This window comes from Bacillus sp. Root131 (genome assembly GCF_001429475.1).
Classification (GTDB): domain Bacteria; phylum Bacillota; class Bacilli; order Bacillales; family Bacillaceae_G; genus Bacillus_A; species Bacillus_A thuringiensis_S.
This window is the reverse complement of the sequence record NZ_LMJQ01000043.1, coordinates 57,672-115,342: the sequence shown is the minus strand read 5'-3', so window position 1 is coordinate 115,342 and position 57,671 is coordinate 57,672. Positions and strand designations below refer to the sequence as shown.

The following is a 57,671-nucleotide window of genomic DNA, read 5'->3' as shown; positions in this document are numbered from 1 at the left end:
GAAAGGTGTATCAGCTTTTGTAATTGGTGTAGTTTTCATAACAGCATTATGAAGACCAGGGAACTGAATGTTAAATACTAAGTTTGCTAACGCACCATCTGGAGCAAATAAAGCTTTAATTGGTTTTAAATTAAAGATTGTTACAAATGCAGTTAAGAATACGAATGGAGACCAAGCATATAAAATTTGATTGAATGTATGTGATACTTTAGTTTCTTGTTTTTCTTCTTTAGTAGAAGATTTTGGTTGCCAAACACGTAAGAATAATGCAAGAGCAATCATACTTACAACGGCTGCGAAAATATTAGTAAGTTCTGCACCTAAGAAGTAAGTTACAGCGAATTGAGTAATAGCGAAAGAAACACCACTTACAAGAATACCTTGCCAAGTTTCTTTAATACCTTTAACTCCATCGACCATTGAAACAAGTAAGAAAGGTAAGATAATACTAATGAAAGGTAAAATAAGAACAGTTTGACGACCAATAGTTAATGCGTCAAGTTCAGTTAATTGTGCCGGTACTGTAACTGGAATACCCATAGCACCCATAGCACCACCAGCAATATTAGCTACTAAACAAATACCTGCTGCTTTTAATGGATTAAAGCCCATACCCACAAGTAGTGCAGCTGTAATAGCAACTGGAACCCCTAGACCAGCTGCGCCTTCTAAGAAAGCACCGAAAGAATAAGCAATTAATAATACTTGTAAACGTTGATCATTTGTAATGCTTGAAATACTATCGCGAATAATATTGAACTGCTCTGTTTTAACAGTTAATTTGTAAAGGAAAATTGCGGCGATAACGATAGTACAAATTGGATAAAATCCAGATAAAACACCGAATCCAGCAGATGCTACAGCTACTGTTGCTGGCATTTTATAAACAAATATTGCAAGAATAATAGCGACAATCACACTGTAAAGACCAGCGATATAACTTTTCATTTTCAGTCCCATTAAACAAATGATGAAGCAGAAAATTGGAAGTGCTGCGATTAGTGCAGATAACCAAATATTGTTTAATGGATCATAAATTTGTGTCCAAGTACTCATAATAATGACAACTCCTATCTATTATATGTGAAGAAATTCACATTATTTGTGAAACTATTCACAATCAACTTACATGCTTAGTATATTCTCCTTCAACACTATTGTCAACGTAAAAAAGTATAATTATTCCATAATAGTGTTAAAAGAAAAGCTTTGTTCATAAAGTAGACAAAAAACACACTCAAATGAATTTAAGTGTGCTGTATAAATTATTTGCATATTATTTTGCTTATTCAGATGGCATGTTCCCTATAGGTGTATATTAGATGCCGTCTCTTATCCCGCATTAACGGGCAGTAAGACCCACACCTCAAAATTCAGCGGAAGCAAAGAAGTTAGGTGGGGATCGGGCTGCCAGTAAACGCCCGGTTGGTGAGGGCTGATAATCAGTGGGGATGAACAAAAACCCTACTGATTAAAGTTTGATATATGCACTTATCTGTCCTGTTTGATTTAGTGAGAGAGGAACGGTGAGTGGATTTAATAGGAAGTTTTTCACAACAATTCAACCGCTTGCAATACGAATAAAAAATAAGAAACAAATTTTTAATACCATATCATCTCTTTTTACTGAAAATTCCTTTTAGCGTAACAAAGAGGTTAAGTATAGTTCAACTACATTACGATAGGTTATCAATTATAGACGATATTTTACAATACCGTTACTGTGCATTTCAATGAGGTGAAAATATAACAAAAAGCCTGATAAAACAACGTTTGTAAGCAAAGTATTCGTAGGCCATTATTTTGCTTTTTCGTTATATCATATAGTATAATATTCAAAATCAGCAAGGATTTTTTCCTGAATTTTTGCTGATGAAGATGGAAAAAATTTTCGGCTTTATAGGTTGATAAAGTTATGTCGTAACAGGAAATATAAGAACAGATATATAAATAAATAAAAAGAACATAAAAACGCAAATAAAAACGAAAATGAGGGGAACTTTATGAACCAAAATCAATTCGAATGTCGTATTTCAGAAGAAGATGTACAAATGTTAAGAGCGTTAGCTCACCCACTTCGTCTACGTCTAGTAATGGAACTTATGCAAAGAGGAACATGTAATGTAACACAACTACAGGAAGTGTTAGAAATTCCGCAATCAACGGTTTCACAACATTTAACGAAGTTAAAGCAAAATAAAGTAGTGCGCTTTGAAAGACGAGGATTAGAAGTGTATTATCAAATCCATAATGATAAAGTAAGTGCGGTAGTAAAAACATTATTTTCTTAAAATTTGAATATTATGGAAAAAGACGTGTAGAATATACGTCTTTTTTTATTTGTCAGAAAGGTAGCGAGAGAGTAAATATTAGCATGTGAGGTAGAAATGACTATTAATCAATATGCTGCCTTACCGAATATATTCTAAAAGGAAAAGAAAAAATAGAAAGGAGTGTAGTAAGCAAAAGGAGGGATAGTAGTATGGATGTGAAACGTGTGAAACAAATCTTATCTTCTTCAAGTAGAATTGACGTTACATATGAGGGCGTACCAGTATGGATTGAGAGCTGTGATGAGCAGAAGGGGAGTGCTCAAGTGTATGATGTATCTAATCCTGGTGAGAGCGTTCATGTGGACGTGACAGCTTTAGAGGAGAAATAATAAAAAAGACGCTTCTAATTTTAGAAGCGTCTTTTTGTTATTCCATCATATGTGCAATTTTCTTAGAGAACATAAGAAGTACTAATCCCAGTACAATTACGATAATACCGATGCTTGCGAATACTTCTAAATATCCTAAAGATTGAGTGAAAGCGGCTAATTGTCCTGCTAATAAGTTTGCGAAGCCAGTACCAGCTAACCATACACCCATTAATAATGATGCTAGTTTAACAGGAGCGATTGCACTTACCATAGATAATCCGATTGGTGATAAGAATAACTCACCGATTGTGTGGAACATGTAAGTGAATACAATGAATAGTAAGTTTGCTTTCATTGTAATGTTACCTTCATCGCTACCAGTTTTTAAAACAGCTAAAGTTAGAACTAAATATCCAATCCCTAGTAAAATCATACCTAATGCCATTTTTGTTGGGATTTTCAAATCACCATTTTTTGTTTTTGAAAGCTTAATCCATAACGCAGAAACAGGTAATGCTAGTAAGATAATGAATAGTGGGTTTACAGATTGGAACCAAGGTGTTGGAATTGTAAATCCACCAATTGTACGATCTACGAACTTATCTGTGTAAAGTGTTAAAGAGCTACCAGCTTGTTCAAATCCTGCCCAGAAGAATACAACGAAACAAGTTAAAATTAAAATTGCAACAGTACGTTTTTTCTCTTGTGGTGTTAAAGGTTTTTTCTCAACAGCTTTTGCATTTTGTTCTTTAGATTTTTTACCCACAACTGTTGTTCCAGCTGATCCTAAGTAACGAGGTGCTAATAAGTTAAATGCAATTTGTCCAATAATCATACCGATACAAGCTGTTAAGAAACCGTATCTATAATCTGCGAAGTAACCGCAAATGAATGGAGCGATAAGAGCTCCTAAGTTAATCCCCATGTAGAAGATAGTGAAGGCACTATCACGACGAGAATCGTTGTCACTATATAATTGACCTAATAAAGTCGAAATATTCGGTTTGAAGAATCCGTTACCGATAACTAATAATCCTAATCCTAAAAATAGTCCAGTTTTCGTATTCATTGAAAATAGTACGAAGTTACCAATTGCCATGATGATACCACCAATAGTAATGGCATGTCGCTTCGTAATGAAATGGTCAGTTAACCAACCACCAATAATAGGTGTGAAATATACAAGCATTGTGAAAATACCGTAAATTTGAACTGCAACTGCTTTATCAAATCCTAAACCGCCGCTTACTAAGCTCGTTGTTAAATAAAGAACTAATAAGCCACGCATTCCGTAATAACTAAATCTTTCCCATGCCTCTGTAAAGAACAACAAGTATAACCCTGGTGGATGTTTTTTTGGTGATTGTTGCTCTCCAGCTTTGTCTAATTTTAAAGCTGCATCCATGTTTGTTTCCCCCTAATCCTGTATAACGGATATTTATGTAATCATTTTAATTTACAAAATATTTAGAAGTCAATAGAATTATATGGAAATAGAAAGAAAATTTCTGAAAAAGTTCTATTTTTCTTCGACCGTTACTGTATTTTGCCCTGAAAACAAGATGATAAGCGTTTTCAAATGTAATAATTGAATTCTAAAAGAAAATAAAATAGTGATTAATCAGAAAATTTAGATTAAAATATTTATTCTGATATAAAGAAAATATATTCTATTTACTTTCTCAATATAACATATTGGGAATAAAAATACAAAACGAAATAATGTGACATTTAAGTGAATTGAAAAATAACCAGCTCCATAGAAGGGAGCTGGTTAAGGAAATATTATTTAACAAAGCGTTTTTCGATGTCATCTAATAGTAGGTTAGCGGCCATTACGCCACCAGCTGTATTCCAAATAACGTCATCAACTTTGTATGCTTTACCATTTTTTACTGCATTTAAATTTTTAAATAGCGGATCATTAATATATTCTTTTTCTAATTCAGATCCTTTTTTCTCATTTCCTTTATCGAATGTGAAGTAGAATAATACGTCACCATCCATTGCAGAAATACGCTCTTTAGATACGTTACGCTCTGCAAAATCATCTTTGTTTTGATCTCCAGGACGTTTAAATCCAAGTTCTTTTAAAATAACACCAGAGAATGTATCACCATGATAAATACGAACATCACCAGGCATGAAACGAACCATAGAGATTTCTTGATTTACTTTATCGCCAAGTTTGCCTTTTAAATCTTTCATACGTGATTCGTAATCAGCTACAACTTTTTGACCTTCTTTTTCTTTATTTAATGCTTTTGCATAAAATTTGAAGTTATCTTTCCATTCACCACGTAATGTTTCTGAGAACACAGTAGGTGCAATTGCTTTTAGTTGTTCGTACACTTTTTCGTGACGCATTTTGTTACCGATAATTAAGTCTGGTTTTAAAGAAGCAATTGTTTCAACGTTAACTTGTCCTTCATCACCAACAACTTTTACATCTTTCATTTTATCCTTAATATGTGGATACCATGGGTCACCAGTCCAAGACTTTACAGCACCAACTGGTTTCACACCTAATTCAAGTAAAGCTTCAGTTCCTTCATTTGTTAAGATAACTACACGTTTTGGATTAGCAGGAACTTCTGTTTTACCCATTGCATGTTCTACAGTAACCACTTCTTTTTTATTATCTTCTTTTGTAGATTCTTCTTTGTTACTTGATTTTCCACAAGCGTTTAAAAGCATTGAAAATGCTAGTAAAAATACAAATACTGTAAACGATTTCTTCCGCATGAAATTCATTATGTACCCCCTACATGTTGAGAATATTTTTCAATAGCAAGCATGATATTAAGCCTTTATCTTTTAATTGTCAATATATATGGGTGAAAATAATTCTCATTTCCGTTGACAATAAGAATTAAGTTGAAATACACTAACAACGTATCATTATACATTGAAGGGGAAACGCTGCATGTTATTAAAAACAAATCGAGCAAAAGGGATTGGATTATTTGTTGGAATCATTGCAGTCGTTATTTGTATTTGGGGAAGTATTATTTTCGGATATACAAATACGAGTTGGAAACTAGCATTGGATGCTTTTTTCCATTTTAACGGTTCCAATGAACATATTATTATTCAAAATGTACGTCTGCCTAGGGCGTTAATTGCAGCTAGTGTTGGTGCTAGTTTAGCCATTGCTGGTTGTCTTATGCAAACTTTAACTAAGAATCCACTTGCTTCTCCAGATTTTATTGGATTAAATTCAGGTGCTGCGTTCTTCATAGTTGTAGCAATTGTAATCTTTTCAGTAACATCATTATCAGCTTTCACATGGATCGCCTTTTTAGGAGCGGCGGTTGCAGCTGTACTTGTATTTGCTTCTAGTTCTTTAGGAAAAGAAGGGACTACTCCTCTTAAGTTAACGTTAGCAGGGGTCGCAATTAGTGCGTTATTTTCATCATTAACACAAGGATTACTTGTGTTAAATGAAAAAGCACTTGAAGAGGTATTATTTTGGCTTGCTGGATCTGTGCAAGGGCGAAAGTTAGAAATTTTACAATCTGTATTCCCATATTTATTAATAGGATGGATTGCATCTCTTATTATGGCAGGAAAAGTAAATACATTGATGATGGGAGAAGACGTCGCGAAAGGACTTGGACAACGAACAATTTTAATGAAATCATTCGTGTTACTTATTATTGTACTGTTGTCTGGTGGTTCAGTTGCGGTTGCTGGCCCAATTGGATTTATTGGGATTATTACTCCGCATTTTGCTAGATTTCTTGTTGGAGTTGACCACAGATGGAGAGTGCCTTATAGCGGATTGTTAGGTGCAATACTACTAATATTGGCTGATATAGCAGCAAGATATGTCATTATGCCACAAGAAGTACCAGTAGGAGTTATGACAGCATTTATTGGAGCACCGTTCTTTATTTATATTGCACGTAAGAGAGGGCTTAGCAAATGAAGAAATATATTCCGTTTCGTATAGGAAAAGGCGAGCTCTCGTTTTTAATGTATAAACGAGCTTGTCTCGTCTTGTTAAGTTTACTACTTGTTTTAATAGGATTATTCTTTGCGAGCGCAGGTATGGGAGACATGAAAATTGCTCCTTATGACGTATGGCAAGCAATTACCGGAAATGGCGATGCGATGTCAAACATGGTTGTAAATAAGTTTCGTATGCCGCGTATTTTAATTGCTATCCTCGTAGGAATTGCGCTCGCGGTAGCGGGCTGTATTTTACAAGGGCTTGTTCGAAATCCACTTGCTTCTCCTGATATCATCGGGATTACGGGCGGGGCAAGTGTTGCAGTTGTATTATTTTTAGCGCTATTTAGTGATAAAAATAATGCACTAACGGTAAGTATTCATTATATGCCGCTCGCAGCTTTTGCAGGAGCAACGATTGTAGCGGTTTTTGTATACTTATTTGCATGGCAAAATGATGGATTATCACCAATTAGCCTCGTTTTAATTGGTGTTGGATTCTGGGCATTAACGAAGGCTGCGACAACATTATTTATGTTGCTAGCACCAATTTATCAAGCGAGCCAAGCAAATGTATGGATTACGGGTACCGTTTATGGCTCTTCTTGGCAAAATGTTATGGTACTTGCGCCTTGGGTTCTCATTTTAACAGTAATATCATTTATCGCAGCTAGGCATTTAAATGCACAAGAGCTAGGGGATGATATAGCGGTAGGACTTGGGGTTCCTTTAACGAAGTCGCGTGTATTTATGCTATTACTTAGTACAGCTTTAATTGGTGGTGCGGTAGCTTTTGCCGGAGGGATTGGATTTGTCGGTTTAATGGCACCTCATATTTCACGAAGATTGGTTGGTTCTTTATACGGTGCATTACTCCCAGTTGCAGCTATTGTCGGTGCAATTCTAGTACTTGCTGCAGATTTAATAGGGCGTACAATTTTCACGCCACTTGAAATTCCAGCAGGGGTATTTACATCAGCAATTGGTGCACCTTATTTTATTTATTTACTTTATAAAAGTCGGAATTCATAAAGGGAGATGAATATGCAAAAAGCATTGGAGACGAAACGCTTGACGTTGTCTTATGGTGAAACAAGTATTATTGATGAGTTGAATTTAGAAATTCCAAAAGGCGAAATTACAATCTTTATCGGCTCTAACGGTTGCGGGAAATCAACTTTATTACGTTCACTAGCTAGATTATTAAAACCAACAACTGGTGATATTTTGTTAGATAATCAAGCCATTCAAAGTATGCAAACGAAGCAAATCGCTCGTCAAATGGCGATTTTACCGCAAGGACCACAAGCACCAGAAGGACTTACAGTATTACAACTTGTAAAGCAAGGGCGTTATCCATACCAAACATGGCTGAAGCAATGGTCAGAAAAAGACGAGGAAATGGTACAGAAAGCACTTGCAGCGACAGGTATGACAGAATTTGCTGAGCGTGATGTGCATGCTCTTTCAGGTGGGCAACGTCAACGTGCTTGGATCGCAATGACACTTGCACAAGATACAGATATCATTTTACTGGATGAGCCCACTACATACTTAGATATGACTCACCAAATTGAAGTGCTGGATTTATTATTCGAATTAAATGAAACAGAACAAAGAACAATTGTTATGGTATTACATGATCTAAATTTAGCATGCCGCTATGCAGATAACATTGTAGCAATTCAAGATAAACAAATATATGCACAAGGTAAACCTGAAGAAGTGGTAGATGAGAAACTAGTACGTGATGTATTCCGAATGGAGTGTCAAATTAGTACGGATCCGTTGTTTGGAACACCGCTTTGTATCCCGCATGGAAGAGGAAGACGTGTAGTTAAAGAAGTTGCTCAGGCGATAAGATAAAAAAACGATGAGTGATTCATCGTTTTTTTTTTTATTTGGTACAAGAAAATAAGAGGAAGAGAGGAATTCGTAAGCGACGTTTATACTCTTCTTCATTTTGAAAATAGATTGGATTTGGTGTAGCTTCTTTTAATGATGTAATGGTAAATCCAGCTTGCTGTAATAATGTGAAATACTCTTCCGTTGTACGATGATATTTAATAACTTCTTGGTCAATCCATGGTTCAACCCGTTTGCCTAGTTTAAAATAATCATCGACGAGCCAACTCGTTCTTTTACCACTTGTTTGTAAGCTTTCAAATGAAGAAGTAATAACGGGATGTTGAACGCTAAAGGTAAAGGTGCCATTTGTTTTTAAAGTTTGAAACACATTTTGAAAAATGGTATCAAGATGTTCAATATAATGTAAGGCGAGTCTAGATGTTACTAAATCAAAAGTGGAAGAGGGATAGGTATAATCTTTGAGGTTTAAAAAATGAACAGATCCATTTTTATTTTCTAGTTGATTTTTAGCTTTTTCATACATAAGTTCGGAGCCTTCAATGCCAGTGTAAGAGTAGCATCCCTTTTCTAATAATTCCGCACCAAACTTAGCGTCACCACAGCCTAAATCGAGAATTTGTTTTCCTTGCACATGACCAATGAGCTGAAAGAATACTGGTTTTTCAATGGATTCATTTGGGCTATTTTCTCGGTATCTTCGTTTCATATATTGTTCGAAAAATGCTGTGTTATTGTATACATCAGATTCTGTAAATGCCATGTTTGAAACCTCCCAAAATACTTTTTTAATTCTATCAAATATGAAAAGTAAATGATAGATTTATTATAATGAATCATATATAATCTAAAATTGTAAGCGGTTACTTTAAACTATTTTTCTATAATAAATTCTGAAAACGTGTTAAGCTAGTAGAGGGATTATTAGAACTATTAAGACAATAATCCGCTTACATGAACGATGGGAGGCTTCACGATGTCTAGTAAAACACTTGCAAAATTTTTAGAAGAAAATTTAGAGGATTTAAAATCAAAGGGGCTTTATAACGTAATTGATCCGCTTGAGAGTTCAAATGGACCAATCATTACAATTGGCGGAAAAGAATATATTAACTTATCTTCAAACAACTATCTTGGATTAGCAACAGATAGCCGTTTGCAAGAAGCAGCAATTGGTGCAATTCATAAGTACGGTGTTGGGGCAGGAGCTGTTCGTACAATTAACGGTACTTTAGATTTGCATATTAAATTAGAAGAGACAATTGCAAAGTTTAAACATACAGAAGCGGCAATTGCTTACCAATCAGGATTTAACTGTAATATGGCAGCGATTTCAGCTGTTATGGATAAAAATGATGCAATTCTTTCAGACGAATTAAACCATGCTTCTATTATTGATGGTAGTCGTCTATCAAAGGCAAAAATTATTGTTTATAAACATTCTGATATGGAAGATTTACGCCAAAAAGCAATCGCGGCGAAAGAATCGGGTCTTTACAATAAATTAATGGTAATTACAGACGGTGTCTTCTCAATGGATGGAGATGTTGCAAAACTAACAGAAATTGTTGAGATTGCAGAAGAATTAGATTTAATGACATATGTAGACGATGCACACGGTTCAGGTGTACTTGGAAAAGGTGCAGGAACTGTAAAGCACTTCGGTCTATCTGATAAAGTTGATTTCCAAATTGGTACATTATCAAAAGCAATTGGGGTAATTGGTGGATATGTAGCAGGGAAACAAAACTTAATTGACTGGTTAAAAGTTCGTTCACGTCCATTCTTATTCTCTACAGCATTAACACCAGCTGATGCAGCAGCTTGCATGAGATCAATTGAAATCTTAATGGAAAGCACAGAGTTACATGATCGTTTATGGGAAAATGGCCGCTACTTAAAACAAGGATTAAAAGAACTTGGCTTTAACATTGGGGAAAGTGAAACGCCAATTACACCTTGTATTATTGGGGACGAAGTGTTAACACAAGAATTTAGTAAGCGTCTAAATGAAGAAGGTGTATACGCAAAATCTATTGTGTTCCCAACTGTAGCAAAAGGAAAAGGTCGTGTTCGTAATATGCCTACAGCAGCTCATACGAAAGAAATGTTAGATGAAGCAATTCGTAAGTATGAAAAAGTAGGAAAAGAAATGGGCATCATTTAAGTAAGGGCATCTTTTGAATAGCTTGCAAATGAGGAGTGGGGAAAATGAAAAAAATTCTAGTAACCGGTTCTTTAGGGCAAATTGGTTCTGAACTAGTAATGAAACTTCGTGATGTATACGGCGCATCAAATGTTATTGCAACAGATATTCGTGAAACAGATAGTGAAGTAGTAAAGTCTGGTCCGTTTGAAACGTTAGATGTAACAGATGGACAAAAATTACATGATATTGCAAAGCATAATGAAGTAGATACAATTATTCATTTAGCAGCTTTACTTTCAGCAACAGCAGAAAAAAATCCGTTATTCGCATGGAACTTAAATATGGGCGGACTTGTAAATGCATTAGAAGCAGCTCGTGAATTAAACTGTAAGTTCTTCACGCCAAGTTCGATCGGTGCATTCGGTCCATCGACGCCAAAAGATAATACACCGCAAGATACAATTCAGCGTCCTACTACGATGTATGGGGTAAACAAAGTAGCAGGAGAATTACTATGTGATTATTATCATCAAAAGTTTGGCGTAGATACGCGCGGTGTCCGTTTCCCAGGTTTAATTTCTTACGTAGCTCCTCCAGGAGGCGGAACGACTGATTATGCAGTTGAAATTTATTATGAGGCGATTAAAAAAGGTGCATACACCTCATACATTGCTGAAGGAACGTACATGGACATGATGTATATGCCTGATGCTTTACAAGCGATCATTTCATTAATGGAAGCTGATCCAAGTAAGCTAGTGCATAGAAATGCATTTAACATTACGGCAATGAGTTTTGAGCCAGAGCAAATTGCAGCATCAATTCGTAAACACATTCCGACGTTTACAATGGATTATGCAGTAGATTCAGCTCGTCAAACAATCGCTGATAGTTGGCCAAACTCTATTGACGCAACTGCAGCAATGAAAGAGTGGGGCTTTAAAGCAGAATACGATTTAGACAAAATGACAACGGACATGTTGGCTAAGTTAAAAAAAAAGCTCACAGCTGAGTTAGTGATGAATTAATAGGAAGAGTCGATTCTTAGGAATCGGCTCTTCATTATTTTTGGGAGGAGAGAAGTCTTATGCAAAGAGTAGATGTCGTATACGCACTAATACATGACGAGGAAACAGATAAAATATTAATGGTACATAATGCAGAACAAAACGTTTGGTCATTGCCAGGTGGGGCTGTGGAAAAAGGTGAAATATTAGAGGAAGCACTAATAAGAGAAGTGAAAGAAGAGACAGGTTTAATTGCTACGTTAGGTGGACTTGTTGCGATCAATGAAAAATTCTTTGAGGAATCAGGGAATCATGCACTATTTTTTACATTCCGAGCGAATGTAGTAAAAGGTGAACTTATTGCGGAAGATGAAGGTGAAATTTCTGCAATAGAGTGGGTGGATCGAACAATTGCGAATGAGCGCTTCCCATACTATGACGGAGGATTTGAATCCTTATTAGAAGTAGCCATTCCATATAAGTTTCAACCAGAAACAAAGTAATTGAATGAAAAAACAGGAGCCACAAGGCTCCTATCTTCTATTCAATCGTCTTCAGTAATAATTTTTTCAGTAATGGTTTAATCTTCAATCGTAAATCTTCAGCATGATTTGCAACTAAGAAGTGATGGTTATAAATGTTCTTCATCAATTGATAAGTTGCTTCTTTTGCCTCGCCTTCTTCGATGAAGATACCGATTACTTCCATGCCACTTTTACGCGCGAGTTTAACAGCTTCATGCGTATCTAAAATTCCATCTTGTTGATAGTCTAGCGCAGAAGGCTCACCATCTGTGAAGACTAGTAAGAATTTATGTTTCTCAGGTCTTTTTGCAAGTTTTTCAGAAACGATACGAATAATATATCCGTCGCGGTTATCTTCTTCTTCACGAAGTTGCATAATTTCCGGACCAACGTTTGGTAACGTTGAGTTTTTATAATTTACAACTTCATGGATAACGTTCGGCTTATCTTCAGGTTTAGCGCTAGAGGCATCTTCCCAAAATCCGCTAATAGCGTGCGGGATTTTTAAAGATTTTAAAGCTTCATGGAATAGTACAACACTCTTCTTCGTCTCTTCCATTTTGTTATACATAGAACCAGAACAGTCAACTAACAGTTGGAATGCAACATCGAGTTCTTGTGACTCTTGTCCTTTTTTATAAAACATACGCGGTTGTTTTTCGGTATAAATACGAAGGAATTTTTTGCGAAGCCTTCCGTAATATTTATCATTATTCGCATTCGTTTTATTTTCAATCGTTTTTTCGATAATTTTCTTTAATTCTTTTACATCTTTATTGACGACTGATTTGATAGCTTGGTAATCTTTTTTCTCATCGATATTTGCTTTGCGAGCTTCTTTAAATGTATGAGAAGCACCTACATTATACTTACCGTATGCACCGTCGTGCTGGCTAGAAGCGTGTGAAGCTCTTGCTTCTTCTGTATCAGCGCCATCAAAGTTGGATTGTGTACTTTTTTGAGAAGTACCTTGTACAGAACCAAGTGCTTGGTCGCCATCTTCTGATTCACGAGCAGTATCGCCCATCATGTTTGTTTTTGTTCCGCTTTCTAATTCAAAGCGTAAAAAGTTCTCGTTTTCGTTATTTTTATTTTCACGATGCCATGTGGAGAAACTTTCATCCATTTTGTTTTTATTTTCATCGTCATCTATAAGCTGTGTATCATCATTTGCTAAATCTTCGACGCGACAGTTCTTTTCGTCTGCAAGAACAGATAAGTAAAGTGGAGCATGTCCGAAATAGTTGTTAAGCATATCACTTTCAAGAAGCGCCTCTAAGCGATAGCGAATTTTCTCAACGACATACATAATATCTTCTGTATTACGTGCTTGGAATGTTTCATGTAAAATCGCTTCAATTTGCTCAAAATATTCATTATTAAACATTTCATATTTATCGCTCGTTAATGAAAGATAGCATAGGCAAAACAAACGATCACCGTGATAATTACGAACGCGGTTTATTTCATTTTGAGAGCCGAAATAATTGCGGTACATTTCTTTTCGGCGTTTAAAAATATGCTTCGTGCCAGGACGTAAGTTCTTTACGATTTCCTCAACGCGTAAATCTTCTAATAGAACAAATAATTGTGTTAAAAACTTTTTTAGGGGCGATTCTTGCAATTCAATCGCATAAGAACGAATTAAAGTCATGTCCGAGTAATGTTTATTACCAAGTGCTTTTAAGAACACTTCGCTTTTTAATCCGATTACTGTATCTTCTTCTTTTCGATCATCCCAAAAGTGACTAATGACAACTTTCTTTTCAATTTCGTCGTAGTATGCTTTATAGCCATATTCAAGATAGGCATCGTCTTCTTTTAGAAGGGCATACATTAAGTTTTCCATTTGTAGAAACAGCGACGCATCAATTTTTTTGTCACTAAAAATTTGTCTCATAAATTATCCCTCAAAGAAATAACTTTCTGCTAATTCACGGACAGTCATTTGTTCTGTTTCATCATTAAGTTTTGCAATTATGCTTCGTTCAATAGCGCGCATAACAGGAATATATACACCTAAATCACATGCGTCGATAATACCACGAATACTTGCTGCTTCTTCACTTACACGTCCATCGCGAGCTAAAGGCATAAGGTCGCTTGCAAATGCAACAAACTTTTCAATTGTTGCAACATCATTTAATTTTGATTCTGCTAATAATAGTTCTTTTAATGTGTCACCTTGAATGTAAGGAACTTCAATAATAACGAAACGGTTTTTTAATGCTTCATTTAGTTCACTTGTTCCAACGTAACCTTCGTTAATCGCAGCAATTACACGGTATTCTTCATCACCGTATACAACCTCTTGTGTAAATGGGTTTGTGATCATTTTACGGTAATCTAATGCGCCGTGAAGTAGCGGTAAAGTTTCAGGTTTTGCCATATTGATTTCGTCAATATATAGGAAGTGACCGTTCTTCATTGCTTTCATAAGAGGACCGTTAACGAATGAAACTTCAGATGCACCATCTTTCGTTTGTAGTGTGTTGTATCCTAAAATACCTTCTACATCTAAGTCGACAGAGCAGTTAATGCTATGCATTGGTTTTTGAAATAAAGAAGAAAGAGTTTCCGCTAGTACTGTTTTACCACTACCAGTCGGTCCTTTTAATAGAATGTTCTTGCCAAGAAGAAGTGCTGTAATCGCATCTTCGATAATGCTGTTATCAGATGCTTTATATATTTTAGTACCGATTAAATGAGCATTTTCACCAGCTTCTTGTTTATTCTTTTCATGAATCGTAGAAAGCTGCTGTTTTAAATCAGAATGTATATGAAATTGTTCTAACATGTATTTCCCACCTAACATTATTTTCATAAAGTAATACATCTTATGATAACTTGTTTTAATATGGTATGCAAAGAAAAGGAAGGAGGATAAAGGGAAAAGAAAAAGCAATCAAGATGAAGTTGATTGCTTACAGTAAAGGAGAAATGAGCCTCATGAAAGACTCCAATATGCGTTTTTTTATACTTCTTTTTTGGAAAGAGTTCCATTTAATTTCAGTTGAATGTTTAAAATCTTTTTCAAAATCACGTTTAATATCGTGAACTGTTTTTGATTCATAAAGTACGCTAATAATTTCGTAATTCAATTCAAAGCTACGTACATCCATGTTCGCTGTTCCGATAGTTGCAATTGTATCATCAACGAGTACAATTTTTGCATGCATAAAACCATCTTTATAACTGTAAATAGAAGCACCAGCTTTTAAAAGTGGAGTGAAATAGGATTGAGATGCTTGATCACTAATGATGCTATCACTTTTACCTGGATATAAAATCCGTACATCTATTCCGGCAATTGCACTTAAGCGTAATAATGTTAAAGTTTCTTGATCTGGAATAAAGTAGGGTGTAGCGATCCAAATGGATTTTTTTGCAGAGCCCATAACAGCTAATAATGTATTACGAATACTTTTATCATCGGAGCTTGGTCCGCTTGCTACGATTTGAACAGCACCTTCTGCATGTGAAATCTCTTTACCTGGGAAGTATTGTCTATTCATGAATTGATCCCAGGAATAAGTATTTAAACCACTAGAGGCATAGAGCCAGTCTTCTAGAAAGATTGCTTGTAATTTATATAATGCTTTTCCTTCTATTTTTAGATGACTATCACGCCAAACAGGAAATTTCTTTGAACGGCCAAGATATTCATCACCGACATTGAGTCCTCCGGTAAAACCAATTTCTCCATCTACAATAACAATTTTTCGATGGTTACGATAATTGACAGTTTCAAGTAACCAAGCTGAAAAAATAGGGTCAAATTCTACAATTTCAATCCCAGCTTCTTTCATAGGTTGCAAAAATCGTCTTCTTAACGTGTTACTTCCAAGACCATCATAAAGGAAGCGTACAATAACACCATCTTTTGCTTTTTGTATTAAAGCATCTCGAACTTTTGTACCAATTTCATCAGATTTATAAATGTAGTATTGAATATGTATATGATGTTTTGCCTGCTCTATAGCTCGCAAAATTTCTGAAAATGTTTGATCTCCGTTTGTTAAAAGTTTTGTAGTTGTTTTATCTGCGGCAGGACCGCCTCCAAATTTTTGTATGACTTCTGTTAAATGTATGGAACGTTCATTTAGTGGGACTGTGAGTAATAACTCTAGTCTTCTTCCTTCTAATATTTCACGGAATAATTTTCTTTGTTCTTCTGAACGATGGAGATGTTTTTTTCTTCTCCAGCGGCTGCGCCCGAAAATAGCGTATAAAAGCACACCTATAATAGGAAGAAGTGCTAATACTAAAAACCATGCCAATGTGCTTTGTGGAGATCTATTTTCTATAAAGATAACGAATGAAATTCCTACGATTGTGATGGACCATAGAGCACCGACAAATGTATATAACGAAATATACGATGTATTTAATAGGAACAGAACGATAGATACAATTGTAAATATTAATAGTAACTGAACGATAGGCTTCTTCATTTCTATATAATTCCCCTAATCTTTTTTCAATATAGATTTCTTAAATAGAAGATGTAATATGACATCTTTATTATAAGGTGTTTTGCTTTTTTTACAAAATATAGACATTTCACCTATACTTTCCGCATTTGTCCTACATACAGTGTACTATCACATTTTTATCCCACTCTTAATGCATATGAAAATGAAAAAATCGAAAAGGAGCGGAGAAACATGAATTATATAGAAAATAATGGATTGTATTATCGGAATCATCATCATGGAGGACACAATCATGGTGGGCACAATCATAACGGCGGACATCATCACCATGGAGGACACAATCACCATGATCACCATCATCATCACGGAGGCGGATGGGGCTGGGGGGGTAGTTCATGGGGAGGCGGATTTTTCCCTGGAAGCTTTGCAGGAGGAGTGTTAGGTGGACTGACAGCTGGCGCATTAACGGGTGCAGCAAGTGGAGGGTATTATCCAGCGCCATATCCAGTAACTTATCCATCACCATACCCTGTAACGTATCCAATGCCATACCCAGGTTATCAGCAAATACCATATTCGTATTAAACTAAAAAAGAGGCTACCCTCTTTTTTAGTTTAATACGGTATTTATTTATAAAATACTTCCAAAATTAAGGTGAAAATATGTTAATATTTTGTTATTGTAATTCAAAAACATATACATTAATGTAGATTTTCATATTATTATTCGTGAATAGTTATGTAGTATGGTCTAATTTCTATTTTGTTATTAAAGAGTAAAGAGATCAGATGTGAATGGTATTAGTTAGAAACAGGGCTTGGATAGAGCCACTTAAAAGGATTGCAGTATAATAAGGTGCGAAATAATTAGGGAGATGAGAAGCTACTAGTTATAATTGAAACGGTATAATATTGCTTTTTATTACAAATAATATTATGTTATTTTAATCGGTCTATTTAAAAAGATAATTTATGTAATGGGCTAGTATTAGAAAATGAAATATCTCTATTTCTATGAAGAGAAACAGGTTGTGTTTTAGTCAGATAGGAAGCAAGGAGAGATGCGCATGCTAGAACAGAGAGGTCATGCATTATATGACTCTTCATTGCGAGATTTAAAGTTAGCATTAGATGAGTCTTCAATTGTTGCAATTACAGATCGAAAAGGTCTTATTACATATGTAAATGATAAATTTTGTGAAATCTCTAAATACAAAAGAGAAGAATTAATTGGAAAAGATCACCGTATTTTAAATTCAGGACATCATCCGAAAACCTTTTTTCAAAACTTATGGAAACGTATTTTGAATGGGAAAGTATGGACAGGTGAGATTCGGAATCGAGCAAAAGATGGTACATATTATTGGGTCAAAACAACAATTGTTCCATTTTTAAATGAAAAAGGAGAGCCATACCAGTTTATCGCAATTCGAAATGATATTAGTAGTAGAAAAGAAGCAGAACATAGATTGCGGCTAAGTGAAAGTCGTTATAGGGAACTTGCCTATCATGATGCTTTAACCAGTTTGCCGAACCGTTTGCAATTAATAACAACCGTTAATAAATTGATTGCAGATAAAAAAGAATTTGGTATGATTTACTTTGATTTGGACCGTTTTAAATTAGTAAATGATACGTTAGGTCATATGATAGGGGACTTACTTTTAAGCGAAGTCGCTTCACGGTTGCATTATGTACTAGGAGAGAAAGATGTTCTGGCTAGGCTAGGTGGCGACGAATTTGTGCTGTTAACAAAAAATCATAGGCAAGATGATATGAGTCAGTTAGCGACATCTGTGTTGTCATGTTTTCAGGCACCATTTATGTTGGAAGGCCATGAAGTATACATTTCAGCTAGTCTAGGACTTTGTTCTTATCCACAAGACGGACTAGACGTGGAAACGTTATTGAAAAACTCTGACTTAGCTATGTATAGTGCAAAAGAACAAGGTAGAAACGCTGCATGTTTCTTTACAGATGAGCTACGGGCGAAAATAAATCGTAGAATGAAAGTTGAGTTTGCTTTGCAAAAGGCAATTCGTGATGAAGAGTTAGATGTAGCATTGCAGCCTATTATTGATTTGAAAACGAAGAGATATTCTGGTATAGAAGCTTTAGTACGCTGTATGACAGAAGACGGCCCCATTGCACCAAGCGAATTTATCCCGGTAGCTGAAGAGTCTGGACTTATTATAAAGCTAGGAGACTGGGTATTAGAAAAATCGTGCCGATTGTTTAAAACATTGCCAAATTATCAAGAAGGACTAAAGTTATCTGTGAATTTATCTATACAACAATTAATGCAGAAACGTTTTATTTTGTCTGTACGTAGCATTTTAAAGAGAACTGGTTTTCCTCCGAACCGTTTAATATTAGAAATAACGGAAAGCATTGCAGTCCGCCATTTTGATTATATTATTGCTACATTACAAGAATTAAGAAATATGGGTGTTTTAATTGCTTTGGATGATTTCGGAACTGGCTATTCTTCCTTATATTATTTAAAACAACTACCACTGGATATTGTGAAAATTGATCGTAATTTTATTCGTGAATTTCATTATGATCACGCGCAACCAGAACGAACAATTGTAAAATCTGTTATTGAAATTGCTCATAGTTTAAATTTAGCAGTAGTTGCTGAAGGGGTAGAAACAGTAGAGCAAGAGAGTTTGTTACAATCAATGAGCTGTGATTATGTACAGGGATTTTATTATGCGAAACCTTTATCTGTAGGAGAGTTAAAAGAAAAGTTAATTACAGATTTTTAATAAAAAAGAGAAGCCAGCAGCTTCTCTTTATTTAATCCGTTTTTTGTGAGTCTTTCATTAGTACTGGATAAAGAATAAGACCTAATACGAACAATCCAATTCCTAAGAAGAACGTTTTTAAATCAGCAGTTCCCGTTTTGATAACCCAAATTGAGTATACAAATGCTAATGTAGTGATGATCCCGTCCTTTATTCGAGAACCAGGCATTATATCATACGTTTCTCCTGTAATAACCAGTTTGAATTGGTACAGAGTAGAAACTAGGTATGGAATTAAATAGGCTAATGTTGCTACGACAATAGCGAAACTATACGCTTCTGAAACAGTACCAGAAATCGTTGAAAATAAGAAAATTTGCGTCATTACATTTGTAATCAATAATGATTTTGAAGGACTACCTTTTTTATTTGTTTTCCCGAAAAACTTAGGGAAAAGTCCATTCTTTGCTGCCTGGTAAGGTACTTCTGAACTAACAACAATCCAACCAACTGTAGATCCAAATAAAGATATAAGAGCGAGTAAAGCCATGATATATGCGCCTTTATTTCCAATTGCTAAATTTAATGCGTCTACTAATGGTTTTTGAGACTCTTTTAAAGCATCTTGCGGAAGAGCTCCCATTGTAAGTAAAGTAATTGACATGTAAATAAGAAGAGCGATAATTAATCCGAAAATCGTAGCTTTTTTTACATCGCGCTGTGATTTTGCACGATTAGAAAGCATAACTGCTGATTCAATACCGATAAATGCCCAGAGTGTTGCAATAGCAGCTGAATTGATTTGTCCACCTAACGAGATGGATTGTCCTGCTTCATTCATAAAGGTTTGACCGTCTCCGAAATTAGAGGCATTGAAAATGAATAATGTAATTACAATAAACATTGTAAATCCGATAATTTTTGCAATGGTAGCAAGTAGATTCATATTTCCAGCTCGATCAATATTTTGAGAAAGAATATATTGAATTCCCCACAGCATAAGGCTACATACGAGGAAAGTTAATCCTTTTCCGAGTTCTAGTGAAAATCCGTTTATTGAAAAAAGAATTTGCTTACTTTGTAAAACTGGAAAGAATGTTGATAAATATCCAGCAAAGGAAATAATAACAGATGCTGTTGCAGCCCAGTTAGCAGCCCAATATCCCCATGCCATACTATATCCCGCAACTTTACCAGCTTTTTTTGAAGGAAACATCGCTTGAGCGTAGCTTTGTGGTCCAGCTTTTAATTCTGGTTTCCGAATCGCTAAATTTCCAAATACAAGTGCAATCATAAATACGCCAAGGCCTGTAATACTCCATGCGAGTGTAGAACCCATTGGCCCTGATACTTGTGCTAAATTTGCTGGAAGCATAAATACGCCACCGCCAACCATATTCCCGATAACAAATGCTGTTAAAACCCATAATCCCCATTTTTTCGTTTCCATTTTTGTTAACTCCTTTGTAGTAAGTTTTGCTTAAACATCATTTTTTACTAGCTTTTTGACAATAAAAAAAGAGCCATGTAGATAAAAAAATACCTACATGGCTCTTTCGCCAAAGCGTAGGTACAACGGGAATAACCCTTGTACCTACGCGTAATTTTTCCGCTAGGTTTCAAGGGTTACGTATGATGATGATGTTTTTGTGCAAATGAAACTACAGTTGTTGTATAAGTAAGCATAGTTCTTTGCTCCCTTTCTCCTCTGATTTTGAAGTTAGTATACTACATGTTTTTTTGAATGAAAAGAAAAATATAAAAATTTTTATAAAAATACGTTTTAAAGATTAAATATTTACCTATATTTTTCTTGTACTGGAAAATAAGTGAGAGATTGGCAGAAGAGTGAAGCATGTTATAATACATATAGAATTAGAAGGTGACAAGGGGCTATTGTAGATGATGAGTAAGTATGAACAAATTTATACAGAAATCAGTAAATCTATTGATAATAAACAATTAAAAGAGGGATGCAAAATCCCATCAGAAACAGAATTAATGAAGCAGTATGAGGCAAGCCGAGGCACGGTAAGAAAAGCTGTAGATTTACTGCAAGAGCGTGGATATGTGCAAAAAATTCATGGAAAAGGTGTTTTTGTTTTAAAGCGAAAAAATATTGAATTTAATTTTGGCGGTATTGTAAGTTTCCAAGAAGAAAATGAACGTTTAGGACGTCATTGTATTACGGAAGTTGTGGAAATGGACAAAGAAAAAGCCACAAAAGAAATTGCGAAATTATTAAATGTAAAAGAAAAAACAGAGATTGATCATATTAAACGTGTACGAAATATTGATGGAGAAAAAGTAATTTTAGATATAAATCATTTTGTATCTGAGTTTATTCCAGGATTAACGAAAGAAATTGCAACTGCATCGATTTATAAATACATTGAGAAAGAGCTTGGGCTACATATTAGTTATTCGCAGAGGGTAATTGAAGTACAGCCGTGTACAGAGGATGACAGAAAGTATTTAGATTTAAATGGAACAGACTATGTTGTCGTTGTGAAAAACTTTACACATTTGTATGATGGAAGTCAGTTTGAATACACAGAATCACGCCACCGTTTAGATATTTTTCACTTTTCGGATGTGGCACGCAGGAAGTAAAGAGGTGGAACAAAATATTGTTTCATCTCTTTTTTTATAAAAAAAAAACACAAACTCGTATATACGAGTGTTGACTAACTTATATATACGAGTTAATATGTAATTGTAAACGGTATCAAAAAAAGAAAAGAGGGACGGGAATATGGGGAAAGACTATCGTAAAACAGCAGAGGAAGTGTTGCAGTATATTGGTGGGAAAGACAATATTGAACAAGCTGCACATTGTGTGACGAGGCTCCGTATCGCTTTAAAAGATGAAAGTAAAATAGATAATGATAAATTACAGTCTGTTTCATTAGTGAAAGGAGCGTTTCATAACGCTGGTATATTTCAAGTTGTAATTGGTCCAGGGGATGTAGATCGTGTTTACGCTGAATTGATAACGCTTGCAGGTATGGAAGAATCGACTGTAGCTGACGTAAAAGATTCTGGAAATCAGAAGTTAAATCCAGCTCAAAAGTTTGTGAAAATATTTTCGGATGTATTTATGCCGATATTACCAGCGATCGTAACAGCTGGTTTACTAATGGGTATTAACAATCTATTAGGGGCAAAGGACTTATTTTTTGATGGGAAAAATTTATTAGATGTTTATCCGAACTTAGGCGGGCTTTGGGATTTAATTAATATGATGGCCAATACAGCATTCGTATTCTTACCAGCACTTGTCGGGTGGTCAGCAACGAAGCGTTTTGGTGGTAGTCCAATACTAGGGATTGTTATGGGATTAATGCTTGTGCACCCGGCCTTATTAAACGCTTGGGACTATGGAAAAGCAGCGACTGGTTTAGAGGGTCAAAAGATTGAGTACTTCAATATTTTAGGACTGTTCCAAATTGAGAAGGTAGGATATCAAGGACAAATTTTACCTGTTTTAGTAGCAGCTTTTGTATTAAGTAAAGTGGAAATTTTCTTAAAGAAACATGTACCAAATGCAATTCAATTATTAGTTGTACCAATTACAACAATCGTTGTGACAGGTGTGTTAGCATTAGGAATTATCGGTCCGGTTACACGTCATATTGGAGATTTATTAACAGTAGGATTAGTAGGTGTATATGAAACAGTACCAGTAGTTGGAGCAGTATTGTTTGGAGCATTATATGCACCGCTTGTAATTACAGGTATGCATCATATGTTTATTGCAATTGATTTACAATTGATTGCACAGCACGGTGGCACATTCATTTGGCCAATGATTGCTCTTTCTAACATTGCGCAAGGTAGTGCGGCACTTGCAATGTTCTGGATTTCTAAAAATCAAAATGATAAAAGTATGGCATCAACATCAGCCATTTCAGCATACTTCGGTATTACAGAACCAGCGATGTTTGGTGTGAATTTACGAAATAAGTTCCCGTTCTATGCAGCGATTATAGGGTCTGCTGTGGCAGCGATATTCATTACATTAAATGGTGTATTAGCACCTGCTATCGGAATTGGCGGATTGCCAGCATTTATTTCTATCATTCCGAAATCGATTCCAATGTTTATTGTAGGAATGATTATTGCAGTTGTAATCCCATTTACTTTAACATGGTTATTTGCAAAAAGAGTCAAACAGAAGTAGGAGGAAGTTAAACATGAAGGATTGGCATAAAAGTGTAGTCTATCAAATTTATCCGAAGAGCTTTAATAGCTATTACAATAAAGAAACCGGTGATATAAAAGGGGTTACAGAGAAACTAGATTATTTAAAAGAACTCGGAGTGGATTATATTTGGTTAACACCGATATACCAATCACCACAAAATGATAATGGATATGATGTAAGTGATTACTACAGCATTGATCCATCTTACGGAACGATGGAAGAGTTTGAGGAACTTTTAGCAGAAGCGAAAGTACGTAACATTGAAATTATGCTTGATATTGTTGTAAATCATAGTTCGACTGAACATAAGTGGTTTAAAGAAGCGAAGGAAGATAAAAATAGTCCATATCGTAATTACTATATTTGGCGTGATGAAAAAAATAATTGGCAGTCTAAGTTTGGTGGATCTGCTTGGAAATATGATGAGAAGACGGAGCAATATTATTTACATTTATTTGATGAAACACAAGCTGATTTAAATTGGGAAAATGAACAACTTCGCGAAGAAGTATATGATATGATGCGTTTTTGGCTGGATAAAGGGGTAACAGGATTCCGATTAGATGTCATTAACTTAATTTCAAAAGACCAATGTTTCTTAAACGATGAAGGTAATACTGCGACAAGTGATGGACGCAAGTATTATACAGATGGTCCGCGTGTTCATGAATATTTACAAGAGATGAACCGAAAAGTTTTTGCAGGAAAAGATGTAATTACAGTTGGAGAAATGTCATCTACGACAATTGATAATTGTATTAAATATTCTAATCCTGAGCGTAATGAACTGAGCATGACGTTTAGTTTCCATCATTTAAAAGTAGATTATCCGAATGGTGATAAGTGGACGAAAGCAGAGTTTGATTTTATTAAATTAAAAGAGATTATGTCTAACTGGCAAATTGAAATGCAAAAGGGCGGAGGATGGAATGCGTTATTTTGGTGTAATCATGACCAACCTCGCATAGTGTCACGCTTCGGTGATGATAGAAAGTACCGAAATGAATCTGCGAAAATGTTAGCGACAGCTATGCATATGTTGCAAGGAACACCTTACATTTATCAAGGCGAAGAAATCGGTATGACGAATCCTAAATTCGAGTCCATCGAGCAATATCGCGATGTGGAATCGTTAAATATATACGATATCAAGCGAGAAGAAGGATTATCAAAAGAAGAGATTATCGGGATTTTAAAACAAAAATCTCGTGACAACTCTCGTACTCCGATGCAGTGGAATGAAGAGATGAACAGTGGTTTTACAACAAGTACACCTTGGATTTCAGTGGCTGAAAACTTTACAGAAATAAACGTAGAGAAGGCATTAGAAGATAAAGAGTCTGTATTTTATCATTATAAAAAGTTAATAGAACTTAGAAAAACGTATGATGTAATTACAGAAGGAGAATATGCTATTTTGGATAAAAATGATCCTAAAATTTGGGCATATACTCGTACTACAGAAAGTGAAGTACTACTTGTTATAAATAACTTCTATGGAGAAGAAATAACGTACTCTGTACCAGCGCACGTTCAATTAGATGGAATGAAACAAGAAGTACTACTGTCGAATTATAAAGATGCCAGCAAGGATATTGCAAAACTTAACTTAAGACCATATGAATCAATTGTGTATCGATATACGAAATAAAAAGGTTGTATGCCGCATGGGCATACAACCTTTTATTTTAAGACACCACTATACAAAATGCTTACTTCTACTTCAGGTTTAAACTTTACTTTTGCATAATCTTTATCCCAATTTTTTTTCCTCCATAACTCAGGGTGATAAGCGATAAGGTGTCTGCCGATACCGAAAGCATCACAGTTTGCTTTTTGGAGTTTGTTTATTATTTTTTTCGCCTCTTTCGTGAGCGGTTTAGACAGTTCTTTATTTAGTTTTTCTCTGTCGTCCATTGTATACAGATTATCTCTTGGAGATTCAATTGCTATAACTTTTAGTTGGAGCTTAATGTGAGCATAAACATTTCCTTTTTTATCTGTTGTTATTTTTAAGTTTCGTTTTAATTTCTGATTGCTCACGTCAATGGTAATGTAGTCAGACGTATTAGATGAATCGCTATTTGTAAGCTTTTGGGTTATGCGAGCGCTCGTTCCCATTTTATCAGTTAGTAATACGAAGAGTACCGATTGTCGTGAAGGTAAAAGCCCAGTTAATTTATCCTTATTAAATAGAGCTATCCCATTGGTTACAACTTCTTTTCCTTTTAGCTTTATAGATGGGAGGGTGAAATCTTTGCCGGGATCTAACATTTTTGTAGCGGCTGTTTCCAAAGTTTCATTTGGAAATATGCTCATGTCCTCTAAGCTTTTAATTTTTTTCTTTAGAAAATCTCCAATTAGTAAATTTCCTACTTTCTTTTTTTCTAGTATTGCAGCTGTTTCACCATCTACTGAAATAAGTTTTACCAGAGCAGTGGGGTTTGTAGGGTCCCGAAAACTAATATCTAAATAAGGTAATATCCCCTTTTTTTGAATTTTTGTTCCCAATAGTTGCACACCGTATTTGAAATAGCGAATATTTCCAGTCACATTTTCTTTCAAAGTATCGCTAGTATCGCGTATGTTACGGCCGGTTGCTGAATGTATTTCATTTTCAAATGAAGATTGTTGGCTTCCTGAACTTCTTACAAGTTCAACCGTTTGCTGAAGTTAATTTTCTTCTGTAATATCAAATCCAATACTATAAGCTAATCTAGCCTCTCTTAAAGGCTCTTGATCCCAGCAACCAGAAAGAAGTGAGCTAGCACATAAGATACTACATAATTTAACTGTTTTTTTGTGCATATGGAGCTCCTTTCTTATTTCTTAATAAGGAATAAAGAAGAAATAAAAAAGGAAGAACGATAATGAAAATATAAGTGAATTTATCAGTGAAATTTGCAATCAATTTTAATTCTTCAGGTGTATCTATAAATAAGGCGATACTAAAAGAAATAACTCCAACAATTGGAACAGATTTTTTATGATTAGCAAGGTTGAATATATGCCCAATACCTATAGAAGCAGCAGCGTAACAACTAGCAATAGAAGCTACGACAGTTATCATCCAAATTGGTATGAATATTAAATCAGTACGGTCTACAATCCCAATATGTAAGGAGCGCAATAAGTAAGCAACTGGCTCTGGAATAAGCTCAACTTGCTTTGGACTAAATACGATAAAGCAAATCCAAACAGTAAAAGCATAAAAAAGAGTTACGAATCCGTTAGCGATAGAAATTGCCTTTAGTTTTGCAACAGCAGTCCCATTTACTTTAGGAAATGCGATGAGAAAGATTTCAAAACCATACATAGCTGTAATTGTTTCTTTCGATGCTTTAATAATATTCCACCATCCAGCCTCTGTAATGGGAAAAATATAAGAAAAATCAGCCCGTGAGAGCCCAAGTCCAATTAAAAGCGCCATAGGTAAAATGAGAATAGAGGCCATGACATAAAATCGTACAATTACTTTAAAGGTATTATAGGCTACGTAGCAACAAGCTATTGTAAATAATAGGAGAATTGCGTACCAAGGAGTTGCTTGTAAAATCCATATTTTAATGACGGTACATGCATTTAACATAACGGTCATACCGATAAGAGTAAAATAAAAAACATAAGAAAACCCTAATAGTTTTCCAAATTTATTACCAAACATCATACAAGCAATTTCATACATATTTGCATCAGGAAACCTTCTTAATAAAAACCACATGAGTAAAATGATAAGTTGAGTTGCCAGCCCCGCAATGAGAACAGAAATCCATCCACCACCTTTTGCTATTGGGTGAAGACGGTTTGGGAGAGAAAGTATACCAACCCCGATTTGACATTGGATAACGAAAAAGGTCAATTGAACAAGTGAAATTTTACTTTGCGTGTTTGTCACCGTTCTCATCCTCTCTCGTTACATGTTGTCGTTGCATTTTTTTTGGTTTTGAATCATGTGGTCGTTCCCAAAATGACCAAATTGGAAATCTTACAAAGGAATCTTTCATATCTTTTATCCGCATTGGTGCAAGAGGAGAAAGATATGGTGTATGAAAAGAATGAAGTTGACATAAATGAACGAAAGTTATAATTATGCCGAATGAAATCCCTACATAGCCGAATATAGCAGCAAGAACCATTAACGGGAAACGCAGAATCCGAACTGCTGAACTCATATCATTTGATGGTACGAGAAAAGAAGCAATTGCAGTTAAAGCTACAACGATAATCATTGTGTAAGAAACGAGTCCAGCTTTTACAATTGCATCCCCAATTACTAAACCGCCTACAATACCGATTGTTTGTCCAACGCGGCTCGGCAAACGAATACCAGCTTCTCGTAATAATTCGAAGATCAATTCCATTAAGAGAGCTTCAAAAATAGGAGGAAGTGGCACTTGTTCTAATGAGGCTTTAATTGTATAGACGAGTTCGAGTGGCAACACATCTGGATGAAAAGCGACGGTTGCGATATATATAGCTGGTAAGAGAAAGGCGATTAAGAAACTTACTAAGCGAATCATTCGGACGAAAGAACCGACGATCCAGCGGTTATTATAATCATCTGGTGATTGATAGAAGGCAAAGAGTGTAACAGGAACGATAAGTGCTGTTGGATCTCCATCTGATAAAATAGCGACTCGTCCCTCCATTAAATTAGCAGCAGTTCTATCTGGGCGCTCTGTATTTAATTGCTGTGGGAATGGTGAGAAAGACGTATCTTCTATAAATTCTTGTATGTAGCCTGGTGGCATGAGTGCGTCTGTCTTAATCATTTCTAATCTTCTTTTCACTTCTGCAACGAGATCGTCATTAGCTATATTTTGAATATAAGTAATTGCCACTTTCGTGTGCATTTCTTCACCAAGTGTGAAATATTTAACGACGACATTTGGACTTTTTATGAGTTTACGAATAGACGCTAAATTGGTTGCTAAATCTTCTACGAAACCAGTATGTGGTCCGCGTACAATCCCTTCATTATCAGGTTCTGTTATAGCTCTTTTTAAAGATAATGCTGTTTCAAAAGTACAAAAGCTTTCGACATGTTCATGGAAATATAAAGATTTACCTTGTAATAAAAGTTGTACACCGTAATTTAAATTCGTTTCTTTTTTCATATTTAATGTAGAAAATGCTTTATCTAAAGATAGATCAGATCGAGTTAATAAGGGTTCAAGAGCTAATTGATGAATTAAATTTGGGTCTGCTAAAGATTCGATATATAAAATTATTCCTTTTCCGTTTTGAAAAGGGATATCTAATTTTTTTATATCATCTGAATGACAGAGCTTATTTTCAATGTAATTAATATTTTCCGGAAGTGATGGAAACATATGCTTTTGATTCTTACTCTTTTGCTGTTCTTCTTGTTGTGTCATAATTTCCACCTCTTTTAGAATAAAATTCCTTCTGTTAATTTTTGTTGTTTGTGAAAAATTTATGCTTGGAATATTTGAGAAAAAATGGATTTAAAGTTATCTCCCGGCATCTTCTACGCATTATTCAATTTCATAGCAGTACTTCTCACATTTGTGTCGAATTAAGAAGATATATAGGAGGGATACATATGGAAATAGCTGTAGAACGTGTTTTTACGAAAGAGATCTTAAGAAGAGCGGCAAAGGCATTTCATGTAACAGTGGAAGAGAAGCCGCTTGGAGATTTTGAAAATTATATTTTTAAGGCGAAGGGAGATAATGATGAGGACTATGTATTACGTTTAACGCATTCTTCGCATCGCTCTAAAAAAGAAGTTGAAGCTGAACTAGATTTTTTACGATATGTTGCGGAGCATGGGGCAAAGGTAGCAGGACCTCTTAACTCAACTTCTCAAAATCTTGTAGAAGAAATTGGAGCGGAAGATAGCACTTTCTTTTTTGCTTCTTTATTTACATATGCAAAAGGTGAGCAAGTAAAAGGGGAAGGATCGCCTTATTGGGGAGATGATTATTTTGAAGCATGGGGAAAAGCGATTGGACAACTGCATCGCCTAACAATGAGCTATCCTAAAACAGACTATCGTGATACGTGGGAAGAAGACGAAAGTGGAATTGTTAATGAATTAGAAGATGATCAAGTGAAAAAGATTGCAGCGGTATTAATGGATGAGATTAAGGCCCTTCCAGTTGAAAGAGAAACGTTCGGTCTTATGCACGGTGATATCCATCCCGGTAATTTTCATTATGATGGTAAAGAGCTAACAATCTTTGATTTTGATGATGCGGCTTATAATTACTTTATACATGATTTAGCGATGGTTCTCTATTACTCTATTCTATTTACACCATGGACAGCGGAAGAGAAGACAGACTTTGCTCGTAAACAGCTACAAGTGTTACGAAAAGGCTATGAGCATGAGCACAGACTGGCGGATAGTTGGTATGAATAGTTACCGTTGTTTTTACGTCTACGTGATGTTGGTTTATACGGTACACTTCAAAAGAAGTTTAAGGGGAAAGGTATGCCAGATAACTTCCGAGAATTATCAGAAGAGCTATATGAAAGAATTATAAAAAGAGAAGCAATTGTGAATATATAATACATTTAGTTCGAAACAAAGTATATAAAACAAATATATACTTTGTTTTTTTATACAAAAATATGTTTACTTTATTAAAATAATATTGTCCTAGATTCAGTATACACTTATAATTTTATATATATTCTGAATATTCTTTATAAAGAAGGAGGGGGAATGTTGGAAGCTTTCGTGAATTGGTTAAATAATATTGTTTGGAGTCCAGCACTTGTTTATTTATGTTTAGGAGTAGGTTTATATTTTTCCATTCGAACGAGGTTTTTACAAGTAAGGCATGTAGGAGAAATGGTGAAGCTGACATTTCAAGGTGAAAAATCAGAGGCTGGTGTTTCTTCATTTCAAGCGTTAGCACTTTCGTTATCAGGACGCGTTGGGACGGGGAATATAGCTGGGGTAGCAACAGCGGTTGCCTTCGGTGGACCAGGAGCTGTATTTTGGATGTGGGCAGTGGCCTTTTTAGGAGCAGGATCAGCTTATATAGAATCTACATTAGCGCAAATATATAAGACGAAACATCAAGGACAGTTTCGTGGTGGACCTGCTTATTACATTGAAAAAGGTTTAGGTGTGAAATGGTATGCATTAGTATTCGTTGCAGCGACAATTCTTGCAACGGGGCTTTTACTGCCAGGTGTGCAGGCAAATAGTATTGCTGTAAGTTTAGAAACAGCTTTTGGAATTAACACTACCGTATCAGGGGTTTTATTAGTTGTTGTACTAGCTATTATCATCTTCGGTGGAGTAAAGCGAATTGTTAACGTTGCACAAGTTGTCGTACCGTTTATGGCAGTTGGTTATATTTTAGTAGCTTGCGTTATTGTTGCTATGAATATTGAAAAGTTGCCAGAAGCATTTATGCTAATTATAAGAAGTGCTTTTGCATTAGAAGCGGCTTTCGGTGGTATTATCGGTTTAGCAATTTCTTGGGGAGTAAAACGAGGTATTTATTCCAATGAAGCAGGGCAAGGAACTGGACCACATGCAGCAGCAGCAGCTGAAGTATCACATCCAGCTAAGCAAGGTTTAGTGCAAGCATTTTCCGTTTACATTGATACATTATTTGTTTGTTCAGCAACAGCATTTATGATGATTATTACAGGCATGTATAACGTATTTGATGCAAGCGGAAAAAACTTTATCGTTAATAAATTAAATGGCGCTCAGCCAGGACCAGGATATACACAGGCGGCGGTAGAATCTGTTTTTCCTGGATTTGGAAACGGTTTCGTTGCAATCTCGTTATTATTCTTCGCGTTTACAACAATTATGGCGTATTACTACATTGCAGAAACGAATATCGCGTACTTAAATCGTGATAAAGACCGTCCTTGGTTGTCTATTGTACTAAAATTTGTTTTTTTAGGAGCTGTATTCTACGGCTGTATTAAAACAGCAGCAACGGCGTGGGCTTTAGGTGATATCGGTGTAGGAATTATGGCATGGGTAAATATCATTGCGATTTTATTATTACAAAAACCTGCATTAGTCGCATTAAAGGATTATGAAAAACAGAAAAAAGAAGGAAAAGATCCAGTATTCGATCCGCAGCCATTAGGAATTAAAAATGCTGATTTTTGGGAGCATGAATACGGGAAAGATAAGAAAGAAGAAGTATCTTAATAGAATAGAAATGAAGAAGCAAAGGGGAAACCCTTTGCTTTTTTTATGGACAAATTGAAGCTGAAAGTTATTTTTGGGACTATTTTTGAATATAAAAAGAATGTACATGCGTTGTTAGGGGAAGGGGGAGTATGTTGATAGAATTTCGTAATGTAAATAAATATTATGGTAATTTTCAAGTTTTGAAAAATATTAATGTGCAAGTGAAAAAAGGAGAAGTGGTAGTAGTTGTCGGGCCTTCAGGATCAGGAAAAAGTACATTGCTTCGATGTATAAATCAATTAGAGGCAATTACAGATGGAGGATTAATTGTACAAAATACAGAGGTACACAATAAAAAGACGGACATGAATGAATTGCGGCGAAATATTGGGATGGTCTTTCAACATTTTTATTTATACCCACATAAAACAGTTCTGCAAAATATTACACTAGCACCGATTAAAGTAAATAAAGTTTCCAAAGAAGAAGCAGAGAAAACAGCAATGTTTTATTTAGAGAAAGTAGGAATCCCGGAGAAGGCTAATGTATATCCACATCAATTATCCGGAGGACAACAGCAAAGAGTAGCAATTGCTAGAGGACTTGCGATGCAGCCGGAAATTATGCTGTTCGATGAGCCTACGTCTGCTCTTGATCCGGAGATGATCGGGGAAGTACTTGATGTTATGAAAACGCTAGCTAAAGAAGGGATGACAATGGTCGTTGTCACGCATGAAATGGGATTTGCGCGAGAAGTAGCAGATCGGATTTTATTTATGGATGATGGTCAAATTATTGAAGATACGACACCGGCGCAATTTTTTGCAAATCCTGAACAAGAAAGAGCTCGTTTATTTTTAAGTCGGGTGCTAAATCATTAGAGGAGGAATTCCATGCTTAAAATGAAAAAGTTATTTACTTTAATCGTATTTTCATGTTTATTCGTGCTTGTTGTTGCTGGATGCGGAAGTAAGAAAGATGAGGCAAAGGAAACAAATACGAAGCAAGGCGGGGCTGTTGAGCAAATTAAGAAACGAGGAAAATTAGTAGTCGGGGTGAAGAATGATACGAATTTATTTGGATTAAAAAATCCTTCAACAGGGCAAGTAGAAGGATTCGATGTTGATGTTGCGAAGGCACTTGCGAAAAAAATTCTTGGAGATGAAAAGAAGCTAGAGCTGAAAGAAGTAACGTCTAAAACACGTATTCCAATGCTGAAAAATGGTGATATTGATGCAATTATTGCGACAATGACAATTACGGAAGAGCGCAAAAAAGAAGTGGATTTCTCAGATGTATATTTTAAAGCCGGACAATCGTTACTTGTGAAAAAAGGAAGCAATATTAAGAGCATCGATGATATAAAACAAGGCGTTAAAGTATTAGCTGTAAAAGGATCAACATCTACAAATAACATTCGTCAAAAGTCACCAGAAGCGACTGTATTAGAATTTGAAAATTATAGTGAGGCATTTACAGCGTTAAAGGCAGGTAAAGGTGATGTGTTAACGACAGATAATGCAATCCTTTACGGAATGGCAAAACAAGATTCTAATTATGAAGTAGTAGGAAAAATTTTTACAGATGAACCGTACGGAATTGCAGTGCAAAAAGGTGCAGACGATTTAACGAAAGAGATTAATAACTTACTAAAAGATATGAAGGCGAGCGGGGAATACGATAAATTGTATGAAAAATGGATCGGTCAAAAACAAGAGAAGTAAAGTGAAACTTTATTTTTCTTGATAAATAGTAAAAGTGAGAGGATGAGAGTGCTCATCCTCTTCTTGTAAAGAAAGAGGGGAGAATATGTGCCTGATTTTTCTATATTAACGAATAACATTGATATGTATTTAGAAGGATTTAAATATACAGTTATGTCTAGTGTAATTGCATTGATAGGCAGTTTTATTTTAGGAGTAATTTTGGCAGTAATGCGCATCGCACCGATTCGTATTTTAAATTGGGTAGGTTCAGCTTTTGTAGAGTTTGTAAGAAATATTCCACTCGTATTAATTGCATTTATATTTTATTTCGCGTTACCTGTAATAGGAATTACTTTAAATGGTTTTGTAGCAGGAACAGTTACGCTTACCGTATATACAGCAGCGTTTATTGCGGAAGTTATTCGCGCTGGTATTCTATCAGTCGAGAAAGGTCAGATGGAAGCAGCACGTTCCTCAGGATTGACTTATACGCAAGCAATGTACCATGTCGTTTTACCTCAAGCTATGAAAATTGTAATTCCCCCTTTAGGAAACCAGTTTCTCAATTTAGTTAAAAACTCCTCAATACTTGGAATTATTGCTGGTGCTGATTTAATGTATCAAGGAGATTTAATTTCAACGAAGACGTTTGTTACGTTTGATGTATATATATTTGTCGGGATGTTTTATTTAATATTAACAATTCCGCTCAGTATGCTAGTGCGTTATTTAGAAAAACGCTTAGCAAAGGAGGCGGTGTAAATGGATTTTAAGGGAGCAATTACAGGGGATCATATTCTATTTTTATTAAAAGGATTACTTATAACGTTAGAGGTAGCGCTCGTAGCAATTGTACTTAGCTTTATTATTGGTAGTGTAATAGGGATATTGCGCTACATGAAAATACCTGTCGTCTCACAAGTATTAGGAATTATCGTTGAAGTAATTCGAAATTTACCACTACTTTTGATTATATTTTTCACGTATTTTGCACTACCAGAAGCAGGCTTGAAATTAGAAATTATAACAGCTGTAATTGTTGCTTTAACAATATTTGAAGCAGCAATGATATCTGAAATTGTTCGAAGTGGTCTATTATCGATTGAAAAAGGACAAATTGAGGCCGCAAGATCTTCAGGATTAACGTATGTGCAAGCGCTTTGGCATATCATTTTACCACAAGCATTAAGGAGAATGGTTCCACCGCTTGTCAGTCAATTTATTTCATTGCTGAAAGATACAGCATTAGCAGTTGTTATATCACTGCCAGAGCTTATGCATAATGCTCAAATTATTAGCGGACAAAATGTGAATTATATGATTCCAACGTTTATGGTAGTAGCTTGTATGTACTTTATCGTAAATTATAGTTTATCAATTTTATCCAGAAGATTAGAACTTCGTTAACCCTTACAATATATGTAAGGGTTTTTCCTTGTTTCTCCTTATTTTCCTCTAAATAGAATCTAAATCTAGCTATAATTAGATTTTTTATATTATTTTATCAGAAAAGTTTTAATTTTATATAGAAAATGTAATCGCTTTCGTGTATATTTTTATTATCAGAAAATTTTAACAAGATATAGGGGTATTTGTAGGGGGAGGATTTAGATGCAGCAACCAACGAATGAGAAATTACATCGTACGATGAAGAGTAGACATTTATTTATGATCGCACTTGGTGGTGTAATTGGAACTGGTTTTTTCTTAGGTTCGGGTTACACTATTAATCAGGCTGGACCAGGGGGGGCCATCCTTTCATATTTAGTAGGCGGATTTATTATGTATTTAACAATGCTTTGTCTTGGAGAGTTAACGGTAGCAATGCCGGTTTCGGGATCTTTCCAAAAGTATGCAACGAAGTTTATTGGACCAGGAACAGGCTTTATGATTGGTTGGTTATACTGGCTCGGCTGGGCAGTAACAGTGGGTCTAGAATTAACGTCAATAGGTTTAATGATGAAAAGATGGTTTCCAAATGTTGATGTTTGGGTATGGTGCCTTGTATTCGGCGTTATTCTATATGCGTCAAATGCTATCTCAGCGAAAAGCTACGCTGAATTAGAATTTTGGTTTTCTAGTATTAAAGTAATTACAATCCTTGCATTTGTTGTTCTTGGTGGTAGTGCATTATTAGGATTTATATCATATGACGGAAAAGAAGCAGCACCTCTTTTCTCTAACTTTGTAAGCGATGGTGGACTTTTCCCGAATGGACTAGCTGCCGTATTACTTACAATGATTACAGTTAACTTCTCGTTCCAAGGAACAGAGTTAATCGGGATTGCAGCGGGAGAAAGTGAAAATCCAGAAAAAACAATTCCACGTGCGATCCGTAATACAGTATGGCGCATTATGTTATTCTTCATTTTAACAATGACAATTTTAGTAGGATTAATTTCTTGGAAGGAAGCAGGCGTAATTGAAAGTCCATTCGTAGTTGTATTTGATAAAATCGGTATTCCATATGCAGCTGATATTATGAACTTTGTTATTATTACTGCGTTATTATCTGTAGCGAACTCTGGATTATATGCAGCGACACGTATATTATGGTCACTTGCAAATGAAGGAATGGCACCAACTTCTTTCAAGAAAGTAAATAAACGTGGTATTCCAATTACAGCGCTAGTCGTAACGATTGCGGTAGCTGGATTATCCCTATTCACAAGTTTCCTTGCAGAAGATACAGTATACATGTACTTATTATCGATAGCTGGTTTATCGGCTGTTTCAAGTTGGATCATTATTGCTCTATCGCAACTTCGCTTTAGAAGTCAGTATATAAAAGGTGGAGGAAAGTTAGAGGACTTAAAGTATAGAACACCACTATATCCGATTGTTCCAATTTTAGCTTTAATTACAAATAGCATCGTTGTTATTAGTTTAGCGTTTATTCCTGAACAAAGAATGGCGTTATACTGCGGTATTCCATTTATCATTTTCTGCTATATATATTATTATTATTATTATATGAGTAAGAAACAGCAGAAACCGATGAAAGTGGAGATGGACAAAACAAATGAAACTAACAATCAAACACGATGATATAAAGGCAGATTTATCGTACGCTCAATTAGCGATTGGAAAAGAAAACGGGTATTCACCGTTACAATTACTCGTTTCTTCTATCGCAGGATGTAGTGCAATTGTCTTTCGAACAATTTTAGAAAAGAAACGTATTACATACGATACGTTTACGATCGAAACTGAAATTGGTAGAAGTGAAGCTTTATCCAAACCAGTTGAAAGTGTTCATTTGCAATATAAAATTAAAGCGGAAAACATTACAGAAGAGCAGTTGGACAAAGCATTGCAGCTTGCAGTGAAAAATTGTACGATTGTTCAATCTGTAAAAGATAGTATAAAGGTTACGGAAACAATTGAACTAATAAAATGAAACATAAAAACGTGAGAGCCGTATTCTCACGTTTTTATGTTTTTAGAAAGAGGGGAAAGTGTAGTGGACTGTTTAGGTTGTAAATTAGCAAACGAAGAGGAAAAAATATATAAAGTATATGAAGATGATTATGTAACTTGCTTTTTAGATCATGCGCCTTTCTACCCAGGACATACTTTAATTGTGCCAAAGCAACATGTTGTAGAAGTAGAAGAATTAGATGACGTTGTAGCAAGATCAATTATGGATGCTTCTAAGCTGATTGCAAAAGCGATTAAGGCATTATATAAACCAGATGGAATTACAGTTTGTCAAAATGGTGGAGTATTTAACGAGTTAACACATTACCATATGCATGTCGTACCAAGATATAAAGAGCGTTCGTTTGCTGAGTTTTATACGGTGCAACCGGAGGAAAAGAAGAATCATAACTTTGAAGAGACAAAGAATTTGTTAAAAGAAGCGATAGAGCAAATACTGCATATTGAAAAGGTGTAAAAGAATTTTTCTTAGAGATACAGTCAGGAAAATTCTAATATTAAAAAGCCCAATTTCTCAGTTACAATAGAGAAATTGGGCTTTTGTTTATTCTATTATTAAATTTTATCTATAAAAAGATTTTGCAGTGTCACAAAGTACAGTGCTCATTCGTTATATAGAGTGAGAGGAGGAATTATATGAAAGTTACAAATAACGATTATGAAAAGATGGAAGAGCTATACGAGTTGTACGAACAAAAAATTTATTATGTAGCGTATTCTATTTTAAATAATATTCAACAGGCTGAAGATGCGGTTCAAGAGACGTTTATTACTCTTTATAAGAACTTGGAAAAGCTCCATAGCTTGAGCACTGAAGAGCTTAAACGCTATATTTTGAGGATCGCGAAAAACAAGGCGATTGATAGTTACCGGAAAAATAAACGACATGAAACATTTTTAGAAGAATATGAAAGAGAATCAATAGAAGCAGTAGATGAAAATATTGAAGAGTGGGAAAAACGTAAAATGTCTGAGGTTCAAATTGATACATTGCTAAAAGAGTTAAATGAATCTAACAGACAGGTGTTTAAGTACAAAGTCTTCTATAACTTAACGTATCAAGAAATTTCAAGTGTAATGGGGATTACGGAGGCTAATGTCCGCAAGCAGTTTGAACGCGCTCGAAAACGAGTCCAAAATATGATAGGAGGTATACAACATGACGAATTCAAAGAACTCCAAAGAAATATATGAACTTGCTGAAAAAATTGCTTTAGATGATTTTGATAAATCCGAAGAACAACATGAATTTTCACATACATATACGCGCAAAAAGAAACTGTTTATGGAGGAAATGAAGCTGAAGGACGAGCGACCACAGAAAAAGAGTAAAAGACATCGTATGTTAATCGCTGCTGCCTGCTTATTGATTGGTATGCCGACAACCGTTTTTGGTGCAGTAAAAGTCTATAATATGATTGTTCAAAAACAAAATTATGAAGTAAATGTGTCGGTAACAAATAAGGACACGAAAAAGGCTGATAAGTGGTATAAGCTGAAAATTGATAAATTACCAGAAAATATGGAAGCAATTGATGACTCTGCTATGAAATATTCATTTAAAGATAACGACGCAAATGGAGGCTTTTCATTTAGTCTTTGGAGAGTAGGGGAAAATGCGGACTTTCAAACTTTATATTCAAAAAGCTACGAAGAAAAAGAGATAGGTGGCAAGAAAGCAGTAATTGTTCATAAAGAAACTGGAAACAACAATGTAATGTTTGATAGGAAGGTCTTTCTCTTTTTTGAGAAAGAAGGGATTATGTTAGAAAGTTTTATTGGATCAGATATAAATGAAGAACAAATGATAGATGTCTTAGGGAATATTTCACTTGAGCCCACGTCAAAAGAAAAGGCATCACATATATCAAATTATGATAAAAAGTATTTTAGCCAAGCAGATGAACCTAAAAAATCTAAAGTGATTCCTTTGAAAAAAGATAGCAAACGACTATTTCATATAGGGCAAAAGGTTCCAGTAACGATATCTATGGATAACAGCCAAATTGAATATGTGATAGAAAAAGTTGAAGTTTTTGATTCGATTAAAGATTTTAAACAAGAGAACTTTAATGAACTTGGCCTAGGGATATTAAGCAAGAAGAAGGCTTTAGATCAGACGGGAAAACTGCTATCGTACAGACGGGATGTATATAAATTAGGGAATGGTAAAGATTCAATTGATACATTAGTAGATTCGCAATTAGTTAATGTTAAATTTGTCTACTTGACAACAACAGTGAGAAATATTGGTAAACAGGCGACAGAAGAAATCTATATGCATCCATCCATAAAGCAGCTTAAATTTGAAGGGAATGCATGGAAATACGCTAAAGAAGAGGGAATGGATGCAACGCGTATTATGACGGGAGAAGTTGATTATTTAGAGCCTCACGGAGATGGGAAAAGCTTCTACAATATTGGCAGTATCCTACCTGGCCAAACGATGAAAGTTAATTTAGGTTATTTTGTGGATGAGGATAAACTAGATTCAATTTTCCTTGATGCTTTCCGTTACAGTGGTTTTAGTGGAACTGAGAATATGAATTCGAAAAATCGTTGGTGGTTTGACATTCGTCAATAATAAAACAATAGGAACAACGGGACGAAAAAAGCTGCTTATATTTAGCAGCTTTTTTCGTCTTCATACATATGTAAAACTTCTTTCGCACGCATAAGTAAACCATCTATCAATTCTTTCGGTTCTAAAATTCGTGCATCTTTTCCAAGTCTATAAAATAAAGGGGTAATAAAGTTGATTTCGCCTTTATCAATTGTTGAATGTATATATCCTGTCCCGTCTTCGTTTATTACCACGAATTCTTCAAGGTAAGGAACACTTTTACATTGGCGCACGCCTTCTGTCGTTAGTAAAACATGTAATTGGGTAGGAATGTGCACTACGTTAGAGCTAGAGGTAAACCATTCTTCTAAATTCATGAACGTACTTTCATTTTTTTCTGTTGATAATATAGAAAGAATACGATCAACACGATACAGTAATACTTTTTTTCTCCTGAAGTCATAGGATGGTAAGTACCATAGCCCATCATGAGCGTATACACCGATAGGATGAACATGTTTTGTTTTTATCCCCGATTTAGATTCGTATTGAAAGTGTAAATTTTTATTTTCAATAGCCGCACTTAACACTGCGTTTAATAGAGGTGTATCAATTGTTCTCTTCGGATTCCAAAAAGCGATATAAGAACGTATTTTATTAACTTTCACTTTCGCATCATGTTGTAGAGAGCTATACAGTTTATGCGTAACGGAATTGATTTCTGTGTTAAAAGGTAAGTCTCGATAGTAACTTAAAGATTGAAAAGCAAAAAAGATGGATACCGCTTCTTCTTCAGTAAATAAAATAGGGGGAATGACTTTATTCGTTAATACTTTATATCCTCCATTACGACCTTGTTCTGCATAAATAGGTAATCCCATATCACTTAAATCTAAAATGTATCTGTGGACAGTACGAACGGAAATATTAAATTCATCAGCTATTTCTTGAGCTGTAAATGCTTTTTTTGCAGAAGCAAATATAAGAATATCTAATAAGCGTTTAGCTTTTGACAAATGTATCACCTTTTTTCTTTTTAAACATGACATAAATTGTCGTGTTTTATTGTTAGTATATTGTTTACAGCATAATGTTATCAAGATGAGATGTAAGGAGGAAAAAATATGTCACGTGAAATAGTTTTATTTATAGCCGCTAGCTTGGATGGATATATTGCGAAAGAAGATGATGATTTACAGTGGTTAATGGAAACCGAAGGAGAGGGAGATAACGGTTATACAGAAATGTACGAAACGATTGATACAATAATTATGGGAAAAAGAACGTACGATTATGTAGTAGAGCATATGGAAACATTCCCGTATTTAGATAAAAAATGTTATGTTTTTTCTAACTCACAAAAAGGTTCAAATGAACACGTGGATTTTGTAAATGAAGAGGTAGTGGAGTTTACGAAAAGGTTGAAAGAGCAAGAAGGATCTAAAATATGGATGGTCGGTGGAGGGAGTCTACTGAGAGAGTTCTTTAAGAATAATTTAATTGATGAATATGTTGTTACAATTACACCGCATATATTAGGTTCTGGAGTTCCGTTATTTCAAGACAAGAATCCAGAAATTAATTTAACTTTAACGGATACGAAACGTTTTGGGCAATTTGTAAATTTATATTATAAAGTAAAATGATAAAGTGAAACTTTAATCAGTGGGGGTTTTGTTCATCTCCCACTGATTATTAGTTGAACCAATCGGGCTTTTACGGGCAGTTGATCCCCCACCTAACTTCTTTGCTTCCGCTGAATTTTGATGTAGGGGTCTTACTGCCCGTTAATGCGGGATAAAAAAACACGACTATTGATGATAGTCGTGTTTCTTTATGGATGGTAATGAAACTATAAAGCAAGACCCGTAATCGACTTCGCTCGTTACAGTAATATTTCCGCCGTGTAGTTCTACAATTTCCTTCACGATAGAGAGTCCTAAACCAGTTCCGCCTGTAGATCGTGATCTTGCTTTATCGACACGGTAAAAGCGGTCAAAAATGTGAGGGAGGTCTTCAGGTGGAATACCTTCGCCTTCATCTTCAATTGTAATGGAGATACGTTTATGTTCGTCTGTAATAGAAATGTTTATATGAGAATGTTCTTTTGAATGTCTATAAGCGTTATTTAAAATGTTCACTATCACTTGTTCGAATCGCTGTTCATCTAAGTTTACTAGCAATGTAGGAGAACAAGAGAAAGAAACTTTAATGTATCTTTCTTTATACATGGCGTTTACTTTTTCAGCTATGCGAGTAAGGAAGGTGTGTAAATGCACTTCCTTTACTTGAATAGAAAAGCTATGTTGTTCTATTTGTGCAAGTGAAAATAAATCTTGAACTAAGTTTGTAATGTAATCAGACTCGTCTTTTATAATTGATAAATATCGCAAACGTTGTTCAGGAGGGGTGCTTTCTTTTAAAGCAATGTCAGCATAACCTCGTACGTATGTTAACGGTGTTCGTAATTCGTGAGCAACACTTGCTAGAAATTCACTTCGCTCTGTTTTCATATAATGTAAATCATTTGCGAGCGTTTGAATAGATGATGCTAGTTCACCAATTTCATCATTTCGAGTAGTCGTTAATGAAACGGACAAATCGCCTTTACTCATTTTTTCAGTTGCATGTTTCATGTGTAACAATGGCTTTGTTAATAAATGTGATAATAGGAAAATTGTGATGACTGTGAGTAGAAACGTGATGGCACCAGCAATAATGAATTGTTTCGTTAATCCATTAACCAACTTTTCAATTGATTCTGTTCCAAGAAACATGTACACATAGCCTTCATGTTTTCCATCGACTACAATAGGGCTAACTGTACATATATAATTAGATGTTTTCCAATGATTTTCTATAATCGCTCCATTATGGTCTGTTCGAGTTTGCATTTTACTAATATGATCGTTTATAGTCGTGTTTATTTCGTTAGATTTAGCTAGTATTTCTTTATTTGTATTTGTAATAACGACAGTTGTTTCAGCTTCAGATTCCATTAGTGCTACGTGAGAGATTGTTTGCTTATCATAATATTTTTCAAGTACATCACGATGACTGTTTCCACGTTTTAATAAAGCAGTCATTTCTTCATTTACTCTAGTGTTTACGAGACTATAATAGAGCAATACAAATAGAACACTTTCAATTAAAAGTGTGACAATTAAAAAATAAAATCCGAATTGAATAGAGATTCGTTTCATCACTTTGCTCCTTAATGTTCGGTATCAATCCATCGATAACCTACTCCATACACGGTTTTTAAATGATGATCAATAGGGAAATTTGCTTTTCGCAATTTATCACGCAAATTACGAATATGTGAATCGACTGTGCGATCTTCTGTATTTGTGTTTAATCCCCAAATTCGTTCAATGAGCTGATCACGGCTTAATACATAATTCACATGGCGTAAAAATAACCCGAGTAAAGAGAATTCGATCGGTGTGAGAAGAAGTTCTTCATTATGTACAGAAGCGAAGTGTTTTGTTTCATCCCATACAATACCGTGATATTGGATTTGTTTATGTTCATTTGTACGTCTTAAAACGGCTTCAATTCTTGCGAAAAGTTCTTCTTCATGGAAAGGTTTCGTTACGTAATCATCCGCTCCGAGTTTTAATCCTTGGATGACATCTACTGTTTGATCACGAGCGGTAACCATAATAATAGGAACGTTACTAAATGAACGGATTCTTTTGCACGTTTCCCATCCGTCCATCTTTGGCATCATAATATCGAGTAAAACAAATTTAAAGTTTCGATTTTCTATATGTAAAATAGCTTCTTCTCCGGAAGTCGCACATACGCAGTTATATCCAATTGGAGTAAGATAAAGCGTTAATAATTCAAGCATTCTCGGTTCATCGTCTACGAGCAGTATATCAATCATAGAGAGCCCTCCATATTTATAATCGTTACTTAAAGTGTAATGCAAAATCATGAAGAAATGGTGCAGATTATGATGTGTCTGCATAATTTCTTCAGAATTGCTTGTTATTGTGGAGTTGAAATTACATTTTAGGTAATCATATTGGCTCAAAAATGATTAATACGGAGGCGGTATAGTGAAAAAAATGACCCGAATTTTTGGGATAACAATAATTACAGCAGTTGGTCTTGCTGCATGTGGGCAAACGAATACAGACCATAAAAATCATGAATCTACAAAAGAGAAGAAAACAGAGCAAAAGGAAATGAAAATGAATCAGGAAGTAACCGCGCCAAAAGAAATGAACGAAGGGGCATCGAATGATTTATTAACGACAAGTCTAAAAAATGTAACGAGGTTAAATACAAATGACCCCCTAAAAATGGCAGTGTTAACTTCGCAAACGATATGGCCAGCAACCCATAAAGAGAACCAGCCAGGTGCTGTTATTTTAGTACCAGCAAGCGAGTGGCAATTAGGTATTGCGAGTGCAGACCTTATTCATCATCCGAATAACGGGCCGATTTTATTTATAGAAAAAGAAAAGATACCGGAAATGACGTTAAAAGAAATAAAACGATTAAATCCAATCGGAACGAAAGATGGAACACAAATTATGGTGATGGGAGATGTAGGTACTAGCGCGCTTGAACAATTGAAAGGTTATAAAGTAAAACAAATAAAAGAAACGGACCCAGCTATATTTGCGAAGGATGTTGATAAGGAGTATGCCGATATAACAGGAAGCTACCCAAATAGTGTTATTATCGGTTCGTCTGCAGAAGAAGGACGTTTATATACAACACCCGCTGTAAATTGGATTTCTCATATGCCGGAACCACTACTCTATACAGAAAAGAATAAAGTGCCAGAAGCGACAATAGAGGCATTAAAAATGAGAAAAGATAAAGCAAATATATATGTATTAGGGCCAGAAAAAATTGTTTCAAAAGAAGTAGAAAAAGAGTTAAGCAAATACGGGAAAGTAACGCGTATTAGTGGAGAGACCCCTACAGAAAACTCGATTGCGTTCGCTAAATTTAAAGATGAAAAAACAAAATTTGGCTGGGGATTCACAAAACCTGGTCACGGTTTATCATTTGTTTCAAGCAAAACACCAGATTTAGCAGTTGCTGGAGCACCTTTTTCACATATGGGTAAACACGCACCTGTTGTCTTGTTAGAAGAAGGGAAAGCTTCACAACCAGTGTATGACTTCCTTGCTACTATTCAGCCGAAGTTTAAAGATGATCCAACACTTGGACCATATAATCATGGCTTCTTATTAGGAAGTACGAGTGATATTTCATTTGAAACACAAGGAATACTAGATGAGAGGTTAGAAATTGTTCAGGAAAGTGGTCAAGGACACGGTGGACATTAATAAAATGAGAAAAGACGCTACTGATATAGCGTCTTTTTTTATTTCCCTCGACAAAATATGACAAAAAAGTTGTAACTGTTTCTGTTATGATAGTTTCGGAAATCTTACATTTTACATAATCGGAGGAAAAGAAATGTATAAAAAATTGGGTACTATCGCTTTAACAGGTGCACTTGCTTTTAGTTTAGCTGCTTGTGGTGAAACTGAAGTTAAAGAAGTGAGTAAAAACGATGCTCCTAAACAGGCTGAAAAGAAAGATAAAAAGGAAAAAGCTGAAAGCAAGATTTATAAAATTGGAGATACGGTAGAAGTTAATGGCCTACAACTTACTTTCAGTTCAGCTAAATTCGTTGAGCCTAACGAATACGTAAAAGCTGAAAAAGGGAAAGTACTAGAAATCGCTTTTAATGCTAAAAATAATGGCAAAAAAGATATATATTTTGGAACTTCTGAATTAAAAATTGCTGATACTAACGGCAACCAATTCAAAGAGTACTTTGGTGGGGAAAATACGTTTATAAACGAAAATATTGCGCCAGGTAACCAAATTACAAACAAAATGTTATTTGATGTACCAGAAGGCGATAAGTTTGTTGGTACATTTAAACCTACATTTACATTTGACGAGAAATCAGTGAAAGTTGAATTTGAAGTTGCTAAATAAGGAGAGATTAAGATGAAAAGAACAGCTGAATTTGTATTAGGTCTTATTGGAGGTATTTTTGGTATTATTTGTGCATTTGTTGCTTTATTAATCGGCGGTATGGGAGCTGCTTTTGAAGCTGATGGAGCAAATACTGTTATTGGCTTAGGTTGGGGAGCTGTGGCTCTATCAATCTTAGGAATTGTTGGATCTGTTATGGTAAGAAGTAAAGCGAAGGTTGGCGGTATTATGATGACTGTGGCTGCTATCGGTGGATTTATTTGTATTTCTATAATTTACTTATTACCAGGCGTATTATTATTAATCGGTGGATTAATGGGCATATTCCGTAAGGATAAAGCAACTGTATCTGCATAAAATGAGCACTCGAAAGAGTGCTTTTACTAATTTCATTAAATTAGCATAAACTCCTCTAATCCTAAACCTCATATATGAAGTGGAAATATCCATAGAAATGTAAATGAATTCCTTGAGTAGCTAATATCTTGATCCTTGGACTACTCAATTAAATGAGCTGAATTACATGTGCATTTTTCATCCATCCAAACAAAGTTCTCTTCATTTGACATACGGTAGAATCGAAATCGTTGTACGTTAAATCAACAATAGGTGATAGTATATTTAAAGTCTTCCTGATATTCTAGGAAAAGAAGCTACGAAGGTAACATCTTTTTTAGGAAACTTTTACATAGCAAAAAATCTTCTACTCGTTATATAATAGCTTTCGTGCAGTCGGCTAGATTTTCTTATGGAGAAAATCAAATTATAAAGGAGTAGAGGAGTGGTATTTTGTTTCAAACGATAAAAAATGACTGGTTTTCTAATGTGAGAGGGGACGTGTTATCAGGAATTGTCGTTGCTTTAGCATTAATCCCTGAAGCGATAGCCTTCTCTGTTATTGCAGGCGTGGATCCGACAGTTGGACTATACGCAGCCTTTTGTATTGCGGTTACCATTTCATTTGTTGGCGGAAGAACTGGAATGATTTCAGCTGCAACAGGTGCAATGGCATTATTAATGGTAACGCTTGTTAAAGATCATGGTTTGCAATATTTATTTGCTACAACAATATTAACAGGTATCGTCCAAATTATTTTTGGCGTGTTCAAACTGAGCTCATTTATGAAGTTTGTTCCGAAATCTGTTATGAGTGGTTTTTTAAATTCACTTGGAATTTTAGTTTTTACAGCGCAATTACCGCATTTTAAAAATGCAACTTGGCAAATGTATGCACTCGTTGTATTAGGACTTGCAATTATATATTTATTTCCACGTATTACAACGGCTGTACCTTCTACGCTTATTTCAATTATTATTGTGACGAGTATTGCACTTATGAGCGGATTACAGTTGAAAACAGTAGGGGATATGGGAAGCCTACCGAAAGAATTACCGTTCTTTAGTATTCCTGATGTGCCATTTACATTAGAAACATTAGGGATTATTTTACCTTATGCAGTTATGCTTGCAATCATTGGTTTACTAGAGTCTTTATTAACAGCTTCAGTTTTAGATGATATGACGCATACAGAAAGTAATAAGCATAAAGAGGCACGCGGACAAGGGATCGCAAACATCGTTGCTGGATTTTTCGGAGGAATGGCAGGATGTGCAATGATCGGTCAATCTGTTATTAATATTAAATCAGGTGGACGAGGTCGCCTATCAACATTTGTAGCGGGCGGATTTTTAATCGTATTACTATTCGTTTTAGGGAATTATGTCGTTCATATTCCGATGGCAGCTTTAGTTGCGGTTATGATTATGGTTTCAATCGGAACGTTTGATTGGAACTCTGTAACAACGATTCATAAAGTACCAAAAGGAAACGCATTTGTTATGATTGTAACAGTTGTGATTGTCTTAATTACACATAATTTAGCATTAGGTGTAATTATCGGAACAGTAATTAGTGCGGTGTTATTTGCATTCAATATGGCAAAGATTCACGTGAAACATTTATATATTGAAAATAAAAAAATATACGAAATTCACGGTCAACTTTTCTTTGCATCTACAGCCGATTTCATAAATAATTTTTCATTTAATGAAGATGTAAAAGAAATTGAAATGAATTTTACTCATGCGCACGTATGGGATGATTCAGCAGTGGCATCAATTGATAAAGTTATCATGAAGTATGAGCAAAGTGGTGTGAAAGTAAGTATAACAGGATTAAATGAACGTAGCTCAAAACTTGTTGCAAATTTGGCTACTTATAATAAAAGAATTGCTAGTTAAAAGCCTCCTTTTTAGGGGGCTTTATTATATAATACGAGTAGGATAACGAAAAGGGGATTCAGCATATGTACAAACAAATTATATTAGCATGTGACGGTTCTGAACATGCACTTCGAGCAGCGGAACATGCAACATATATTGCGAAATGTAGCGAAGAAACAAATGTTGAAGTTGTGTACGTAGTAGATAATAGAACGGCAAAATCAGATATTATACAAGGTCAAACAGACTTAGAAACAATATCAGCTAGTCGAAAAGATAAATTAAAAGAGATTGAAGGTCTATTAAAGAAAGAGAACATTTCTTATACAATTACGATATTACATGGTGATCCTGGAGATACAATTGTTCAATATGTAAATACAGGAGATATAGATCTTGTTATCGCTGGAAGCAGAGGGCTAAATACACTGCAAGAAATGGTGCTTGGTAGTGTCAGTCATAAAATAGCAAAACGAGTGAAATGTCCGGTGATGATTATAAAATAAAATAGAATGTAATGAAGACCTTAGTATAACTGAGGTCTTTTTTATGTATAAATAACTCTTATTTGTGGAAATACTAGATATATAAGTTGAAAAGATGTTAACTTACAAATTTGTAAGTTAGTTGTTAGAGAAATCGATGTTATGAAATTTTTCCCATTGGTAAAATAAAAGTATCACAGGGGAGATAGGGAGGATGGAAGCAATGAAATCATTTCAAAATTTGTCATATAGTCAAGGGGTAAGCTTAATTTGTCTAGGGGGATTTGCTGCATCTGTTACGTTAGCTGTTTTAATAAAGGTGTTTCATCAAATTTTTTAATATTAGAGTAGGGAAGGAATTGGTTGTTATCATTAGTAGGAACAGCAATGAAAATAAAAAATAGCTCTTAGCATGTATGTAGATGCTAAGAGCTATTTTTATGATTTTTATATGTTATTTAAGCTTGTTTTGATTTTACTGACCCTGTATTTAAAGTAAGGGCAAGGAAGAACATTGCAAGTATGCAAGATGCAAGTAATAAGATGAATCCGCCATCCCACCCGAATGCATCTACGATAAAGCCCATAGCGGCACTAGCGAAAGCAGCTCCGCCTAAGTAACCGAAGAATCCAGTTAAGCCTGCTGCAGTTCCAGCAGCTTTCTTTGGTGCTAAGTCAAGAGCGTGTAGACCAATTAACATAACCGGTCCGTAAATTAAAAATCCAATTGCGACAAGAGCGATACTATCAACCATTGGATTACCAGGAGGATTTAACCAGTAAACAAGAACTGCGATAAATACACCAATCATAAATAAAATACCAGCAGGTGCACGACGTCCTTTAAATAGTTTATCACTCATCCATCCGCAAAGAAGTGTACCTGGAATACCAGCCCATTCATATAGAGCGTAAGCAGTACGTGAGCTACTATGAGTAAAGCTTTTTTCTTCTACTAAATAAGTAGGAGCCCAGTCTACAACGCCGTAACGTACGAAATACACGAAAACGTTCGCAATAGCGATGTACCATAAAAATTTATTGTTTAGTACGTATTTAAATAAAATTTCCTTTGCCGAAAGTTCGCGTTCGCGATCTTTTATTTTCTCATCTGGTGGATATTCTCCAGTATGCTCTTCAATAGAAGGTAGTCCACAAGATTGAGGTGTATCTTTCATTGTAATTAGTACATAAATACCAACTAAAATTGAAAGAATACCTGGGAAGTAAAAAATACTATGCCAGTCATTTGCAAAGAAGTATAAGCCTAATGTTACAAGAGAAGGCATCAGCGCGCCGCCGACATTATGAGCGACGTTCCAAATAGACATTTTTGTACCACGTTCGCTAATAGAGAACCAGTGAACCATCGTACGACCACAAGGAGGCCATCCCATGCCTTGTACCCATCCATTTAAAAACTGAAGTACAAACATAAGTATAATGCTCGTTGTAATGAAAGAAAATGAGCCGAAAATAATATTAATGATACCTGATAAAAATAGCCCAGCTGCTAAAAAGTAGCGAGGATTACAACGGTCGGATACGATACCCATAAGAAATTTACTTAATCCGTAAGCGATAGATACTGCTGAAAGGATAACCCCAAGTTCCCCTTTACTAAATCCTTGCTCGATTAAGTATGGCATTGCTAGTGAAAAGTTTTTTCGAACAAAGTAGTAACCTGCATAACCAATGAAGATACCTAAGAATACTTGTAAACGTAATTTACGGTATTCGCTATCAACGCGATCAGCTGGTAAGCGTTCCGCGTGGGGCGCAGGTTTAAATAATTGTGTGAAAAACATAAAATGAAAATCCTCCCCTAATTAATTCGAAGCGTTTTAAGACAGAGAATATAAAAAGGCCATGAAATATAAAAAAGTTTCCTTTTTTATGATTCATAGCCGTGTACTCCGTTTCTCCGTGACTGTCAATATTAACTTCGTCGAAAATTATACAACTTTGTGACAAAAATGTAAACGTTTTTATGAATAAAAGTATTGACGGATTTTGTTCGTGGGATTAATATTTAAATACGTTAAATATTTTATTGTTTAAATAAGAGGTGGATAACATGCCAAATGATATGACGCATATCGATAAAATTCAAGCTCTAGCCTTTTCGATTGGAAAGAAAATGCAGACGGAGTTATTAGAACAAATGCAAGCAACAGGACTTACACCACCGCAGTTTTATATTTTAAAGATTCTAGATCATTATGGGGCTTCAAGAGCGACAACATTAGCAAAAAAGATGTACGTGAAGCCTAGCGCAATTACAGTGATGATTGATCGTCTAATCGATCAAGAACTTGTAGAACGCTATCACGACAAAGATGACCGTCGTGTTGTCATCATCGAGTTAACGAAAAAGGGGAAATCTAGAGTAGAAGAGGCAATGACAGCTCGCAACGAGCATATTGCAAAATACTTTTCACATTTAGAGTTGCAAGAAAGAGAAGATTTATTACGTCTCTTTGAGAAGTTAGAAACCATTATTTGCGGGACACAAGAGAAAAAAGAGAATAACTAAGAGGAATTGAGGAGATTACATGGAACAACAAGAAAATCAAAATAGAAAGTTGTTGTTAATCGGTTTAGTAATCGCGATGCTATTTGCTGCATTAGATGGAACAATTGTTGGTACAGCAATGCCACGTATCGTCGGTGACCTAGGCGGATTAAGTTTAATGACATGGTTAACAACAGCATATATGTTAACATCAACGACAGTTGTACCAATTGCAGGTAAGTTAGCGGATTTACTTGGTCGTCGTAACGTATATATAACAGGGCTAGTTATTTTCATGATTGGTTCGGCGTTATGTGGTATGGCAAATGGTATGACAGAATTAATTATTTTCCGTGGTATTCAAGGTCTTGGTGGCGGTATTATGATGCCAATGGCTATGATTATTATTGGAGATATGTTCACGGGAAAAGAACGTGCGAAATGGCAAGGTATTTTTGGTGCGTTATACGGTCTTGCTTCTGTAATTGGACCACAAGTTGGTGGGTGGATTGTAGATGCAGTGAACTGGAGATGGGTATTCTACATTAACTTACCGGTTGGTATTTTAGCAACAATCTTTATTGCAATGGGATTAAAATCACATAAACAAACAGGACCAATTAAAATTGATATCGCTGGAATCTTTACGATGATTCTAGGTGTTGTAAGTTTATTACTTGCGCTAACGTTTGGCGGAAAAGATTATGCATGGGACTCTTGGCAAATTATCGGTTTATTTGCACTAGCTGTAATTGGTATCGTTAGCTTTGTTATTGTTGAAACGAAAGCTGAAGAGCCGATTTTACCAATGCATTTCTTTAAAAATCGCACATTTACAATACTGAATGCGATTGGATTCTTTATGAGTATTGGAATGTTCGGCGCGATTATGTTCGTACCATTCTTCATGCAAGGTATTGTAGGAGTAAGTGCTGCTGAATCAGGAACAATTATGACTCCAATGATGATTACAATGATTGTAATGAGTATTATCGGTGGGCAACTTGTATTAAAAGTTGGTGTAAAACCACAAATTATCGCAGGTATGCTTATTATGGCGGGTGGTTTCTGGTTATTAACAACGATGGATATGCACACAACGAAGCTTACAGCTACTTCTTATATGATGGTTATCGGTTTAGGAATGGGTCTTGTAATGCCGACATTAACATTAGCGTTACAAGAAAGCTTCCCGAAAAAAGACCTTGGTGTCGTAACGTCATCAAGTCAGTTCTTCCGTCAAATTGGTGGAACATTTGGTATTACAATTTTAGGATCAATTATGAATAACACTTCAGGTACAACGTTAACAAATAAATTAGTACCTGTATTAGATACATTCCCGAAAGAAGCGGGACAAATGGTAACGAAATTTAAAGATATGATTCACACAGATCCACAAGGTTTATATTCGATGCTATTTAGCCCAGAGGCATTAAAACAAATGCCAGAAGCGTTCGCTAACAGCATTGTACCTATTTTGAAAAACTCTTTAGTAGACTCGCTTCATACTGTATTCTTAACAGGATTAGTATTTATCGTAGTAGGTGCCATCTTTACGATTTTCTTACAAAAAATTAAATTATCAGATCGTAAAAAAGATGCTAAAGAGCCTGCTGTAGAAGAAAAAGAAAAAACTGTATCATACTCGTAATGAAGAAGCATCGCCTTATGGCGGTGCTTTTTTGAGTATAACCTTAAAAGCTTTTTAGTGAGAAATGATTGACGTATTTTTAGAAATACGTTATATTATTTTCTGTAAACGGTTACATGAAATGAGGAGAAAAGAGAATGAGTACGATTAAAGACGTTGCGAAATTAGCGGGAGTATCTGTTGCGACCGTTTCCAGAGTTTTAAATAAAAATGGATATGTTCACGAAGATACATTAAAAAAGGTAGAGCGTGCAATTGAGATGTTAGATTATAAGCCTAGTACAGTAGCGCGTTCACTGTATAATAAAAAGTCTCGTTTAATTGGCTTAGTTGTTCCAAATATCGTGAATCCGTTCTTTCCAGAAGTTGCACGTGCCGTAGAAGATGTAGCACATAAACAAGGTTACACAGTTGTCCTTTGTAACTCTGATGAAAGTTTAGAAAAAGAGAAACAATACATTGATGTACTTAGACAAAATAATGTAGATGGATTTATTGTAGCAACGAATCCACAAAATAGTGTTAATTACATGAATTTATCTGTCCCGGTTGTTGCGATTGACCGTATGTTTAATGAGCGTATTCCTACTGTATATGCAGATAACTATGCAGGAAGTCAGGCTGCGACAAAGTTGTTACTAGATAAAGGATGTAAACATATTGCACATATTCGCGGTCCACGTGATGTGAGTACTGCAAATGAACGTTTTGAAGGTTTTGTAGACGTTATTACGCAAAATAATCTTTCGTATATGATTGCAGAGAGTACGTTTGATCCAGCAAATAGTGAGCGTGTAGCGATGGAATTATTAGAAGAATACCCGCATATTGATGGTATTGTTGCTGGGAATGATTTAATTGCGATTGGTATTGTAAAGGCTGCACTTCAAAAGGGGATTGCCATTCCAGATGATTTACAAATTATTGGATTTGATGGAATTTCTTTAACAGAAATGATGTATCCATCTATTACAACAGTTGCACAACCGATATATGAAATGGGGAAAATTGCAACAGAGTTGTTGTTAGAGCAAATGGAAGGAAATACATTAGAAGAGAAACACTATCGTTTGCCGATTGAAATTATAGAACGAAATACAACGAAGTAAGGAGATGAAACAGATGCCAAATATTGCAGTAGTAGGAAGCATTTCAATGGACTTAGTGGCTGTTTCAAAAAAACGGCCGAAAGCAGGAGAAACAGTAATTGGTGAAGCGTTTCATACAATCCCAGGAGGGAAAGGGGCAAACCAAGCAGTTGCTGCAGCTAGGTTAGGAGCAAATGTAGCGATGGTTGGAGCGGTAGGAAATGATGATTATGGAACAGTAGTTAGAAAAAATTTAGAGAACGAACGCATTTTTATCGATTATGTGGTACCGGTTACAGATAGAACGACAGGAATTGCTCATATCGTTTTAGCAGAAGAAGATAACAGTATTGTTGTCGTACAAGGGGCAAATGCTCTTGTAAATAAGTCAGTTGTAGATCGCTCCAAAGACCTTCTTGTAAAAGCGGATATGGTTGTTCTTCAACTAGAAATTCCACTTGAAACAGTAAAATATGTATTGGCTATTTGTGAGGAACATAATATTCCTGTTATGTTGAATCCAGCGCCAGCACAAGTTTTATCAGAAGAAATTTTAGAAAAAGCAACTTATATTACGCCAAATGAACATGAGTGCCGCATTGTATTAGATGATTTTACATCACCAATTGAAGATTTATTGGCGAAGTATCCAAATAAATTATTGATGACAGAAGGTTCTAACGGTGTTCGTTTCCATAATGGCACAGAGATTGTACATGTTCCTAGCATTGCTGTTGATGTAGTGGATACAACTGGAGCTGGTGATACATTTAATGGTGCGTTAGCAGTTGCACTTTCTGAAGGAGAGACACTTCAAAAAGCAATTCGTTTCGCGAATATTGCCGGTGGTCTTTCTGTAACGAAACTTGGAGCACAGGGCGGTATGCCAACGAGAGATCGAGTACGTGAAGTGCAGGTGATTGTTGGATGAAAAAGCATGGTGTATTAAACAGTGAAATCGCGGCAGTCCTTGCTTCACTTGGGCATACAGATACGGTTGTAATTGCTGATTGCGGGTTACCGATTCCGGATGGAGTAAAACGAATTGATTTAGCTGTTGAGATTGGAAAACCGAGTTTTTTAGAGGTGTTACAAGTTGTAGCTGATGATATGGCAATCGAAAAAGTGACGTTAGCAGAAGAAGTCATTATAAATAATGCGGAAGTAAATAAAGAGATCGAGCAAAAATTAATAGAGCCAGCATTTGAGTATGTATCTCATGAACAATTTAAAGAGCATACAAAGAAAGCGAAGGCGATTATTCGTACAGGCGAGGCTACGCCTTATGCAAATGTAATTTTACATGCAGGCGTGATTTTTTAATAAAGGGAAGTGATGGGAATGCATATTGAAATGAAAAACATTTCAAAGGCGTTCAATGGCAATCCTGTTTTGAAGAATGCACAGTTTATGATTGAAACAGGAGAAGTCCATGCATTGATGGGGGAAAATGGAGCGGGTAAATCAACGCTCATGAAGATTTTAACAGGTGTATACAAAAAAGATGATGGGACAATCACGATTGATGGGCAAGAGCGCACCTTTAAAAATGCGAAAGAAGCTGAAGAGTACGGCATCGCATTTATACATCAAGAACTAAACATATTGCCGAATTTAACAGTAGCTGAAAATATGTTTCTTGGTAAAGAGTTAATGTATGGGAAAACAGGTATTTTACGCACTCGACAAATGAACGCGATTGCGCAGCAGCAACTAGCAGAGCTAGGATTGCATGTAAGAGGTGCTATGTTAGCAGAGGAACTATCGGTTGGACAACAGCAAATTATCGAAATTGCGAAAGCGTTAATGACAAACGCGAGCGTTATTATTATGGATGAACCTACTGCGGCACTGACGGATCGTGAAATCGAAACGCTCTTTATAGTAATCAATAAGTTACGTAAAGAAGGTGTTTCATTCGTGTACATTTCGCATCGTATGGAAGAGATTTTCTCGATATGTGATGCCATTACGATTTTGCGTGATGGAGAATACGTTGGAAAGAGATTAATTCCAGAAACATCATTTGATGAAGTAGTGAGTATGATGGTGGGGCGCAGCATTGGTGAACGTTACCCAGAGCGAAATAGTCAAATTGGTGATGTCATTTTTGAAATGCGTAACGGAACGAAGAAAGGGAAATTTGAAAATGTTTCGTTTCAAGTAAGGAAAGGTGAAATCCTTGGTGTAGCTGGTTTAATGGGAGCTGGTCGCACTGATATTATGAAAGCGATATTTGGTTATGAACCTTTAGATTCTGGACAAATTTTTATAAATGGACAAGAAGTAAAGATTGATAGTCCGATAGATGCAATTAGACAAAGAATTGCTTTCATTACAGAAGATAGAAAGTCTGAAGGATTAGTGTTAGATTTTTCAATTCGAGAAAATTTAGCTTTACCGAATTTAGAAAGTCTTTCAAAGGGAAGTGTTCTAAGCAACGAGCTAGAACAACAGTTTACAGAGGATATGATGAAGCTTCTTAATGTGAAAGCATCTAGCGGAGAGCAGGCAGTGAAATCTCTTTCTGGTGGAAATCAGCAAAAGATTGTAATCGCAAAATGGCTAGGCATTCATCCGCAATTACTCATTTTAGATGAGCCAACAAGAGGTGTCGATGTTGGAGCGAAAAAAGAAATTTACTCTATCATGAATAAGCTTACTGAGCAAGGCGATGCCGTTATTATGGTATCATCTGAGCTTCCGGAAGTTTTAGGAATGAGTGATCGAGTTCTTGTTATTCATGAAGGAAAAGTCGGCGGCATTTTAGGGAAAGATGAGGCATCACAAGAGTCTATTATGGCACTAGCTACAGGGGGAGAGTAAGGATGGCTAAGAAGGGGAATGTATTACAACAACTCGGTTCTTTAATCGGTTTAGTATTAATTATCGTCGTAATTACAGTTTTAAATCCAGCGTTCATTGAAATTCCAAATTTATTTAATATACTGCGTCAAGTATCGATTAATGCGCTTATTGCATTCGGAATGACCTTCGTAATTTTAACAGGGGGTATTGACTTATCGGTAGGTTCTATTTTAGCATTATCAAGTGCACTTGTTGCTGGAATGATGGCAAGTGGCATGGATCCGTTCCTTGCAATGGCAGTTGGACTATTAGCAGGTCTTGTAATGGGGGTTGTAAACGGTATCATCATTGCGAAAGGAAAAGTAGCTCCATTTATTGCAACTTTAGCAACAATGACTATTTTTCGTGGGTTGACGCTTGTTTATATGGACGGACGTCCGATCACTGGTCTTGGTGATCATTTAATGTTCCAAATGTTTGGCCGCGGTTATTTTCTTGGTATTCCGGTACCAGCTGTTACAATGATGATCGCTTTCGCAGTACTGTACTTCATTTTGAAGAAAACGACATTTGGCCGTCGTACATTTGCAATTGGTGGAAATGAAGAAGCAGCAGCACTATCAGGTATTAATGTTACGAGAATTAAAGTAATGATTTACGGTCTTTCCGGAATTTTGGCAGCGCTTGCAGGTATTGTCTTAACATCACGACTAGATTCTGCACAGCCGACTGCAGGTACTTCTTACGAATTAGATGCAATTGCAGCAGTTGTATTAGGTGGAACAAGTCTTTCTGGGGGAAGAGGATGGATTGTTGGTACATTCATCGGTGTACTAATTATCGGTGTACTAAATAACGGTTTAAATTTATTAGGTGTATCTTCTTTCTTCCAACAAGTTGTAAAAGGACTTGTAATCTTACTAGCTGTATTAATTGATCGCCGAAAAGAAGCGTAATGGAGGGACAGTTCATGAAGAAATGGTTACTTATACTCGTTGCATGTATTATGGTCATTACTGCTGGTTGTTCAATGGAACCACCAGAATGGGCAAAGGATTCTAGCGATAAAGGTCGAAATAAAACTATTAAAGTTGGATTCTCTGTTTCAACTTTAAATAATCCCTTCTTTGTAACTTTGAAAAAGGGTGCAGAAAAGAAAGCGAAAGATAGCGGCATCGAATTGATTGCTGTTGATGCGCAAAATGATGCAGCGAAGCAAACGAACGATGTTGAAGATTTAATTCAAAAGGGTGTCGATGTAGTTGTTATTAATCCGACCGATTCAGATGCTGTTTCTTCAGCGGTAAGTGCGGCAAATGCAGCAAATGTTCCTGTTATTACAGTAGACCGCGTTGCGAATTCAGGTAAGGTTGTTTCTCACATTGCATCTAATAATATCGAAGGTGGTCAAATGGCTAGTGATTACATTCGTGAATTAGTCGGCGAAGGAGCAAACGTTGCTGAGTTAGAAGGAATCCCTGGATCGTCTGCTGCTCGTGAACGTGGGAAAGGATTCCATAACGTAGCCGATA

General features: G+C 35.6%; 52 protein-coding genes and 2 pseudogenes (2 of these 54 cut by a window edge). 39 read left to right on the top strand and 15 right to left on the bottom strand.

Features of this window, described 5'->3' with window-relative positions:
- Window positions 1-1,056: the 5' portion of a lactate permease LctP family transporter gene (locus ASE54_RS31185; protein ID WP_000109120.1), read on the bottom strand. It extends 564 nt beyond the left edge of the window; only the first 1,056 of its 1,620 coding nucleotides appear in the window; the start codon lies at window positions 1,054-1,056; the stop codon falls past the left edge of the window.
- Between the two features lie 947 nt (window positions 1,057-2,003).
- Between ASE54_RS31185 and ASE54_RS31180 the strand changes: the two genes are divergently transcribed.
- Window positions 2,004-2,291 (top strand): metalloregulator ArsR/SmtB family transcription factor, encoded by a 288-nt coding sequence (locus tag ASE54_RS31180; RefSeq protein ID WP_001075219.1) that lies wholly within the window; start codon window positions 2,004-2,006, stop codon window positions 2,289-2,291.
- 191 nt (window positions 2,292-2,482) lie between these two features.
- The gene (locus tag ASE54_RS31175; protein WP_000382679.1) at window positions 2,483-2,662 is read left to right on the top strand and encodes an acid-soluble spore protein H; all 180 of its coding nucleotides are present in this window, start codon (window positions 2,483-2,485) and stop codon (window positions 2,660-2,662) included.
- A gap of 37 nt (window positions 2,663-2,699) precedes the next feature.
- On the opposite strand, the gene ASE54_RS31170 is transcribed toward ASE54_RS31175, so the two are convergent.
- Entirely contained in the window at window positions 2,700-4,049 is a 1,350-nt protein-coding gene (locus ASE54_RS31170; RefSeq protein ID WP_000338303.1) for a peptide MFS transporter, read from the bottom strand.
- Window positions 4,050-4,429: 380 nt separating this feature from the next.
- Window positions 4,430-5,398: an iron-siderophore ABC transporter substrate-binding protein gene (locus ASE54_RS31165; protein ID WP_001010267.1), complete on the bottom strand. Its 969-nt coding sequence runs from the start codon at window positions 5,396-5,398 to the stop codon at window positions 4,430-4,432.
- Window positions 5,399-5,570: 172 nt separating this feature from the next.
- Here ASE54_RS31165 and ASE54_RS31160 point away from each other — a divergent pair, with 172 nt between their 5' ends.
- The 3 genes from ASE54_RS31160 to ASE54_RS31150 are packed head-to-tail and all read left to right on the top strand — an operon-like array spanning window position 5,571 to window position 8,464.
- The gene (locus tag ASE54_RS31160) at window positions 5,571-6,575 is read left to right on the top strand and encodes an iron ABC transporter permease (protein WP_000925213.1); all 1,005 of its coding nucleotides are present in this window, start codon (window positions 5,571-5,573) and stop codon (window positions 6,573-6,575) included.
- Complete coding sequence (locus ASE54_RS31155) at window positions 6,572-7,630, top strand: iron ABC transporter permease (protein WP_000760052.1); 1,059 nt, start codon at window positions 6,572-6,574, stop codon at window positions 7,628-7,630. Before ASE54_RS31160 ends, ASE54_RS31155 begins: the two co-directional genes overlap by 4 nt.
- Window positions 7,631-7,642: 12 nt before the next feature.
- The gene (locus tag ASE54_RS31150; protein ID WP_001167972.1) at window positions 7,643-8,464 is read left to right on the top strand and encodes an ABC transporter ATP-binding protein; all 822 of its coding nucleotides are present in this window, start codon (window positions 7,643-7,645) and stop codon (window positions 8,462-8,464) included.
- A 31-nt stretch (window positions 8,465-8,495) separates the two neighbouring features.
- Here the strand turns inward: ASE54_RS31150 and ASE54_RS31145 are convergent, their stop codons facing one another.
- Window positions 8,496-9,227 carry a class I SAM-dependent methyltransferase gene (locus ASE54_RS31145; RefSeq protein ID WP_000885973.1) on the bottom strand — a complete coding sequence of 244 codons (732 nt, stop codon included), beginning with the start codon at window positions 9,225-9,227 and terminating at the stop codon, window positions 8,496-8,498.
- Window positions 9,228-9,440: 213 nt separating this feature from the next.
- Here ASE54_RS31145 and ASE54_RS31140 point away from each other — a divergent pair, with 213 nt between their 5' ends.
- Genes ASE54_RS31140 through ASE54_RS31130 form a run of 3 tightly spaced genes read left to right on the top strand, consistent with a single transcriptional unit; the run spans window position 9,441 to window position 12,123 of the window.
- On the top strand, window positions 9,441-10,631 hold the full coding sequence (locus tag ASE54_RS31140; protein WP_000095913.1) for a glycine C-acetyltransferase: 1,191 nt from the start codon (window positions 9,441-9,443) through the stop codon (window positions 10,629-10,631).
- Between the two features lie 44 nt (window positions 10,632-10,675).
- Window positions 10,676-11,641 (top strand): L-threonine 3-dehydrogenase, encoded by a 966-nt coding sequence (locus ASE54_RS31135; RefSeq protein ID WP_000723120.1) that lies wholly within the window; start codon window positions 10,676-10,678, stop codon window positions 11,639-11,641.
- Window positions 11,642-11,700: 59 nt separating this feature from the next.
- On the top strand, window positions 11,701-12,123 hold the full coding sequence (locus tag ASE54_RS31130; protein WP_001189930.1) for an NUDIX hydrolase: 423 nt from the start codon (window positions 11,701-11,703) through the stop codon (window positions 12,121-12,123).
- A 37-nt stretch (window positions 12,124-12,160) separates the two neighbouring features.
- On the opposite strand, the gene ASE54_RS31125 is transcribed toward ASE54_RS31130, so the two are convergent.
- From ASE54_RS31125 to ASE54_RS31115, 3 genes are all read right to left on the bottom strand, one after another.
- Window positions 12,161-14,044, bottom strand: coding sequence for a VWA domain-containing protein (locus ASE54_RS31125; RefSeq protein ID WP_001248844.1), 1,884 nt, complete (start codon window positions 14,042-14,044; stop codon window positions 12,161-12,163).
- A 3-nt stretch (window positions 14,045-14,047) separates the two neighbouring features.
- Window positions 14,048-14,941, bottom strand: coding sequence for a MoxR family ATPase (locus ASE54_RS31120; protein WP_000892989.1), 894 nt, complete (start codon window positions 14,939-14,941; stop codon window positions 14,048-14,050).
- A gap of 127 nt (window positions 14,942-15,068) precedes the next feature.
- The gene (locus ASE54_RS31115; RefSeq protein ID WP_000743027.1) at window positions 15,069-16,598 is read right to left on the bottom strand and encodes a cardiolipin synthase; all 1,530 of its coding nucleotides are present in this window, start codon (window positions 16,596-16,598) and stop codon (window positions 15,069-15,071) included.
- Between the two features lie 213 nt (window positions 16,599-16,811).
- Between ASE54_RS31115 and ASE54_RS31110 the strand changes: the two genes are divergently transcribed.
- Together ASE54_RS31110 and ASE54_RS31105 are read left to right on the top strand one after the other, a co-directional pair.
- Window positions 16,812-17,165, top strand: coding sequence for a hypothetical protein (locus ASE54_RS31110; RefSeq protein WP_001106404.1), 354 nt, complete (start codon window positions 16,812-16,814; stop codon window positions 17,163-17,165).
- Window positions 17,166-17,647: 482 nt separating this feature from the next.
- Window positions 17,648-19,351: an EAL domain-containing protein gene (locus tag ASE54_RS31105; RefSeq protein ID WP_000893348.1), complete on the top strand. Its 1,704-nt coding sequence runs from the start codon at window positions 17,648-17,650 to the stop codon at window positions 19,349-19,351.
- 31 nt (window positions 19,352-19,382) lie between these two features.
- Here ASE54_RS31105 and ASE54_RS31100 read toward each other — a convergent pair whose 3' ends face one another.
- On the bottom strand, window positions 19,383-20,780 hold the full coding sequence (locus ASE54_RS31100) for an amino acid permease (RefSeq protein ID WP_000448446.1): 1,398 nt from the start codon (window positions 20,778-20,780) through the stop codon (window positions 19,383-19,385).
- 452 nt (window positions 20,781-21,232) lie between these two features.
- On the opposite strand from ASE54_RS31100, the gene treR reads away from it, so the two are divergent.
- From treR to treC, 3 genes are all read left to right on the top strand, one after another.
- Window positions 21,233-21,943: a trehalose operon repressor gene (gene treR, locus ASE54_RS31095; protein ID WP_000987242.1), complete on the top strand. Its 711-nt coding sequence runs from the start codon at window positions 21,233-21,235 to the stop codon at window positions 21,941-21,943.
- Between the two features lie 142 nt (window positions 21,944-22,085).
- Window positions 22,086-23,513: a PTS system trehalose-specific EIIBC component gene (treP, locus tag ASE54_RS31090; protein WP_000513939.1), complete on the top strand. Its 1,428-nt coding sequence runs from the start codon at window positions 22,086-22,088 to the stop codon at window positions 23,511-23,513.
- Between the two features lie 13 nt (window positions 23,514-23,526).
- Window positions 23,527-25,188 (top strand): alpha,alpha-phosphotrehalase, encoded by a 1,662-nt coding sequence (gene treC, locus ASE54_RS31085; RefSeq protein WP_000656109.1) that lies wholly within the window; start codon window positions 23,527-23,529, stop codon window positions 25,186-25,188.
- A 32-nt stretch (window positions 25,189-25,220) separates the two neighbouring features.
- Here the strand turns inward: treC and ASE54_RS31080 are convergent.
- From ASE54_RS31080 to gerKA, 3 genes and pseudogenes are all read right to left on the bottom strand, one after another.
- Window positions 25,221-26,345: pseudogene (locus tag ASE54_RS31080) on the bottom strand (Ger(x)C family spore germination protein).
- A complete protein-coding gene (locus tag ASE54_RS31075; protein WP_000185806.1) occupies window positions 26,326-27,432 on the bottom strand; it encodes a GerAB/ArcD/ProY family transporter in 1,107 nt (368 codons plus the stop codon). The pseudogene ASE54_RS31080 and the gene ASE54_RS31075 overlap by 20 nt, the downstream one beginning before the upstream one ends.
- On the bottom strand, window positions 27,413-28,915 hold the full coding sequence (gene gerKA / locus ASE54_RS31070; RefSeq protein ID WP_000193671.1) for a spore germination protein GerKA: 1,503 nt from the start codon (window positions 28,913-28,915) through the stop codon (window positions 27,413-27,415). Before gerKA ends, ASE54_RS31075 begins: the two co-directional genes overlap by 20 nt.
- A gap of 188 nt (window positions 28,916-29,103) precedes the next feature.
- On the opposite strand from gerKA, the pseudogene ASE54_RS31065 reads away from it, so the two are divergent.
- From ASE54_RS31065 to ASE54_RS31010, 11 genes and pseudogenes are all read left to right on the top strand, one after another.
- Window positions 29,104-30,075 (top strand): annotated as a pseudogene (locus tag ASE54_RS31065) (phosphotransferase).
- A gap of 159 nt (window positions 30,076-30,234) precedes the next feature.
- Complete coding sequence (locus ASE54_RS31060) at window positions 30,235-31,695, top strand: alanine/glycine:cation symporter family protein (protein WP_000387173.1); 1,461 nt, start codon at window positions 30,235-30,237, stop codon at window positions 31,693-31,695.
- A gap of 131 nt (window positions 31,696-31,826) precedes the next feature.
- Entirely contained in the window at window positions 31,827-32,558 is a 732-nt protein-coding gene (locus tag ASE54_RS31050; protein ID WP_003309077.1) for an amino acid ABC transporter ATP-binding protein, read from the top strand.
- A 12-nt stretch (window positions 32,559-32,570) separates the two neighbouring features.
- Complete coding sequence (gene glnH, locus ASE54_RS31045) at window positions 32,571-33,401, top strand: glutamine ABC transporter substrate-binding protein GlnH (protein ID WP_000916489.1); 831 nt, start codon at window positions 32,571-32,573, stop codon at window positions 33,399-33,401.
- Window positions 33,402-33,488: 87 nt separating this feature from the next.
- Window positions 33,489-34,145 (top strand): amino acid ABC transporter permease, encoded by a 657-nt coding sequence (locus ASE54_RS31040; protein WP_001112685.1) that lies wholly within the window; start codon window positions 33,489-33,491, stop codon window positions 34,143-34,145.
- On the top strand, window positions 34,146-34,790 hold the full coding sequence (locus ASE54_RS31035) for an amino acid ABC transporter permease (RefSeq protein ID WP_000345975.1): 645 nt from the start codon (window positions 34,146-34,148) through the stop codon (window positions 34,788-34,790).
- Between the two features lie 204 nt (window positions 34,791-34,994).
- Window positions 34,995-36,431 carry an amino acid permease gene (locus ASE54_RS31030; RefSeq protein WP_001187094.1) on the top strand — a complete coding sequence of 479 codons (1,437 nt, stop codon included), beginning with the start codon at window positions 34,995-34,997 and terminating at the stop codon, window positions 36,429-36,431.
- Window positions 36,406-36,783: an OsmC family protein gene (locus ASE54_RS31025; protein ID WP_000778854.1), complete on the top strand. Its 378-nt coding sequence runs from the start codon at window positions 36,406-36,408 to the stop codon at window positions 36,781-36,783. The genes ASE54_RS31030 and ASE54_RS31025 overlap by 26 nt, the downstream gene beginning before the upstream one ends.
- A 63-nt stretch (window positions 36,784-36,846) precedes the next feature.
- Entirely contained in the window at window positions 36,847-37,281 is a 435-nt protein-coding gene (locus ASE54_RS31020) for an HIT family protein (protein ID WP_000340518.1), read from the top strand.
- Between the two features lie 179 nt (window positions 37,282-37,460).
- A complete protein-coding gene (locus ASE54_RS31015) occupies window positions 37,461-38,018 on the top strand; it encodes an RNA polymerase sigma factor (protein WP_000869275.1) in 558 nt (185 codons plus the stop codon).
- Complete coding sequence (locus ASE54_RS31010; RefSeq protein ID WP_000185125.1) at window positions 37,984-39,408, top strand: DUF4367 domain-containing protein; 1,425 nt, start codon at window positions 37,984-37,986, stop codon at window positions 39,406-39,408. The genes ASE54_RS31015 and ASE54_RS31010 overlap by 35 nt, the downstream gene beginning before the upstream one ends.
- A 41-nt stretch (window positions 39,409-39,449) precedes the next feature.
- On the opposite strand, the gene ASE54_RS31005 is transcribed toward ASE54_RS31010, so the two are convergent.
- Window positions 39,450-40,436 carry a YafY family protein gene (locus tag ASE54_RS31005; RefSeq protein ID WP_114365429.1) on the bottom strand — a complete coding sequence of 329 codons (987 nt, stop codon included), beginning with the start codon at window positions 40,434-40,436 and terminating at the stop codon, window positions 39,450-39,452.
- Between the two features lie 75 nt (window positions 40,437-40,511).
- Between ASE54_RS31005 and ASE54_RS31000 the strand changes: the two genes are divergently transcribed.
- The gene (locus ASE54_RS31000; RefSeq protein WP_000085772.1) at window positions 40,512-41,033 is read left to right on the top strand and encodes a dihydrofolate reductase family protein; all 522 of its coding nucleotides are present in this window, start codon (window positions 40,512-40,514) and stop codon (window positions 41,031-41,033) included.
- A gap of 165 nt (window positions 41,034-41,198) precedes the next feature.
- Here the strand turns inward: ASE54_RS31000 and ASE54_RS30995 are convergent, their stop codons facing one another.
- Together ASE54_RS30995 and ASE54_RS30990 are read right to left on the bottom strand one after the other, a co-directional pair.
- Complete coding sequence (locus ASE54_RS30995) at window positions 41,199-42,590, bottom strand: HAMP domain-containing sensor histidine kinase (protein WP_000822548.1); 1,392 nt, start codon at window positions 42,588-42,590, stop codon at window positions 41,199-41,201.
- Window positions 42,591-42,601: 11 nt separating this feature from the next.
- On the bottom strand, window positions 42,602-43,279 hold the full coding sequence (locus tag ASE54_RS30990) for a response regulator transcription factor (protein WP_000565487.1): 678 nt from the start codon (window positions 43,277-43,279) through the stop codon (window positions 42,602-42,604).
- 175 nt (window positions 43,280-43,454) lie between these two features.
- On the opposite strand from ASE54_RS30990, the gene ASE54_RS30985 reads away from it, so the two are divergent.
- From ASE54_RS30985 to ASE54_RS35465, 6 genes are all read left to right on the top strand, one after another.
- The gene (locus ASE54_RS30985; RefSeq protein WP_000738865.1) at window positions 43,455-44,702 is read left to right on the top strand and encodes a hypothetical protein; all 1,248 of its coding nucleotides are present in this window, start codon (window positions 43,455-43,457) and stop codon (window positions 44,700-44,702) included.
- Window positions 44,703-44,835: 133 nt separating this feature from the next.
- Window positions 44,836-45,366: a DUF4352 domain-containing protein gene (locus ASE54_RS30980; RefSeq protein ID WP_000277057.1), complete on the top strand. Its 531-nt coding sequence runs from the start codon at window positions 44,836-44,838 to the stop codon at window positions 45,364-45,366.
- 12 nt (window positions 45,367-45,378) lie between these two features.
- Window positions 45,379-45,723: a DUF4064 domain-containing protein gene (locus ASE54_RS30975; protein ID WP_000831286.1), complete on the top strand. Its 345-nt coding sequence runs from the start codon at window positions 45,379-45,381 to the stop codon at window positions 45,721-45,723.
- 432 nt (window positions 45,724-46,155) lie between these two features.
- Window positions 46,156-47,607: a SulP family inorganic anion transporter gene (locus ASE54_RS30970; protein WP_000487912.1), complete on the top strand. Its 1,452-nt coding sequence runs from the start codon at window positions 46,156-46,158 to the stop codon at window positions 47,605-47,607.
- Between the two features lie 65 nt (window positions 47,608-47,672).
- A complete protein-coding gene (locus ASE54_RS30965) occupies window positions 47,673-48,095 on the top strand; it encodes a universal stress protein (RefSeq protein ID WP_000277998.1) in 423 nt (140 codons plus the stop codon).
- 202 nt (window positions 48,096-48,297) lie between these two features.
- Window positions 48,298-48,414: a DUF4027 family protein gene (locus ASE54_RS35465; protein WP_000834733.1), complete on the top strand. Its 117-nt coding sequence runs from the start codon at window positions 48,298-48,300 to the stop codon at window positions 48,412-48,414.
- A gap of 118 nt (window positions 48,415-48,532) precedes the next feature.
- Here ASE54_RS35465 and glpT read toward each other — a convergent pair whose 3' ends face one another.
- On the bottom strand, window positions 48,533-49,882 hold the full coding sequence (gene glpT / locus ASE54_RS30960; RefSeq protein ID WP_000466386.1) for a glycerol-3-phosphate transporter: 1,350 nt from the start codon (window positions 49,880-49,882) through the stop codon (window positions 48,533-48,535).
- A gap of 269 nt (window positions 49,883-50,151) precedes the next feature.
- On the opposite strand from glpT, the gene ASE54_RS30955 reads away from it, so the two are divergent.
- The 8 genes from ASE54_RS30955 to rbsB form a co-directional block, all read left to right on the top strand.
- Complete coding sequence (locus ASE54_RS30955) at window positions 50,152-50,610, top strand: MarR family transcriptional regulator (RefSeq protein WP_001132366.1); 459 nt, start codon at window positions 50,152-50,154, stop codon at window positions 50,608-50,610.
- A 19-nt stretch (window positions 50,611-50,629) separates the two neighbouring features.
- The gene (locus ASE54_RS30950; RefSeq protein WP_000437648.1) at window positions 50,630-52,243 is read left to right on the top strand and encodes an MDR family MFS transporter; all 1,614 of its coding nucleotides are present in this window, start codon (window positions 50,630-50,632) and stop codon (window positions 52,241-52,243) included.
- Between the two features lie 137 nt (window positions 52,244-52,380).
- Window positions 52,381-53,352, top strand: coding sequence for a ribose operon transcriptional repressor RbsR (gene rbsR, locus ASE54_RS30945; protein WP_000104047.1), 972 nt, complete (start codon window positions 52,381-52,383; stop codon window positions 53,350-53,352).
- A gap of 13 nt (window positions 53,353-53,365) precedes the next feature.
- Complete coding sequence (gene rbsK / locus ASE54_RS30940) at window positions 53,366-54,262, top strand: ribokinase (protein ID WP_001132865.1); 897 nt, start codon at window positions 53,366-53,368, stop codon at window positions 54,260-54,262.
- Complete coding sequence (gene rbsD / locus ASE54_RS30935) at window positions 54,259-54,654, top strand: D-ribose pyranase (protein WP_000716151.1); 396 nt, start codon at window positions 54,259-54,261, stop codon at window positions 54,652-54,654. Before rbsK ends, rbsD begins: the two co-directional genes overlap by 4 nt.
- Window positions 54,655-54,672: 18 nt before the next feature.
- Window positions 54,673-56,157, top strand: a complete 1,485-nt coding sequence (gene rbsA, locus ASE54_RS30930; RefSeq protein ID WP_002162933.1) for a ribose ABC transporter ATP-binding protein RbsA — start codon at window positions 54,673-54,675, stop codon at window positions 56,155-56,157.
- 2 nt (window positions 56,158-56,159) lie between these two features.
- Complete coding sequence (gene rbsC, locus ASE54_RS30925; protein WP_001074650.1) at window positions 56,160-57,095, top strand: ribose ABC transporter permease; 936 nt, start codon at window positions 56,160-56,162, stop codon at window positions 57,093-57,095.
- Window positions 57,096-57,109: 14 nt separating this feature from the next.
- A protein-coding gene (gene rbsB / locus ASE54_RS30920; protein ID WP_000758984.1) for a ribose ABC transporter substrate-binding protein RbsB crosses the window boundary here: on the top strand, window positions 57,110-57,671 show its 5' portion. The gene runs 365 nt beyond the window's last position; 562 of the gene's 927 nt are visible here — the first part of the coding sequence; its start codon is at window positions 57,110-57,112; its stop codon lies off the right edge, out of view.

Excerpts from the sequence above, each read along its gene's own strand:
- ASE54_RS31130 (WP_001189930.1), top strand. The coding sequence starts at position 11,701 with ATGCAAAGAGTAGATGTCGTATACGCACTAATACATGACGAGGAAACA.
- glpT (WP_000466386.1), bottom strand. The coding sequence starts at position 49,882 with ATGTTTTTCACACAATTATTTAAACCTGCGCCCCACGCGGAACGCTTA.
- ASE54_RS31035 (WP_000345975.1), top strand. The coding sequence starts at position 34,146 with ATGGATTTTAAGGGAGCAATTACAGGGGATCATATTCTATTTTTATTA.
- ASE54_RS31030 (WP_001187094.1), top strand. The coding sequence starts at position 34,995 with ATGCAGCAACCAACGAATGAGAAATTACATCGTACGATGAAGAGTAGA.
- ASE54_RS35465 (WP_000834733.1), top strand. The coding sequence starts at position 48,298 with ATGAAATCATTTCAAAATTTGTCATATAGTCAAGGGGTAAGCTTAATT.
- ASE54_RS31140 (WP_000095913.1), top strand. The coding sequence starts at position 9,441 with ATGTCTAGTAAAACACTTGCAAAATTTTTAGAAGAAAATTTAGAGGAT.
- gerKA (WP_000193671.1), bottom strand. The coding sequence starts at position 28,915 with ATGACACAACAAGAAGAACAGCAAAAGAGTAAGAATCAAAAGCATATG.
- ASE54_RS30950 (WP_000437648.1), top strand. The coding sequence starts at position 50,630 with ATGGAACAACAAGAAAATCAAAATAGAAAGTTGTTGTTAATCGGTTTA.
- ASE54_RS31025 (WP_000778854.1), top strand. The coding sequence starts at position 36,406 with ATGAAACTAACAATCAAACACGATGATATAAAGGCAGATTTATCGTAC.
- ASE54_RS31120 (WP_000892989.1), bottom strand. The coding sequence starts at position 14,941 with ATGTTAGAACAATTTCATATACATTCTGATTTAAAACAGCAGCTTTCT.
- ASE54_RS31135 (WP_000723120.1), top strand. The coding sequence starts at position 10,676 with ATGAAAAAAATTCTAGTAACCGGTTCTTTAGGGCAAATTGGTTCTGAA.
- ASE54_RS30965 (WP_000277998.1), top strand. The coding sequence starts at position 47,673 with ATGTACAAACAAATTATATTAGCATGTGACGGTTCTGAACATGCACTT.
- rbsA (WP_002162933.1), top strand. The coding sequence starts at position 54,673 with ATGCATATTGAAATGAAAAACATTTCAAAGGCGTTCAATGGCAATCCT.
- rbsK (WP_001132865.1), top strand. The coding sequence starts at position 53,366 with ATGCCAAATATTGCAGTAGTAGGAAGCATTTCAATGGACTTAGTGGCT.
- ASE54_RS31050 (WP_003309077.1), top strand. The coding sequence starts at position 31,827 with ATGTTGATAGAATTTCGTAATGTAAATAAATATTATGGTAATTTTCAA.
- rbsD (WP_000716151.1), top strand. The coding sequence starts at position 54,259 with ATGAAAAAGCATGGTGTATTAAACAGTGAAATCGCGGCAGTCCTTGCT.
- rbsR (WP_000104047.1), top strand. The coding sequence starts at position 52,381 with ATGAGTACGATTAAAGACGTTGCGAAATTAGCGGGAGTATCTGTTGCG.
- ASE54_RS31155 (WP_000760052.1), top strand. The coding sequence starts at position 6,572 with ATGAAGAAATATATTCCGTTTCGTATAGGAAAAGGCGAGCTCTCGTTT.
- glnH (WP_000916489.1), top strand. The coding sequence starts at position 32,571 with ATGCTTAAAATGAAAAAGTTATTTACTTTAATCGTATTTTCATGTTTA.
- ASE54_RS31105 (WP_000893348.1), top strand. The coding sequence starts at position 17,648 with ATGCTAGAACAGAGAGGTCATGCATTATATGACTCTTCATTGCGAGAT.
- ASE54_RS31115 (WP_000743027.1), bottom strand. The coding sequence starts at position 16,598 with ATGAAGAAGCCTATCGTTCAGTTACTATTAATATTTACAATTGTATCT.
- ASE54_RS31010 (WP_000185125.1), top strand. The coding sequence starts at position 37,984 with ATGACGAATTCAAAGAACTCCAAAGAAATATATGAACTTGCTGAAAAA.
- treC (WP_000656109.1), top strand. The coding sequence starts at position 23,527 with ATGAAGGATTGGCATAAAAGTGTAGTCTATCAAATTTATCCGAAGAGC.
- ASE54_RS31170 (WP_000338303.1), bottom strand. The coding sequence starts at position 4,049 with ATGGATGCAGCTTTAAAATTAGACAAAGCTGGAGAGCAACAATCACCA.
- ASE54_RS30975 (WP_000831286.1), top strand. The coding sequence starts at position 45,379 with ATGAAAAGAACAGCTGAATTTGTATTAGGTCTTATTGGAGGTATTTTT.
- ASE54_RS31110 (WP_001106404.1), top strand. The coding sequence starts at position 16,812 with ATGAATTATATAGAAAATAATGGATTGTATTATCGGAATCATCATCAT.
- ASE54_RS31150 (WP_001167972.1), top strand. The coding sequence starts at position 7,643 with ATGCAAAAAGCATTGGAGACGAAACGCTTGACGTTGTCTTATGGTGAA.
- ASE54_RS30955 (WP_001132366.1), top strand. The coding sequence starts at position 50,152 with ATGCCAAATGATATGACGCATATCGATAAAATTCAAGCTCTAGCCTTT.
- ASE54_RS31005 (WP_114365429.1), bottom strand. The coding sequence starts at position 40,436 with ATGTCATGTTTAAAAAGAAAAAAGGTGATACATTTGTCAAAAGCTAAA.
- ASE54_RS31145 (WP_000885973.1), bottom strand. The coding sequence starts at position 9,227 with ATGGCATTTACAGAATCTGATGTATACAATAACACAGCATTTTTCGAA.
- ASE54_RS31100 (WP_000448446.1), bottom strand. The coding sequence starts at position 20,780 with ATGGAAACGAAAAAATGGGGATTATGGGTTTTAACAGCATTTGTTATC.
- ASE54_RS31125 (WP_001248844.1), bottom strand. The coding sequence starts at position 14,044 with ATGAGACAAATTTTTAGTGACAAAAAAATTGATGCGTCGCTGTTTCTA.
- ASE54_RS31015 (WP_000869275.1), top strand. The coding sequence starts at position 37,461 with ATGAAAGTTACAAATAACGATTATGAAAAGATGGAAGAGCTATACGAG.
- ASE54_RS30990 (WP_000565487.1), bottom strand. The coding sequence starts at position 43,279 with ATGATTGATATACTGCTCGTAGACGATGAACCGAGAATGCTTGAATTA.
- ASE54_RS31000 (WP_000085772.1), top strand. The coding sequence starts at position 40,512 with ATGTCACGTGAAATAGTTTTATTTATAGCCGCTAGCTTGGATGGATAT.
- ASE54_RS31160 (WP_000925213.1), top strand. The coding sequence starts at position 5,571 with ATGTTATTAAAAACAAATCGAGCAAAAGGGATTGGATTATTTGTTGGA.
- ASE54_RS30995 (WP_000822548.1), bottom strand. The coding sequence starts at position 42,590 with ATGAAACGAATCTCTATTCAATTCGGATTTTATTTTTTAATTGTCACA.
- ASE54_RS31180 (WP_001075219.1), top strand. The coding sequence starts at position 2,004 with ATGAACCAAAATCAATTCGAATGTCGTATTTCAGAAGAAGATGTACAA.
- treR (WP_000987242.1), top strand. The coding sequence starts at position 21,233 with ATGATGAGTAAGTATGAACAAATTTATACAGAAATCAGTAAATCTATT.
- ASE54_RS30980 (WP_000277057.1), top strand. The coding sequence starts at position 44,836 with ATGTATAAAAAATTGGGTACTATCGCTTTAACAGGTGCACTTGCTTTT.
- ASE54_RS31165 (WP_001010267.1), bottom strand. The coding sequence starts at position 5,398 with ATGAATTTCATGCGGAAGAAATCGTTTACAGTATTTGTATTTTTACTA.
- ASE54_RS31175 (WP_000382679.1), top strand. The coding sequence starts at position 2,483 with ATGGATGTGAAACGTGTGAAACAAATCTTATCTTCTTCAAGTAGAATT.
- treP (WP_000513939.1), top strand. The coding sequence starts at position 22,086 with ATGGGGAAAGACTATCGTAAAACAGCAGAGGAAGTGTTGCAGTATATT.
- rbsC (WP_001074650.1), top strand. The coding sequence starts at position 56,160 with ATGGCTAAGAAGGGGAATGTATTACAACAACTCGGTTCTTTAATCGGT.